Here is a 57,671-nt window from a genome sequence, read left to right as displayed (position 1 = left end):
TCCTGCACGCCACCCCGGACCTGCCGCACACCCTGCGCGCGGTCGCGACGCTGCTCAAACCCGGCGGGCAACTGGTGCTCAACGAGGCCACCAGCAACGTCGTCACCGCCACGCTCACCTTCGGCCTGCTCGACGGCTGGTGGCTGCACCGCGACACCGGCCTGCGCCTGCCCGGTTCGCCGCTGCTGTCCGGCCCCGGCTGGCGCACCGCGCTCGACCTGGCCGGATTCGCCCGCAGCCGGGCGTTCCCCGCCGACGAGGGGCTCACCCAGCACGTCGTCGTCGCGGAGACCGGCCAGGCCGGGCCGGCGCCCGTCGCCGCACCCACGGCGGAGCCGGCGCCGGCACCCGCGGCCGAACCGGCGTCCGGGCCGCATGCCGGCGGCGAGGACCGGCTCGTCGAGGCCGCCCGCGACTATGTCAAGGACGCGTTCGTCCAGGTGCTCCAGGTGCCCCGGGACCGGCTGTGGCTGGACGAGACCTACGAGAACTTCGGGGTCGACTCACTCACCGTGCCCCGCATCGCCGACCTGCTCGCCGAGCGCATGGGCGACCTGCCGGCCACTCTGCTGTTCGAACACCCGACCATCCGCGAGGTCGCCGACCACCTGGTCGAGCGGTATCCGGACAGGGTGCGGGCCCTGGTGCCCGACCAGCCCCGGTCCGCGCCGGCCCAGGTCACCGAGCGTGCCGGACGGCCGGTGGAGACGGCGACGGCCGCGGACACCCGGATCGCCGTCATCGGCGTCGCCGGCCGGTACCCGCTCGCCGACGACGTCGACGCGTTCTGGACCAATCTGCGAACCGGGCGGGACTGCATCCGCGAGGTGCCGGCCGAGCGCTGGGATCCGCGGGCGGCGCCCGAGGCGAACGGCACACCGGTCAGCCGGTGGGGTGGCTTCCTCGACCGCATCGACGAGTTCGACCCACGGTTCTTCCAGATGTCGATGCACGAGGCGGAGCTGACCGACCCGCAGGAGCGGCTGTTCCTGCAGACCGCCTGGCACACCCTCGAGGACGCCGGCTACCCCCGGACCCGGCTCCGGGGCAGCCGGGTCGGCGTCTACGTCGGCGTCATGTACGGCCACTACCAGCTCTTCGAGGACGAGCGCGGCCTGGCCGGCGGGATGGGCTACGCGTCGATCGCCAACCGGGTCTCGTACGCGCTCGACCTGCACGGCCCGAGCCTGGCGGTCGACACCATGTGCTCGTCGTCGCTGACCGCCATCCACCTGGCCTGCGAAGCGCTGGCCTCCGGAAGCGCGGACTACGCGCTCGCCGGTGGCGTCAACCTCACCCCGCACCCCCGCAAGTACCGGCAGCTCGCGGCCGGCGGGTTCACCGGCGAGACCGGCCGGTGCCGCAGCTTCGCGGCCGACGGCGACGGCATGGTCCCCGGCGAGGGCGTCGGCGCGGTCCTGCTCAAGCCGCTGGCCGCGGCCGAGCGCGACGGTGACCGCATCCTCGGCGTGATCCTCGGCAGCGCGGTCAACCACGGCGGCAAGACCGGCGGATACGCGGTTCCCAGCCCCGGCGCCCAGAGCGAGGTCATCACCAGCGCCCTGCGTGCCGCCGGCGTCGAACCGGCCGGCGTGTCCTACGTGGAGGCGCACGGCACCGGCACGGCGCTGGGTGACCCGGCCGAGATCGCCGGACTGGTCCGGGCGTTCGGCGACCGTCCGGCCGGCTCGATCGCCATCGGCTCGGTGAAGTCGTCCATCGGACACCTGGAGTCGGCGGCGGGCATCGCCGCCCTCACCAAGGTGCTGTTGCAGATGCGCGCCGGGGAGCTGACGCCGTCACTGCACGCCGAACACCTGAACCCGGCCGTCGACTGGGCGAACGTCCCGTTCCGCGTCCAGCGGGAGGCGGCGCCGTGGACCGGCCCGCAACCGTTGCGCGCCGGCGTCAGCGCCTTCGGCGCCGGCGGCTCCAACGCCCACCTGGTCGTCGAGCGGTACCGGGCCGAGCCGCGGCCCCGCGTCGTGCCGGTGCCGGCCGTGTTCCCCTTCTCCGGGCGCGACGCGCAGGCGCTGCGCCGGGTCGTCGAGCGGATGCTGAGCCGCCTGCGCGGCGAGCCGGGCGCAGCCGGCCTGGCGGAGATCGCCGCGGCCGCCGGGGTGCCGGTCGGCGCCGTCGACGAGCCGCTCGACGAACTCGGCCTGGACCCCGCCACGATCATGCGGCTGGCCGGGCGGGACACCGTCCTGCGCCCCGGCGCCGTGCACAGCGGATCGACCCTGCGACAGCTCGCCGCGGCCCTGCCGGACGCGGCGGACATCGACCTCGGCCGCCTGTCCCACACGCTGCAGACCGGGCGTGAGGCGATGGCACACCGGCTCGCCGTGGTCGCCCACCGGACGGACGAGCTGATCGACCAGCTCGACGCCTTCCTCGCCGGGCGGCCCGCGGGCTGGACCGGCGCGGTGACCACGGAGCCGGGCGCCCCGGTCGCGCCGAGCGCGGACCCGCGCGACAACGCCCGCCGCTGGGTGCACGGCGAGGTGATCGACTGGGCGGGCACGCCCGGCAGCGCGCCGGAACCGCTGTCACTGCCCGGCTACCCGTTCGAGCCGGTCCGCTGCTGGATCCGTTCCGCAGCCCGGCCGGCCGCCACGGCGGTGTCCACCCGGCCGGCCGGCTCCTCCGGCCCCGCGCTGACCACCGTGCTGCGGCTGGTCAGCGGGGTCAGTGGCTACCCGGTGACAGACCTGGACCCGGCCGCCTCGTTCCACGACCACGGTCTGGACTCGCTGGCGTTGCTGAGGCTGGCCGGTGACGTCTCCGCGACGTTCGAGGTACCGGTCGGCCCGGACCAGTTGCTGGCCACCCCGACGGCCGCGTCCCTGGCCGACTGGCTCACCCGCGAACACCCGCGGGACGTGCCCGCACGACCCGCCACGCCGGAACCGGACGACCCGGTGGTGATCGTCGGCATGGCCGGGACGCTGCCCGGCTCCGCCGACCTGGACGAGTTCTGGGCCGCCCTGGAACGCGGCGGCGACCTGTTCACCGAGGTACCGGCCGACCGGTGGGACGCACAGGAACATCACGGCGACCCGGCCGCGCACCCGGAACGCACCCGGGTGACCCGGGCCGGCTTCATCGGCGGCGTCGACCGGTTCGACCCGCTGTTCTTCGGCATCTCCCCGCGCGAAGCCCGCTGGATGGACCCGCGGCAGCGGCTGCTGATGCGTACGGTGTGGGCCGCGCTGGAGGACGCGGGCATGGACCCGGGTGACCTGGCAGGCAGCGACACCGGGCTCTTCGTCGGCGTCGGCTCCTGCGAGTACGCCGAACTCATCCAGCGCTCCGGCGCACCCACCGACGCCTACTCGTCGACCGGCCTGGCCCCGTCGATGCTGGCCAACCGCATCTCGTACCAGCTCGACCTGCACGGTCCCAGCGAACCCGTGGACACCGCCTGCTCCAGCTCGCTCGTCGCGCTGCACCGGGCGGCGGAGGCGCTGCGCCTCGGGCGGTGCGGCACCGTCATCGTCGGCGGCGTCAGCCTGATGCTCTCCCCGGTCACCTTCGCCTCACTGGAACGCGCGGGGATGCTCAGCCCGGACGGCGTGGGGCGGGCCTTCGACGCCGACGCGGCCGGCTACGTACGCGGCGAGGGGGTCGGGGCCGTCGTCCTCAAGAGGCTCAGCCGGGCACGCGCCGACGGCAACCCGGTCCTGGCCGTACTGCGCGGCACCGCGGTCAACCACGGAGGCCGCGCCAACTCGCTGACCGCGCCGAACCCGCGGGCACAGGCCGACGTGATCCGGCAGGCCCACCGGGAGGCGGCGGTCGACCCGGCGACGATCGGCTACCTGGAGACCCACGGCACCGGCACGGTCATCGGCGACCCCGCGGAGACCAACGGGCTGCGCGAGGCCTTCGCCGACCTCTACCAGGACTGGGGCCACGACGCGCCGGCCCGGCCGCACTGCGCGCTCGGCGCGCTGAAGAACACCATCGGCCATCTCGAACCGGCCGCCGGCATCGCCGCGGTGCTGCGCGTTCTGCTGTCGATGCGGCACGGCCGGATCAGCGGCGACCCGCACGGACCGCGGCCGAACCCGCATCTGGGGCTGGAGGGCACCCCGTTCGACATCGCGACCGGGCCGCGGGAGTGGGCGCCCCCCGCACCCGGGGTGCCACGCCGGGCCGGGGTGAGCGCCTTCGGGTACGGCGGAGCCAACGCGCACGTCGTACTCGAGGAGTACCCGGCCGAGGAGCCGGTTCCGGCGCCGGGACCGGTCGTGTTCGTCCTGTCCGCCCGGGACCCCGAGCGGCTGCGGGCGTACGCGCGGTCCTTCGCCGACCGGCCCGACCGCTGGGCGCACGACCTGGCGGGCACCGCGTACACGTTGCAGGTCGGGCGTGGGGGTTACCCCGAGCGGCTGGCGTTCGTCACCGGCTCCGCCGAGCACGCCGTCGCCACGCTGCGGCGTTTCCTCGCCGGTGACACCGCGGGCATGCACACCGGGCGCGTCGAGCGGGACACGGACCGCACTTGGTACGAAGGCCTCGGCGACGACGAGACCGCAGCCGCCTGGGCCCGGGGCGCGCAGGTGGACTGGCATCGCCGGTGGGCCGCCCCGCCGCGCCGGCGGTCGTTGCCGACCTATCCGTTCGCGCAGGAACGGCACTGGTTCACCGATGGGACGCCTGCCCGGCCGGTCAGCTGCTTCACGGCGACCTGGCAGGACGAGCCGGTCGCGGCGCCCGGCGAGCACCCGGGCCGTGTGCTGGTCCTGGGCGATCTGCCGGTGCCCGGCGCGGTGCACGTCCGCGCCGGCACGGAGTACCGCGACGAGGGCTCGGTGATCACCATCCGGCCCGGCGAGCAGGACGACTACGCGCGGCTGCTCGCCGAGACGCCGGCCCGGATCGTCCACCAGTGGCCGCTGCTCGCACCCGGCCGCGACGACCTGGGGATCGAGGCGATGTTCCGGATCGCGAAGGAGCTGTCGGCCGACGGCGCCCTTGCCCCGGTCCGGATCCAGGCGCTGGTGCCGGAGGACGCGCTCGCCGAGGCGTGGGGCGGGTTCGACGCGTCGTTGCGGGCCGCGCTGCCAGGGACGACGTTCGGCGTCGTCCGGGTCGACGGTGCGGTCGGCACCTCCGAGCTGCTCGCCGAGATCGCTGCGCACCGGCTGTCGGGCCCGGCCGTGCGGCTGTCGGCGTCGGGCCGGACGGTGCGGGTGCTCAGCGAGATCCCCGCCCGTCCGGTGCTGCCCTCCCCGCTGCGCGAGGGCGGCGTCCACCTGATCACCGGTGGCCTCGGCGGGCTGGGTGTGCTGCTGGCCCGAACGCTGCTGTCACGTGGCGCCCGGGTGGCGCTGACCGGCCGCTCGCCGGCTGCCGAGCGGGCCGGGCAGCTGGCGGAGCTGCGCGCACACGGGACCGTCGAGTACTACCAGGCGGCAGTGGAGGACCGCGACGCCATGACCCGCGTCGTGGCCGAGGTGATCGCCGGCCTGGGCCGCCTCGACGGGGTGTTCCACCTGGCCGGCACCGCGTCGCGCAACCCGCTTCCCGGCAAGGAGGTCGACGAGCTGCGGGCGCACCTGCGCGCCCGGATCACCGGCACCAGGGTTCTCGACGAGGTCACCCGCGACCTGCCGCTGGACCTGTTCGTGCTCTATTCCTCGCTGGCCGGGCAGCTCGGTGACTACGGCCTGGTGGACTACGCGGTCGGTGCTCGCTACCTCGACGGGTTCGCGGACTTCCGGGAGCGCGAGCGTCTCGCCGGCCGCCGGCACGGCCGTACCGTGTCGGTGGACTGGCCGATGTGGCGCGCCGGCGGCATGCACGTGGACTCCGAGGACGAGCGCCGCTACCTGGCCGGCACCGGCTTCCGCTACCTGGAGGCGGCCGAGGGCGAGCAGGTGCTCGACCTGGCGCTGCGCCTGGACCGCCCGCAGGTGGCCGTCCTGCCCGGTGACCCGGCCCGGATGCGCGATCTGGTCGCGGGGATGCGCCTGCGCGGTGACGGCGTGCCGCCCCTCCCGGCGCCGCCGCCGACTCCCGCGCCGGCCGTCGCCGTCTCCCCGGAACTGGCCACGCAGCTCCGGGAGCTGATCGGCGAGATCCTCGGGATCACCCCGTCCGCTCTCGACCCGGACGCCGGCTTCGGCGAGTACGGCCTGGACTCCTTCGGCCTGCAGAACCTGGCCGCGGCGCTGGCCACCCGCTACGACGTGACCGTGCCGACGACGACGCTGTTCGGTGCCAACACGATCACCAAGCTCGCCGCGCACCTGGCGGCCGAGCTGCCCCCGGCCCCGGTCGCCGCGCAGGCCGATCCCGGCCCCGTGTCGTCCGAGGCCGCGCCAGTACCGTCCGAGGCCGCGCCAGTACCGTCCGAGCCCGCGCCAGCACCGTCCGAGCCCGCGCCCACACCGGTGTCCGCGCCGCACGGCGTGCCCGTGCCCGCGAGCGGCTCGTCGTCCGCCGCTGCGGCCGGCCACGAGCCGATCGCGATCACCGGCCTGGCCGGGCGGCTGCCCGGCGCGGACGACCTCGCCTCGTTCTGGCAGCACCTCGCGGACGGCCGGGACCTGATCACCGAGACGCCCGCCGACCGATGGGACTGGCGGGAGGTCGCCCGCCGCTTCGGCGGGACCGCTCGCTGGGGTGGCTTCCTGACTGACGTGGACCGCTTCGATCCGCTGTTCTTCCGCATCTCACCGGCCGAGGCGCAGGCCATGGACCCGCAGCACCGCCTCTTCCTGGAGCACACCTGGGCCGCGCTGGAGGACGCCGGGTGCCGTCCGGACCGGCTCGCGGGCGGCCGGGTGTGCGTCTTCGCCGGGGTGCAGTTCACCGACTACGAGTCGATGGTGCTCCGCGGCGAGCACGTCAACGCTCACGCAGGCACCGGTCTGGCCCGCACCATGCTGGCCAACCGCATCTCGTACCTGCTCGATCTGCGTGGTCCGAGCGAGAGCATCGACACCGCCTGCTCCAGCTCGCTGGTCGCCCTGCACCGTGCCGTGCGATCGCTGCGCGCGGGGGAGAGCGACCTGGCCATCGCCGGCGGGGTGAGCCTCGTGCTGTCCCCGCAGACCGTGGTCGCCGGCAACCAGCTCGGCGTGCTCGCGCCCGACGGCCGGTGCAAGGCGCTCGACGAGCGGGCCGACGGATACGTCAAGGGCGAGGGCGTCGGCGTCGTCGTGCTCAAGACGCTGTCGCGGGCCCTCGCCGACGGCGACCGGGTGCACGCGGTCATTCGCGGCAGCGCGGTCAACCACGGTGGCCGCGCGTCGTCGCTCACCTCACCGAACCCGCTGGCCCAGGCGAACCTGCTGGTCGAGGCATACCGGGACGCGGACGTGCCGATCGAGACGGTGTCCTACGTCGAGCTGCACGGCACCGGCACCGCCCTGGGGGACCCGGTCGAGATCGACGGCCTGACCCGTGCCCATCGCACGCTGGCCGCCGGGCCCCCGGTCACCTGCGGCATCGGTACGGTCAAGAGCAACATCGGGCACCTGGAGCCCGCCGCGGGCATAGCCGGCGTGATCAAGGTGGTGCTGGCGATGCGGCACCGGCAGTTGCCGCCGACCCTGCACCTGTCCCGGCTCAACCCGCTGATCGAGCTGGACGGCACCCCGTTCGAGCCGGTCCGCGAGACCCGGCCGTGGGCGCCGAGCGACGCCGACGGTACGCCCGTGCCGCTGCGCGCCGGGGTCAGCTCGTTCGGCTTCGGCGGGGTCAACGCCCATGTCGTGCTGGAGGAGCCGCCCACGAGGTCCGAGCCGGTGGAGCCGGCCGGGCCGGAGATCTTCCTGCTGTCGGCGCGGGACGAGGCCGCCCTGCACCGGTATGCCCGGGCACACTGGGCATTCCTCGGCGACCAGCAGCCCGCGCTCTCCTCACTTGCCCACACCTCGCAGGTGGGCCGGGTTCCGATGCCGGTGCGCCTGGCGCTGGTCGTCACGTCCGTGGCCGAACTGCGGGGCCGGCTGGCCGCCTTCCTGGCCGGTGACGTCGAGGCGACCACCGTGACCGGCGACCACGACTGGCTCACCGAGCCGGAGGGCGTCAGCTACCTGAACCGGCTGGCCCGGGAGGGGCGGCTCGACCGGATCGCCCGGCTCTGGCAGGAGGGCGCGGCCGTCGACTGGGCCGCGCTGCGCACCGACCGGCCCGCCCTGACATCCATGCCGACATACCCGTTCGCACGGGAACGGCACTGGCTGGCGAGCCCATCCGCCGAGCCGCCGGAGGAGGACGCGCGACGCCTGCTGGCCAAGGTGTGGGAACCGGTGCCGGCCGCCTCCGGGCCGGTGCCGCACGCGCCGTTGGTCCTGGTCCGGGCCGAGACAGAGGCGCTGGCGACGGCGGCGTTCGGTGACGCCGCCCGGGTGGTCCGCCTGGATGACACGGACGAGGACACCGGTCTGCGGGCCGCCGCGTCGGTCGGCCGGGCGCCGGTCGTGATCGACCTCGTCGACCTGTCCGCGGTGCCGGTGTCCGACGTACGCGTCGACTGGGCACGCATCGTGCTGGCCCGCGAGCTGATCGCGGCGAACCGGACCGCAGGCTTCGCGTATCTGCACGTGACCCGGGGACTGGTGTCCTTCCGCGCGCACAGCCCGACGCTGCGAGGAGCGGCGTTCGCGGGGCTGGTCCGGATGCTCTCCGCCGAGTACCGCGGGGTGTTCGCCCGTACCGTCGATGTCGACGTCATGGACCCGGACGCGCTGCGGGACGTGGTCGCCGCGGAGCTGGCGGCGACCGACCCGGTCACCGAGGTGTGCGTGCGGGACGGCGCCCGGTACACGCCGGCCCTGCGCCCCGCCGGCAACGCCCCGGCGGCCGCCCGCTGGTCGGACGATCTGGCCGGTCAGCCGGTGGTGATCACTGGTGGGACCGGCGCGCTCGGCCGCCTGCTGGCCGCCGAGCTCGTCGAGCGGGGAGCGGACCGGCTGGTACTGCTCGGGCACACCCCGCTGCCCGCCCGCGCGAACTGGGCGGAGATGATGTCCGCGCCCGACACCGATCCGGCGTTGGCGGCCCGGCTGCGCGACCTCACCGCGCTCGAACGCCCCGGGGTGCGCCTGGTGATCGAGAGCATCCCGCTGGAGCGTGCCCGGGAGGTGCTGGACCGGATCCGGAAGGAGTGGGGACCGATCGCCGGGATCGTGCACTGCGCCGGCCTCGGCGTGATGACCGACCCGGCCTTCATCGGAAAACGCACCGCCGACATGCGGCGGGTGCTGGAACCGAAGACCACCGGCCTGCAGGCGCTCCTGGACGCGTGCGCGGACGACCCCCTGCGCTTCGTGGTGCTGTACTCGTCGGTCGCCGGTCAGGTGCCCGCGCTGGCGGCCGGGATGAGCGACTACGCGCTGGCCAACTCGGTGCTGGACCGGGTGGCCGAGTACCGGAGCGCCACCGGCGCCGCCACGCCGGTCTTCCGGTCGGTGCAGTGGCCGAGCTGGCAGGCGGCCGGCATGCCGGAGGCGGACACCCCGGCGTACCGGGACCTGGGGCTGCGGACGCTGCGCCCGCAGGACGGCGTGGCGCTGCTGGACGCGGCGCTGGCCGCGCCCGAACCGGTCGTGCTGCCGTGCCTGGTGGACCCCGCCCGGTTCGACGCCCGCGCCCTCCTGGCGGTCGCCGCGCCCGAGGCCCCCGCGCCCGCCGAGCCCGAGGCCCCCGCGCCGGTCGCCGCCGCAACCGCGCCCACGCCGTACGGGACCCGGACCGGTGACGCCGTACGCAGGCTCACCGAGGTCTTCGAGGCGACGTTGCGTCTGGACGCCGCGCAGATCCGGCCCGACGCCGACTTCGCCGACCTCGGTGTGGACTCCATCATGATCGCCCAACTGCTCGCCGCGCTGGAACGTGACCTCGGGGTGGTCGCCGAACCTTCGGCGCTGCTGGAGAACCCGACCATCGCCCAGCTCGCCGCCGCCCTCGACGACCGCCTGCGGGAGCAGCCGGTGCCCGAGAGGCCGGAGCCGGTGCGCACCCCGGAGCCGATGCGCCCGCCGGAGCCGCAACCCGCTCGGGTGACCGAGCCCGAGGGGGGGATCGCGGTGGTGGGCATCGCCGCCCACTTCCCCGGAGCACCCGACCACGCCGCGTTCTGGCGCAACCTGGCCGGCGGCGTGGACTCGGTGACCGAGGTGCCGCCGTCGCGCTGGGATGCCGATCGCTTCTGGCATCCCGCCCCGCAGCCCGGCAGGACCGTCAGCAAGTGGGGCGGCTTCCTGGACGGCATCGAGGACTTCGACCCGGACTTCTTCCGGCTCGACCCGGCCGGGGCCGCCCACGTCGACCCGCTGGTGCGGCAGTTCCTGGAGGCCGGAGCGGAGTGCCTGGCCGACGCGGGCCTGACGCCCGCCGATGTGGCCGGTCGCCGGGTCGGGGTCTTCGCCGGCGCCCGGGCGGCGAACTTCGGCGCGCACCATGCCGCCGCGACGACCCACTCGATCAGCGGGATGGCGCAGAACTTCATCGCCGCCCACCTCTCGCACTACCTCGACGTGCGCGGCCCCGCCGTGGTGGTCGACAGCGCCTGCTCCTCGGCACTGGTCGCCGTGCACCTGGCCGCGCAGAGCCTGCGCACCGGCGAGTCCGACCTGGTGATCGCCGGCGGTGTCGAGATCCTGCTCGACGAGGTGCCGTTCGTCGGCATGAGCGGCGCCGGGGCGCTGTCGCCCAGCGGCCGGTGCCACACCTTCGACGAGCGCGCCGACGGCATCGTCCTCGGCGAGGGCGTCGGCGCCCTGCTGCTCAAGCGGGTGGCGGACGCGATCCGCGACGGCGACCGGGTGTACGCGGTGATCGAGGGCAGCGCCGTCAACAACGACGGCCGCACCATGGGTATCACCACGCCGAACCCGAGGGCGCAGCGCGAGGTCGTCGAGTCCGCACTCGCCGCGGCCGGGGTGTCACCGGCGCAGCTCGGTTACGTCGAGGCGCACGGCACCGGCACCATGATCGGCGACCCGATGGAGCTGAAGGCGCTCACCGAGGTCCTGCGCGGCGCCACCGACGAGGTCGGGTTCTGCGGTGTGGGCAGCGTGAAGACCAACATCGGGCACACGCTCAGCGCGGCCGGGATCGCCGGCCTGATCAAGGTGGTGCTGTCGGTGCACCACGGGCAACTGCCGCCGACCCTGCACTGCGCGACGCTCAACCGGCGCTTCGAGTTCGACCGGTCGCCGCTGTTCCCGGTCCGCGAGCTGCGGGACTTCACCGGGCGGGACGGCGTGCGCCGGGCCGGGGTCAGCTCGTTCGGCTTCGGCGGCACGAACGCGCACATGGTGGTGCGTCAGGCCCCGGACGGCTACGTCCCGCGGCGTGAACCGCTGGACCCGCCACGGTACCGACGGCGCCGGTTCTGGTTCGACGTGCCGGCGCCGGCCTCCGCCGAAGGCAACGGGCGCCACGACGGCCCGACGCCGCCGGCGCCGTTCTTCCAGATCCAGTTCTGATGCGCGGGGAAGAGAACCTGATGGACTCCTTGGACGGGCTGACCTGTACCGTCGTGATCCGGGGCAGCGACCCCGTGCTGCGCGACCACCGTGTGCACGGCACCCGGATCCTGCCCGGTGTGTCGTTCCTCGACATCATCCTGCGGGTGGTGCGAGCCCGGGGCGCCGATCCCGGCGGTGTCGAGCTGCGCCGTGTGCTGTTCCGCAACCCGGTCGCCGCCGGGCCGGACTTCGACACCGAGCTGACGCTGCGCTTCACACGCGAAGACGGGCACTTCCGGGTGTCGGTCACCGGCACCCGCCGCCCCTCCGGTCAGAGCGAACCGGTCCTGGACTGCCGGCTGTACCTGGGCCTGCCGTTCCCGCGTCGCCGACGGGACCTGGAGGCCCTGCGCGCCGCACGGCGGACCGTCGACATGGCCGACCTGTACACGACGGTCCGCGCGACCGGCATCGAGCACGGCGAGTTCATGCGGGCCCTCGGCACCCTGCACGCCGGGCCGGACGAACTGCTCGCGGACCTCTCGCTGAGCGCCCAGGCCGCCGAGTACGCCGAGTACTTCCACCTGCATCCCGCCGCGCTGGACTCCGCGACGCTGCTGCCCACCCAGTTCGCCGGGGCCGTGCCGGACGACGAGGCACGCCCGTACATACCGATGCTGATCGAATCGGTCCGGGCCGCAGGACCGCTGGGCTCGCGGACCCTGGTGCACGCCACCCCGCCGCGCCCGGCCGGGCCCGACGGCGACCTGACCACGTGTGACCTGGAGTTCCACGCCCCGGACGGGACCGTCGTCGCCTGGCTGCACGGCCTGACCTCCAAGCGGATCCGGGACGCCGCGTCGATCACCCGCCTCGAGGCACGCCCCCCGGCGGCGCAGGACGCCGACCGGATCGTGCGCGAGCTGATCGAGGCGAGGACCGGCCACGCCGGCTTCGACGAGACGGCCGGATTCTACGAGCTCGGCCTGGACTCGACGGCGTTGCTGGGCATCGCCGCCGACCTGGAACGGGTCTTCGGCACCGACTTCTCCCCGACCCTGCTGTTCGAGCACAACACGTTCACCCTGCTGGCCGAACACCTGCGACAGTACGAGGCCGTGGCGGCCCCGCCCGCGCAACCGGCGACCGAGACGACCGCCGAGACCGAGGTGGCCGCCGAGGCGGTGTGGTTCGAGACGTCCTGGCACACGGCCGCGCTGCCGCCCGGAGCGCCCGCGGCGCACTGGGTCACGGCCGGCCCGCACACCCGGGCGGACTGGCCGTCCGCGCTCGCGGACACCGCCGCGACCGGTGTGCTGTGGCAGCCCGCCGATCCGGCCGACCTCATCGGTGAGGCGGCCGCGCTGAGCGAGTTCCTGGCGGCCGCGATCCGCGCGGGGCGGAGCACCCTGCGGCTGGTCTGCCACGTCCAGGACGACGACGCGCCGGTCACCGCTGTCGCCGGTCTGTTCCGCACCGCGGTGCGGGAGAACCCGGGCATACGGGCCGCGGTGGTCCGCTCGCCGCACCGGACCGACGCGCTGGCCGAACTGGCCGCCGGGGCACCCGACGTGGAGGTGCGCTACACGCACGGCACCCGCCGGATCCGGCTCGCCCGCCCCATGCCGGCACCGGCGGACCGCGCGTCGCTGCGAGAGCGCGGCGTCTACCTGATCACCGGAGGACTCGGCGGAGTCGGGCTGGCCCTGGCCCGGCATCTGGCCCGGTCGGTACGAGCCCGGCTCGTCCTGGGCGGCCGCACCCCGGCCGATCCGTCCGTGATCGCCGAGCTGACAGCCCTCGGCGCCGAGGCGGTCACCGTGGTGATGGACGTGACCCGCGCAGCCGACGTGGACCGGGCGGTGCGCACCGCGGTGGACCGCTTCGGGGTGCTGCACGGGGTGGTGCACGCCGCCGGCGTGCTGCGGGACGGGTTGCTGGCAGGGAAGAAGGCCGATGACGTACGGGCGGTGCTCGGCCCCAAGGTCGACGGTGCCCGTCACCTCGAGGCAGCCACCCGGCGCCTGAGCCTGGACTTCCTGGTGCTCTGCTCGTCCACCGCCGGCACCTGGGGCAATCCGGGGCAGGCCGACTACGCGTGCGCGAACGCGTTCCTGGACCTGTTCGCGGGCACCCGCCGCGACATCGTGTCGGTGGGCTGGCCGGCCTGGGCGGAAGGCGGCATGCCGGTCGATGACGCCGCGCTGCGCCGGGCGGGCCTGCGGGGGCTGGAGACCCCGGCCGCCGTCGACGTGCTGCTGGCCGCCGTGGGCAGCGGCCGCTCCCACGTCGTGGTCCTGAACGGGGACGCGGCCCGGATCGCGGCCGAGTTCACCCCGCCGGAGGCGGACCCCGAGCCGGTCGGCGCGGACGACGACGCGATCGCCGTAGTGGGCATCAGCGGCCGTTACCCGATGGCCCGCGACATCGACGAGTTCTGGGCCAACCTGCGCGACGGCCGTGACTGCGTCAGCACGGTGCCCGCCGACCGATGGGACCACGCGGCGATCTACTCCGAAGACCGTCGAACGCCAGGACGTTCCTACGGCAAATGGGGTGGATTCATTTCCGGGGTGGACGAGTTCGACGCGGGGTTCTTTCACATCTCGCCGAACGAGGCGGCCGTGCTGGACCCGCAGGAGCGGCTCTTCCTGCAGGAGGCGTGGCACGCGTTCGAGGAGGCCGGCCATGCGCCGTCGGCCTGGCGCGGCCGGTCCGTCGGCGTGTTCGCCGGGGTGATGTACAACCAGTACCAGCTGTACGGCGTCGGCGCGGAGCCAGGCCCGGTGCCCTCGTCGTTCAGCGCGTCGATCGCCAACCGGGTGTCGTACTTCCTGGACCTCCGCGGACCGAGCATCGCCCTGGACAGCATGTGCTCGTCCTCGCTGACCGCGCTGCACCTGGCCGTCGAGGCCATCCGCAGGGGGGAGTGCGAGGCGGCCCTCGCCGGTGGCGTCAACCTGGCCGTGCACCCGAACAAGTACCTGCTGCTGAGCCAGTCCTCCTTCTTGTCCACCGACGGGCGTTGCCGCGCCTTCGGCGAGGGCGGGGACGGCTACGTGCCCGGCGAGGGCGTCGGCGTGGTGCTGCTGCGCCCGCTGCGCGACGCGCTGCGCGACGGCGACCACGTGCACGCCGTCATCCGCGGCACCGCTGTCAACCACGGCGGCCGCACCGCCGGTTTCTCCGTGCCGAACCCGGCATCGCAGGCCGCCCTGATCGCCGGGTCGCTGCGGCGTGCCGCGGTCGACCCCGCCGACCTCGGCTACCTGGAGGCGCACGGCACCGGCACCAGTCTCGGCGACCCGATCGAGGTCGCCGCGCTGGAGGAGGCCTTCGACCGGGTCGGCGCCGGCCCCGGCCCCTGGCCGATCGGGTCGGTCAAGTCGAACATCGGGCATCTGGAGTCCGCGGCCGGCGTCGCGGCGCTCACCAAGGTCGTACTCCAGCTGCGCCACCGGGAACTCGTCCCGTCCTTGCACGCCGATCCGCTGACCAGCGGGGTGCGGTGGGAGACCGCACGGTTCCGGGTACAGCGCGAGCGGGCGCCGTGGCCGGGACGCGCGGACATGCCGCGCACCGCGGCGATCAGCTCTTTCGGTGCCGGCGGGGCCAACGCGCACGTCGTCCTCGCCGAGTGGCCGGCGCCGCCGGCCGTGCCGGAACCGGCCGAGCCGCGGCTGTTCGTGGTGTCCGCCCGGGACACCGCCCGCCTCGACGAGAGCGTGGCCCGGCTGGTGACCCACTTGGAGGGCAGCGCCGGGGACGTGGCCGCGGTCGTGACCGCGCTGCTGACCGAGGTCGGTGCGACCGCGGCACGGCCCGACGAGCCGTTCGCCGAGCTGGGCCTCGACTTCCCGCGACTGGCCGACCTCGCCCACCGCGTCCGGGCGGTGTTCGGAACCCGCCCGGCGATCGACGGAGAGACCACCGCGGAGAGCCTGGCCGCCGCCCTGGGCACGGCCGCCGTCGCGGTGGATCCGGCGGCGCTGGCGTACACGTTGTGGTCCGGGCGTGAGCACCTGGACGAGCGGCTCGCCGTTGTGGCCACGACCACCGCCGAACTCGTGACGGCGCTGCGCACCGGCGTCGGCTGCCACCGCGGCCGCAGGCGGAAACCGGCCGCCGCGGCGACCGGTGACGACCTCGACGCGCTCGCCGCCGCCTGGGTCACCGGGGCCGAGATCGCCCCGCCGATGCCGGAGCGAGCGCGCCGGCTGTCGCTGCCCGGCTACCCGTTCGCCCGGGACCGGCACTGGGTGGCCACCGGCACAGACCCCGGCCGGGTGCGGGCCGACCTGGTGGAGCTGCCCGACGGGCACGTGCTGGCGGCCACGATCTCGCGCGACGGCCACGGCTGGCTGGCCGACCACGCCGTCGACGGGACGACGCTGGTGCCCGGGACGTTCTTCGCCGACCTGGCCCTGCGGGCCGGTACCCGGCTCGGCCGGCCGGTCGTGGCCGAGCTGGTGATCGAGGCGCCGCTGCCGTTCGGCGACGCCGACCTGCGGCTCACCACTGCCCTGCCCGGCGACGACGGACGGTGCTCCTTCGAGGTACACGCCCGCGCCGCCGGAGCACGGTCCTGGATCCGGCACGCGACCGGCGCGCTCGCCCCCGCCGGTGGCGCCGCGACCGAGCCGCCACCGCTGCCCGGCGACGCCGAGGAACTCGACCTCACCGGCTTCTACGACCGGCTGACCGGTTATGGCCCCGCCTTCCAGGGGCTGCGCCGCGCCTGGCGGGCCGGCGACACCGTGTACGCCGACGTCACCGTGCCCGGCGGTGACGCCGGTCCGTACGCCGTGCACCCGGTTCTTCTCGACGCGGCGCTGCACGCGGTGGCTCTCGGCGGATTCGTCCCTGGCGGTCGGGCTCACCTTCCCTTCGCCTGGTCCGCGATCCGGGTCGCGGCGAGCGGCGCGGTCGCCGCGCGTGCCTGCGTCGCCCCGGTCCGGCCCGGTGTCGTCTCGGTGCGGCTCACCGATGCCGCCGGAGGGCTGGTCGCCTCGGTGGACGCGGTGACCCTGCGCCCCGCCGGAGCCTCGGCCGACCCGCTGTACCGCGTCGACTGGGTGCCCCTCGGCGACGTCGGTCCCGGCTCGCCCGGCCGGTACGCCGTCGTGGGTCCGGACCGGGACGGCGTCGGCGCCGCCCTCACCGACGCGGGCGTGACCGTGACCCGAGTGGACACTCCGGCGGCGCTGACCGAACCCGCCGAGGTGGTGATCGTGCCGGTCGCCGCGACGGGGACATCGGCGTCCGCCGCGTTCGAGCTGACCCGTGACGTCCTCGCCCAGGTGCGTCACTGGCTCGGCGAGACGCGTTTCGGCGGCACCCGCCTGGTCTTCGTCGCCACGGACCCGAGCCCGGCCACGACCGCCGCATGGGGGCTGCTGCGCTCGGCGCAGTCCGAGCACCCCGGCCGCTTCGGCCTCGTCGAGCTGTCCGGGGCGGCCGAAGCGGAGGCCCTGCCGCGTGCCCTGGCCACCGGCGAGCCGCAGCTGGCGGTCCGCGACGGCCGGGTACTGGCGGCCCGCCTGGTGCGCGCCCCGGCCACCGAGGCGCCACCGTCGCGCCGGCCGGGCACGCTGCTCGTCACCGGCGGCAGCGGAGGCCTCGCCGCCCCCGTGGTGCGTCACCTGACCGCCCGGCACACGTTCACCGACGTGCTCCTGGTCAGCCGTAGCGGGCGCGTCCCCAGCGGCCTCTCCGGGCTGAACGCGCGGATCGAGGCGGTCGCCTGCGACGTCGGTGACCGGGATGCGCTGGCCGCGGTGCTCGCCGGCCGGACGATCAGCACCGCGGTGCACGCCGCCGGGGTGCTCGACGACGGTGTGGTGACCGCGCTGGACACCGGCCGGCTGGAGACCGTGTGGCGGGCCAAGGCCGCCGGCGCCCACCACCTCCACGAGCTGTTGCCCGAGGCCGAGCTGGTGCTCTTCTCCTCGGCGGCCGGCGTGCTCGGCGGGCCCGGACAGGGCAACTACGCCGCGGCCAACGCGTATCTGGACGCGCTGGCCCGGCACCGGGTCGCGGCGGGTGGCCGAGCGGTCTCGGTGGCCTGGGGGCCGTGGGACCTCGACGACGGTATGACCGCCGACCGCGAACGGCTGGCCCGAGCCGGCCTCGCCGCGCTGCCGGTCGAGGCGGGACTGCGCCTGCTGGACACCGCCCTGGCCGGTACGGAGCCCGACGTGGTCGCGCTGCGGTTGGGCCCGGGCGCCCCGGCGGTCGTGCCCCCGGTACTGCGCGGCCTGCTGAGCGCCGCACCGGCAGCCGTCGCCGACCCGGGCCTGGCCGGGCTGGGGTCCGCGGAGCTGCGCGCCCGCCTCTCCGGCCTGGTCCGCGGCGAGGCGGCGGCCGTGCTCGGCTACGCCGGTGCCGCCGCGATCGACCCGGGGCGTTCCTTCCAGGAGCTGGGTTTCGACTCGCTCAGCTCGGTGGAGTTCCGCAACCGCCTCGGCGCGGCGCTCGGCCTGACGCTGGAGGCGACCCTCGTCTTCGACCATCCCACCCCCGGTGAACTGGTGGAGCACCTCGCCGGGCGGTTCGACGGCGACACCGGCGGGACCGGCGACCTGCCGGCGCTCTTCGCCGACCTCGACCGCCTCGCCACCGACCTGACCGAGGCGGCCACCGACGAGGTGTTCCGCGGCCGGGTGGTGCAACGGGTGCGCGAGCTGCTCACCGCCCTGAGCCCGGAGACCGCCGAGGCGTCGCCGGACCTGTTCGCCACCGCCACCGACGACGAGGTGTTCGCCCTGATCGACGCCGAGCTCGGCACTCCCATACCGGGTCAGGAGGACCGATGAGCAGCGAGGACAAACTCCGTGACTACCTGCGCCGTGTCACTGCGGAGCTGCAGGTCACCCGCCGACGGCTGAGGGAGGTGGAGAGCCGGTCCGCCGAGCCGATCGCCGTGGTCGGCATGGCCTGCCACTATCCGGGCGGCGTCGAGTCGCCCGAGGACCTGTGGTCACTGGTGGCCGAGGGCCGCGACGGCATCACCGGGTTCCCCCGCGACCGCGGCTGGGACGTGGACGGGCTGTACCACCCCGACCCCGACCACCCCGGCACGTCCACGGTCCGTGACGGCGGATTCCTGCACGACGCGGCGGCCTTCGACGCCGGCTTCTTCGGTATCTCGCCGAAGGAGGCGCTGTACACCGACCCGCAGCAGCGGCTGATTCTGCAGACCTCGTGGGAGGCGGTGGAGCGGGCCGGCCTCGACCCGGCGGCGCTGCGGGACACCCGTACCGGGGTGTTCACCGGGGTGATGCACCACGACTACCACGGTGCCCAGGGCGGCGGCAGCGTCGTGTCCGGGCGGGTCGCGTACCAGCTCGGGCTGCGCGGCCCGGCCGTCACCGTGGACACCGCGTGCTCGTCGTCGCTGGTCGCGCTGCACCAGGCGGTCCGCGCCCTGCAACGCGGCGAATGCGACATGGCGCTCGTCGGCGGGGTCACCGTGATGGCTACACCGAGCGCGTTCGTCGAGTTCAGCCGGCAGCGCGGGCTCGCTCCGGACGGGCGGTGCAAGCCGTTCGCGGCGGCCGCCGACGGCACCGCCTGGTCCGAGGGCGTCGGCGTGCTGGTGCTCGAACGGCGCTCCGCCGCGGTGGCGGCAGGCCGCTGGATCCAGGCGATCGTCCGCGGCGTCGCGGTCAACTCCGACGGGGCCAGCAACGGCCTGACCGCCCCGAACGGCCCCGCGCAGCGCCGCGTGATCCGGGATGCCCTGGTCGACGCCGGCCTCACCCCGGCCCAGGTCGAGGCGGTGGAGGCGCATGGCACCGGCACCCCGCTGGGTGACCCGGTCGAGGCCCAGGCGGTGCTCGCGGTGTACGGCGGCGACCGCCCGCGCCCGCTGCGGCTGGGCTCGGTCAAGTCCAACCTCGGGCACACCCAGGCCGCGGCGGGCATCGCCGGGATCATCAAGATGGTGATGGCCATGCGGCACGGGGTGCTGCCGCGCACGCTGCACCTGGACCGGCCCACACCGTACGTGGACTGGTCGGCCGGTTCGGTCGAGCTGCTGGCCGAGCCGGTGCCGTGGCCGGCAGGCGACGAACCGCGCCGCGCGGCCGTCTCGTCCTTCGGCGTCAGCGGCACCAACGCGCACGTCATCCTCGAGGAGCCCGCAGCGGCCACCCCGGCGCCAGGCACCGAGCCCGGGGAGTCGTGGCCGTGTGCCTGGGCCGTGTCCGGCCGGTCACCGGCCGGGCTGCGCGCCCAGGCCGCCGCGCTCGCCGCCGATCTCGGCGCCCGACCCGACCAGGACCCGCGGGACATCGCGTCGTCCCTGGTCAAGACGCGGGCCGGGCACGAGTACCGGGCCGTGGTCTGCGCCGACGACCGTGACGCACTGCTGGCCGGTCTCGCCGACATCGCCGCCGGACGGCCGTCTCCGACGGTGGTGGAAGGCGTCGCCGGAGCGCCCGGTCAGGTGGCCTTCCTCTTCCCCGGCCAGGGATCGCAGTGGCGGGAGATGGCGGTGCGGCTGCTGGAGAGCAGCACGGTCTTCCGGGAACGGATCGCCGAGTGCGAGGCCGCGCTCGCACCGTACGTCGACTTCGAACTGACCGCCGTACTGCGCGGCGAGCAGGACTACGACCGGGTCGACGTCGTGCAGCCGGTGCTGTTCGCGATGATGGCGGCGCTGGCCGAGGTGTGGCGTTCGGTGGGCGTGACCCCGGCCGCGGTCGCCGGCCACAGCCAGGGGGAGATCGCCGCCGCGTACGTCGCCGGTGCGCTGACCCTGCCGGACGCCGCCCGGGTGGTGGCGCTGCGCAGCCAGGCGCTGGTGGAGCTGTCCGGCCTCGGCGGCATGATGTCGGTGGCACTGCCTGCCGAGCAGGTCCGCGAACGCCTGCGCGCCTGGGCCGGGCGGCTGTCCCTGGCCGCGGTCAACGGCACGTCCTCGGTCGTGGTCTCCGGCGACGGTGACGCGCTGGACGAGCTGCTCGCCGAGCTGGAGGCCGAGGGCGTACGGGCCCGTCGGGTGGACGTGGACTACGCCTCGCACAGCGCGCACGTGGAACGCGTACAGGAGAGGGTCCGCGCCGCGCTGGCCCCGGTGATCCCGCGCCCGCCGGCCGTACCGTTCTTCTCCTCGGTCGAGGGCCGGTGGATCGACGGCGACGACGCGTTCGATGCCGACTACTGGTACCGCAACCTGCGCGAGCCGGTCCGTTTCGACGAGGCCGTCACCGCACTCGCCGGCCGCGGCTGCACCACGCTGCTGGAGGTCAGCCCGCACCCGGTGGTGTCCACCGGAGCCCAGGAGACCGTGGACGAGATCGGCGCCGAGGTCGCCGTCCTGCACACGCTGCGCCGCGACGAGGGCGGGCCGGAGCAGCTGGTCCGGGCGCTGGCGCAGCTGCACGTGCAGGGCGTCCGCCCGAACTGGTCCGCGGTGTGGCCTGGGACCCGGCCGGCCGAACTGCCCACCACCGCGTTCGTGACCGAGCGGTACTGGCTGCCGGCCGGCGGCGGGGACCCGTCCGCCCTGGGCCTGGACGCCGTCGAGCATCCGGTCCTGCGGGCCGCCGTGCCCGGGGCCGACCGGCTCGTGCTGACCGGACGCCTGTCGGCCGCCACCCATCCGTGGCTGGCCGACCACACCGTCGAGGGGCACGTCGTGCTCCCCGGCGCCGCCATGGTGGACCTGGTGTCCCGGGCCGGTGACGAGGCCGGCTGTCCGGTGGTCGAGCAGCTGACCCTGCTCGTCCCGGTCGTGGTGCCCAAGGACGCCGAGGTCCGGCTACGGATCGAGGCCGGCGAGCCCGGTACGGACGGATCACGGGACGTGACCGTGCAGGGCCGGGCCGGAGCCGGTGGCTGGACACTGCACGCCACCGCCGTCCTCACGCCGGGCGGTGACCCGCCGCCGTCCGCGGCGACCGCCTGGCCGCCGACAGGCGCCGAGCCGCTCGACGTGGACGAGCTGTACGCACGGCTGGACAGCGCCGGACTCCGGTACGGGCCGGGGTTCCGCGGCGTCCGCGCGCTGTGGCGGGACCGGGCCGGGGACCTGTACGCCGAGGTCGCCCTGCCCGGCGCCGAGCCGGGCGGGTTCGGCATACACCCCGCGCTGCTGGACGCCTGTCTGCACCCGCTGGCCCTCAGTGGCCTCAGCACCGGGGCGCAGGAGCGGCCCGCGCTGCCGTTCGAGTGGACCGGGGTACAGGTGCACGCCGTGGGCGCGGACACCGTCCGGGCCACGCTCACCGGCGTCCGGGACGGCGCCGCCCGCATCGAGCTGACCGACCCGGCGGGGACGCCGGTCGCGTCGGTGCGGTCCCTGGTGCTCAGCCCGCTCCCGGACGGCACACTCGGCCTGCCGGACCGCGGTGACCTGCTGCTCCCGCAGTGGACGCCCCGGACGTTGCAGGACGGTCCCGCCGACGGGTACACGGTCAGCGATCCCGCCCTCGCCCGGTTGCTGCGGGTGTCGCCGAGCGACGACATCGCGCCGTTCGTCCTGGCTCCGGCCCCGTCCGGCCCACCCGCCGAGGCCGCCGAGCGGGCGCTCACCATGGTGCAGGAGTGGCTGGCCGACGAACGCCGGGCCACGTCCACTCTCGTCGTGGTGACCCGGCGGGTGCTCGACGATCCCGGCGAGGCCGCGGCCGCGGCGCTGGTGCGCTGTGCCCAGGTGGAGCACCCGGACCGCTTCGTGGTGCTCGACCTCGCCGACGACGACGACGCCACCGTCGCGGCGGTCCCGGCCGCGCTGGCCGCGGGCGAGCCGCAGTTGGGCCTCGCCGCCGGCGCAGCCCGGGAGCTGCGGCTGGTCCGGTTCTCCCCGGCGGGCGAACCGGTCGGCGACCTCGGCACCGTCCTGGTGACCGGCGCCTCCGGCACGCTCGGCGGGATCGTCGCCCGGCACCTGGTGCACGACCTGGGCGTCCGCGACCTGGTGCTGGCGAGCCGGCGGGGGGCGCAGGCCCCGGAGGCGGCCGACGTGGCCGCGGAGCTGACCGCCGCCGGCGCGCATGTCGCCGTGGTGGCCTGCGATGTCGCGGACCGGGCGGAGCTGACCGCGCTGCTCGGCACGACGACCGTCAGCACTGTGGTGCACGCCGCCGGGCTGCTCGACGACGGGCTGGTCACCGACCTCACGCCGGAGCAGCTGGCCCGGGTGCTGCGCCCCAAGGTCGACGCGGCCTGGCTCCTGCACGAACTGCTCCCGCAGGCCCGGCTCATCCTGTTCTCCTCCGCGGTGGGCGTGCTCGGCGGTCTCGGCCAGGCGAACTACGCCGCGGCCAACGCCGCCCTGGACGCGCTGGCCCGGACACGCCGGGCCGCCGGGCTGCCTGGTGTCTCGCTGGCCTGGGGCCTGTGGGCCGACGAGAGCACGATGACCGGCGGCGCCGACATGGCTCGATTCCGCCGCTCGGGGTTCCCGCCGCTCCCGCGCGACGCCGCCCTGGCCGCGCTGGACGCCGCCCTGACCGTCGCCGAGCCGGTGCTCGTGCCGGTCCGGCTCGACCTGGCTGCGCTGCGTACCGCGGACGACGCCGTGCCTCCGGTCCTGCGGTCCCTCGCCGGGGCGCCGGCGCGGCGTACGGCCACCCGGGGCGGTGTCGCCGACTCCGAGCTGGTGGCCAGGCTCGCCGGCAAGAGCCCGGGCGACCGGCACCAGGTGCTGCTCGAGCTGGTGCTGGGGCACGCCGCCGCCGTGCTGGGACATGCCTCACCTGACACGATCGACCCGGACCGGGCGTTCAAGGACGCGGGGTTCGGCTCGCTCAGCGCGGTCCAGTTGCGCAACCGGCTCTCCGGTGCGACCGGCCTGCGGCTGCCGGTCACGCTCGTGTTCGACCACCCCAGCCCGGCCGCGCTGGCCCGGCACATCGGCGACCGCCTGGCCGGCGCGGACCAGCCGATCGCGGCCTCGGTGACCGCCGGGGGCACCGCGGACGACCCGGTGGTGGTGGTCGGCATCGGCTGCCGGCTGCCCGGCGGCGTCCGCGGCCCGGACGACCTGTGGGACCTGCTGGTCGCCGAACGGGACGCGATCGTGCCGTTCCCGGACGACCGCGGCTGGCCCCTCGCGGAGCTGCACGACCCGGACCCGGATGCGGCCGGCACCTCGTACGCCCGGTCCGGCGGGTTCGTCTCCGGCGTGGCCGAGTTCGACGCCGCCTTCTTCGGGGTGTCGCCGCGGGAGGCCGTGGCGATGGACCCGCAGCAGCGGCTGCTGCTGGAGACCGTCTGGGAGACGTGCGAGGACGCCGGCATCGACCCGGACACGCTGCGCGGGACCGGCACCGGCGTGTTCATGGGGGCCATGTACCAGGACTACGGCCGGCTGCTGGAGGGCGCCGCGGCCGAGGGGTTCCTCGCGCCGGGCGTCGGCGGCGGCGTGCTGTCCGGAAGAGTGGCGTACACCTTCGGGCTGCAGGGGCCGGCCGTCACCGTGGACACCGCCTGCTCGTCGTCGCTCGTCGCCCTGCACCTGGCCGCACAGGCGATCCGGGCCGGCGAGTGCGACCTCGCGTTCGCCGGCGGGGTGACCGTGCTCGCCACGCCCGCGGTGTTCGTGGAGTTCAGCCGCCAGCGCGGGCTCGCCGCGGACGGCCGGTGCAAACCGTTCGCCGCGGGCGCCGACGGCACCGGCATGGGAGAGGGCGTCGGCGTGGTCCTCGTCGAGCGGCTGTCGCGGGCCCGCGAGCACGGTCACCAGGTGCTGGCCGTGCTGCGCGGCAGCGCGGTCAACTCCGACGGGGCGAGCAACGGGCTCACCGCGCCCAACGGCCCGGCCCAGGAGCGGGTGATCCGGGCGGCGCTGACCGCCGCCGGGCTGGGCCCGGCCGACGTGGACGCGGTCGAGGCGCACGGTACGGGCACCGTCCTCGGCGATCCGATCGAGGCGCAGGCGGTGCTCGCGGTGTACGGCGGCGCCCGCACGCGACCGCTGTGGCTGGGCTCGGTCAAGTCCAACCTCGGGCACACCCAGGCCGCGGCCGGTGTGGCCGGGGTGATCAAGGCGGTGCTGGCGCTGCGGCACGGCGTGCTGCCGCGCAGCCTGCACATCGACGAGCCGTCTCCGCACGTGGACTGGACCGCCGGCGACGTGGCGCTGCTGGCCTCGGCGCAGCCCTGGCCGCGACACGAGGCGCCGCGGCGCATGGGGGTGTCCTCGTTCGGCATCAGCGGGACCAACGCGCACGTGGTGATCGAGGAGGCGCCGCCGGAGCCGGAGGCGGAGGAGGAACGGCCGGTCCTCGACGGGGTGCCGTGGCTGCTGTCGGCACGGTCCGAGGCGGCGTTGCGCGAGCAGGCCGCCCGGCTGGCGGCCACCGCCGCCACGGATCCGGCGGCGGTGGCGTACGCGCTGGCCACCACCCGCGCCGTCCACAAGCACCGGGCGATGGTCACCGGCGCGGACGAGACGGCGCTGCGGACCGGGCTGGCCGCCCTCGCCGAGGGGAACACCGTGCCGGCCGTGCGGCGCTCCACCGCCGCGCGGCACCGGCTGGTCCTGGTCCTCACCGGCCAGGGCAGCCAGCTGCCCGGGATGGGGCGCGGGCTGTACGAGACGTTCCCCGAGTACGCGCGGGCCTTCGACGAGGTGAGTGCGCACTTCACGCTGGACACCCCGCTGCGCGAGGTGGTGTGGGGCGACGGCCGCCTGCTCGACCGCACGGAGTACACGCAGCCCGCCCTTTTCGCGCTCCAGGTGGCCCAGTTCAGGCTGGTCACCGCCTGGGGGCTGCGGCCGGAGATGCTGATCGGCCACTCGATCGGCGAGCTGTCCGCGGCGTACCTGGCGGGCATGCTCGTGCTCGAGGACGCCGCCACGCTCGTCACCGCCCGGGGGCGGGTCATGGCGGGGCTGCCGGCCGGCGGCGCGATGGTGTCCGTCCGGGCCGCCGAGGCGGTGGTCCTGCCGCTCCTGGCCGGGTACGCCGGCCGGGTGTCGGTCGCCGCGGTGAACGGCCCGGACGCGGTGGTGCTCTCCGGGGACGAGGATGCGGTGCTGGAGGTAGCCGGCGTGCTGTCCGATCGTGGGCACCGCACCCGGCGTCTGCGGGTCGGGACGGCGTTCCACTCGGCCCGGGTGGAGCCGGCGCTCGCCGAGTTCCGGGCGGTCGCCGAGACGGTCACGTTCCAGCAGCCCCGGATCCCGATCGTCTCCACGGTGCGGACCGACGAGAAGATGATCTCGCCGGCGTACTGGGTGGACCAGCTGCGTGGCTCCGTTCGGTTCCTCGACGCGGTGCGGGAGGCGGACCGGGCGGGTGGCGCCGCGTTCCTGGAGCTGGGCCCGGACGCGGTGCTCGCTCCGGCCGTCCGCGCCTGCCTGCCGGAGGCGCCGGTTCCCCCGGTGTCGCTGGCCCGGCGGGACCGCCCGGACGTCCGGGCCGCCCTCGGCGCGCTCGGCGCCCTGCACACGTACGGTGTGCGCGTCGACTGGCCGGCGGTGTACGCGGGCCGTGCGCCGCGGCGCCGTCCCTTGCCGCGGTACGCGTTCCAGAGCCGCCGGTACTGGCCCGAGCCGGTACCACCGGCTCCGGTCCCGGCGCCCCGGCCCGCGGCCGACGCTCTCTGGTCGGCGCTGGGTTCCGGCGACCCGGCGGCCGCGCTGAGCATGCTCGGCCTGCGCGGCGACGAGACACCGCACCAGGTTCTCGCGGCCGTGGCACGGTTGCGGCCCGGCGCCGGCACCCGGCGACCGGTGCGGTGGCGGCTGGTCCCGGACGCCGAGCCCCCGGCCCTGGACGCGACCGTGGCACTGGTGGCGCCGCCCGGCGACGACCTGGAGCTGACCGACGCCCTCGCCGGCGCGCTGGCCAGACACGGGGCCCGGGTGACGGCCGACGCCACCGAGCGGCCCGATCTGGTGCTCGTCCTGCCCGGCGCCGACCCGGCCGGGATGCCCGGGGTGCCGTTGTGGATCCTCACCCGGGGCGGCTCGCCGCCGGTCGCGGATCACGTCGTCGACCTTCCGCCGGAGATGGATGCCCGGGCCCGGGCCCGGCTGTGCGCCGTGATCGGGCAGGGGCACACCGCGGCACGGATCCGGCCGGAGGGAGTGTTCGTCGCCGAGTACGCGGACGAGGAACCGGCTGTTCCGGCGCTCCTGGACGAGGCGGTGACCGAGCCGCCCGCGGGCGTCGAACCCTCGCCTGCGTCCGCCGGGTCGGGATTGTCCGGTGAGTTGCGGGCGGCGCTGACGAGGCTGCCGCGCGACCGGTGGGACGCCGAGGTGCTGACCGGGGTGCGGGCGCTGGCAGCGGCCGTGCTGGGGCACGACTCGGGCGCCGAGATCGGCGCCGAGGACGAGTTCTTCGATCTGGGACTGTCCTCGGTCACCGCGCTGGAACTGCGTGATCACCTGGGCGCGCTGACCGGTCTGGAATGGGCGGCGGACGTGCTTTACGAATGCCCTACTCCGCAGGCTCTCGCGGATCTCGTGGTCGCGCGAATGAGCGAGGAGGAATAGTCGGCTAGCTGACGAATCAATCATCCATTTTGGCGTGGCCCACCAGGGCCTTGCCTGCTGGGGCATGCCAAAAAATGCGCGAAAATCTCCCGGAAAATCGAGGTGGACAACGCCTCGATTGGTTAATAGCATCGGCGAAGAACGGCTCCGGCGGTGCGTGAAAAATTGCCAGGCATTGACCTTTCGATATTCAGGAGAATTGCCAGATGCCAAGCCCTTCCGTGTGGAATGTGGTGCTCGACGCAGCATCGGACGCCGACGTCGTGCTCGCCACCGACTTCCCGGTGACGGGCCGCAACGAAGGCGGTTTCGCCGACCTGACGCCCGGCCTGGGCCTGGACTGCGCGCTGTGGCAGACCGTCGCCCCGACCCGGGTCCCCGGGCCCGGCATCGACCAGGACGAGTACCTCGCGCCCTGGCTGGCCGAGGTCGCCGCGAGCGGGCGCACGGTCCGGGCCGTCCTCGGCTACTGCGCGGGATCGGTCTTCGCCGGTGCCCTGGCCGAGCGGATCGCCGACCAGCAGCCGACGGCGCCGCAGGTGGTCGTCTTCGACCCCGAGCTCGTCGACGTTCCCACCGTCCACCTGCAGTTCGGCCGGGTCGTCGGCAACATGACCGCCGTGCTGACCCAGGCCGAGGTCGAGGAACTGGCCGGCGCGGCGCAGCGCCTGGCCGCCCGGCCCGGAACCACACCGCCCGAGTTCGCCGCCGAACTCTACGCGATCTTCGAGCCGATCGGCTCGGCCGCACTGCGCCGCGCCGGCCTCGACGAGGGCTATGCCGGTGAACTGGTCGCACTGGTCGGCTCGTTCATGACCTATCTCGCCGTCGCCGCCGGACTGGACCCGCGTCCCGGCTGGTCCCGGGCCACCGTCATCACCTCGGCGAGCACGGCCAGCGGACTCAACCGGATGCGCGCCACCCCCGGCCTGGCACCGATCGGAGTCGCCGACGAGGTCCGGTTCGACGTGGAGCACCGCGACCTGCTGCGCACCCCGGAGGTCGCCACGACCGTGGCCGGCCTGCTCGTCGACGGCTCGCAGGCCCGCCGATGACGGCCGGCGCCGCGGACGCCCACGTGCGCGCCTCGCGCAAGGAGACCGCCCTGTGGCTGCTCGACGACCTCGTGCCCGACAGCGGCGCGAACAATCTGTCACTGGCCTTCCGCGTCGCCGGTCGCCTCGACCCGACCGCCCTCATCGCGGCACTCGACCTGCTGCCGCGCCGGTACGAGGTGCTGCGTACGGTCTTCCACCGCACCGACGACGCCCTGACCAGGACCGTCCTGCCAAGCCTCAGCATCGAGCTGGAACAGGCCGCCGGACCCGGTGACGAGCGCGGCACGCTGACCGCTTTCGTGGCCCGTCCGTTCCGGGCCGACGGCAGCCCGCTGCTGCGCGCCCTGCTGCTGCACGGCCCCGGCGAAGACGTCTTCTGTCTCGCGCTGCACCACGGCATCGCCGACGTGCAGTCCACCGCCGTCCTGCGCGCCCAGTTCGTCGACTTCTACGAGGCTGCGCTGGCCGGCCGGACCCCCGAACCGGACCCGGTGCCCGCCTGGCACGAGCCCGCGCCTTCCGAGCGGAGCGTGACGTTCTGGCGCGACACCATGGCAGGCTTCCGCTCGTCCGGCCTGGAGCTGTGGTGCGAGAAGCCGGCCCCGGCGACCACCACGCTGGAGGGTGACGAGGTCACCCACGTCCTTTCGCCCGAGGCGCACGAGGTCGTCCGGCGGCTGCAACGCGAGCTGCGCGCGCCCGAGTCGGTGGTCCTTCTCACGGCGTACGCGGTGCTGCTGGCCGGCCACGGCGCCGGCCCCGACCTGACCATCGGATCGCCGGTCAACTCGCGCGGCCGGGAGGCGGCCGGGGCGGTCGGCTACCACAGCAACCTGGTCACGCTGCGCCTGCTGACCGAGCGCACGGCCGGCTTCCGAGAGCTGGTCGGCCGGGCGCGCCGGGTGTTCATGGAGGCGATGGCCCACGCGGACATGCCCGCCGACGAACTGCTCGACGTGATCGAACGCGAGGGCTCCGGCTGGCGCAACGTGTTGTTCCGCCACGTGTTCAACTACGTGCCGTTCACGGCCGACCAGCGCACCTTCACGGTGGCCGGCGCCGCGGCGGAACTGGTCGTGGTCGAGAACGGGTTCAGCCAGTTCGACCTGGAGTTCTTCGTGACCTCCGACCGCGACAGCGCAACCGTTCGCGCGGCGTTCTACACCGGGGTCCTGGACCGTGCGGACGTCGAACTGATGGTCCATCGCTATGACGCGCTGCTGGTCGCCGTCGGCGCCGCCCTGGACACGCCGGTCGGCTCGCTGTCGATCTGGTCGCCGGAGGACCACGCGGTCATCGAAGCCGCCAACGCGACCGACCAGCCGATCGAGCTGACGTCGGTGCTCGCCGGATTCGCCGGGCGCGCCGCGGCCGATCCGGACGCCCTCGCGGTCCGGGACGGGGATCAGCCGGTGAGCTACGGCAGCCTGTGGGGCACCGCGGTGCACACCGCCGAGCGGCTGACGGCGGCCGGTGTCCGCCCCGGCGACGTCGTCGCGCTGCTCGTGCCGCGCGGCGCCGCGCTGGCCGCCGCGGTGTTCGGCACCTGGCTCGCCGGTGCGTCGTACCTGCCGCTCGACCCGCACCACCCGGCGGAGCGGATCGCCTACCAGCTCGACGACGCGGGCGCGCGAGTGGTGGTGACCGGCGAGGGACTCACCCCGCCCGGCGACCGGCGGACGATCTCGGCCCCTGACGTCGACACCGCCCCCACCGTCCCCGTCGACATCGGCATGGCCGGCGTGGCAGGGCCGGACGACCTCGCGTACGTGATCTACACGTCCGGATCGACGGGACGGCCGAAGGGCATCCCGATCACGCACCGGAGCCTGGTCAACCACATCACCGACTACGCGGTGCGCTTCGGCGTGGCCACGACGGCGCGGCCCACCGGTTGGCTCAGCACGTACAGCTTCGACACCTCGTCGCTGGAACTGATGATGCCGCTGCTGCACGGCGGCCACACGGTCGTGCTGCCCGACGAGGCCCGCACCGACGGGGCCCTGCTGGCCGAGGAGATACGGGCCCACGACATCGGATTCCTGCAGGCGACACCGACCACCTGGCGACTGGTCGCCGACCGGATCACCGGTCTGGTCTCCGGCCGCACCCTGCTCAGCGGCGGTGAGCCACTGCCCGGCGGGCTGGCCGCGACCCTGACCGGGGCGGGCGCCGAACTGTGGAACGTCTACGGCCCGACGGAGAGCACGATCTGGGCGACCGCGGGCCGGGTACCGGCAGATCCAGGCGACCGAGTGGACGTGGGGACGCCGATCGCCAACACCCGCGTCTTCATCGCCGGCCCGGACGGGGAGTCGCTGCCGATCGGCCTGCGCGGCGAGCTGTGCGTCGCCGGAGTCGGTGTCGCCTCCGGCTACCACGGACGGCCCGACCTCACCGCCGAGCGCTTCGGGGCGGACTCCCAGCGGGGACGCTTCTACCGCTCGGGAGATGTGGCGCGCTGGCGACGGGACGGCCGCATCGACCTGTTGGGCCGCATGGACCGGCAGGTGAAGCTGCGCGGCAACCGGATCGAGCTGGGCGAGATCGAGGTGATCCTGTCCGACCATCCGGACGTCGAGGCGGCCGCCGTGCTGGTGGTCGGCGATCCCGGCGCGGACGGCAGCCTGGCCGCCTTCGTACAGGTCCCGCACCGGCCCGAGGCGGTGGGCGAGCTCTGGGAGTACGCCCGGCAGCGGCTGCCGAGCTCGGTGGTGCCGCACCGGTTCCTCGCGGTGGACGCGTTCCCGCGTACCGGAAGCGACAAGGTCGACTACCTGGCACTGGCGGACCTCGCCGCGCGCCGGCCGGCCGTGGCCGGTGGCGACGCCTCGGGCCCGGTCGGCGGCGACGCGCTCACCGCCACCCTGACCAAGCTCTTCGCCGAGTTGCTCGCCCGGCCGGACCTGGACGCCGACGCGCACTTCTTCACCAGCGGCGGCCACTCGCTGCTCGCCGCTTCGCTCGCGCAGCGCATCAAGGACGAGACCGGTGTCCGGCTGGCTCTCACCGACGTGTTCGAGAACCCGACCCCCGCCGCGCTGGCCGGCCGCCTGCGCGGGCTCGCGTGAGCGACCGGACAGGACCACTCACCATGCTGACACCGGTCTTCCTCTTCGCGGGTCAGGGCTCCCAATACCACGGCATGGGCCGGTGGCTCTACGGTGCCGACCCGGTCTTCCGCGATGCCCTGGACTCTCTGGACGCGGTGGTGCGCGACGTCCACGGCGACTCGGTCATCGCCGCGATCCACGGCGACGGCCGCGGCGCGGAGCTGCCCATGACGCGCCTGTCGCTCACCCAGCCGGCCATCTTCATGGTCGAGTACGCGCTGGCCCGCATGCTGCGCTCCCACGGCTTCGAGCCGGAGCTGGTGCTCGGCGCCAGCCTGGGCGAGGTCGTCGCCGCCGCGGTGGCCGGCATGTTCGACCCCGAGGAGTGCCTGCGCTCGCTGCTGGACCAAGTGGCGCTCTTCGAGGCGGAGTGCCCGCGCGGAGGGATGCTCGCGGTCCTCGCCGACGCCGCCCTAGTCGACCGCGATCCCGCGCTGGCCGGGGCACATCTGGCCGCGATCAACGCGCCGGACAACTTCGTACTCGCGGGCACGGCCGACCGGCTCGACGACATCGAGCGCCACTTGAATGCCTCAGGTGTGCTCTGCCAACGGCTCCCGGTGCTGTTCCCCTTCCACTCGCCGCTGATCGACGGCGTGCGCGGCGCCTTCACGAAGCTCGTGGGAGATCTCACCCCGCGACCCGCCACCATCCCGCTGATCTCCGGAACGACCGGTGCCGAGGTGCACCACCCCGACTCGGACCACTTCTGGCAGGTCCTGCGCGAGCCGTTCGACCTGTCACGCGCCCTCGAACCGCTGCTGGCCCGAGACGATCTGCTCTTCCTGGACCTGGGCCCGTCCGGGTCGATGGCCAACCTGGTGCGGGCGCGGCTTCCCGAGGGCAGCCGGTCCCGGGTACTGCCGCTGCTCTCCCCGTACGCACGGGACGAGGTGCTGTACCAGGCGGTGCTCGACACCCGCTCGGTCATCACCGCGCCGACTCGACGAACCGAGGTGACCACCGTGACCGTTGAGACGCCCGTGACCGCCCCCGCCACCCCGGGCGACGGCTTCGACGTCTACGTCTTCCCCGGCCAGGGCGCTCAGGCCAAGGGAATGGGCCGAGACCTGTTCGACCGGTTCCCCGAACTGGTCGAACGGGCCGACGCCGTCCTGGGGTACTCGGTCCGTGAGCTGTGCCTGGAGGACCCCGGCCGCAACCTGCGCGACACCCGGTACACCCAGCCCGCCCTGTACGTGGTCGACGCGCTCACCTGGCTGGCCACCCTGCAGGAAGGCGGCCGCCTGCCCGACTACCTGCTCGGGCACAGCCTCGGTGAGTTCGCCGCCCTGTTCGCCGCGGGCGTGTACGACTTCGAGACCGGGTTGCGTCTGGTCGCCGAACGCGGCCGGCTGATGGGACAGGTCACCGGCGGAACCATGGCGGCGGTCTCGGCCGTCGACGCCGACCTGGTCCGGGAGGTGCTGCGCGACGGTGAGCTGTCCGGACTGGACATCGCCAACTACAACGCGCCGACCCAGACCGTCGTCGCGGGCCCGGCCGACGCCGTCAACCGTGCGCTCGCGCTGTTCAAGGACAAGGGCGCCCGCTGTGCCCCGCTCAACGTCAGCGCCCCCTTCCACAGCCGCTACATGGCGCAGGCCGCGGAGGAGTTCGGGCGCCTGCTGGATGCCACGACGTTCGCCGCCCCGAAGATCCCCGTGATCAGCAACGTCGACGCCCGGCCGTACGCGCCGGACGCCGTGGCCGCCACCCTGCGCCGCCAGATCGTCTCCCCGGTGCGGTGGACCGACAGCATCCGGTTGCTGATGAGCCGAGGTGACTTCCGGGTCCGCGAACTGGGCCCGGGGCAGGTGCTGACCAAGCTGATCGCCCGGATCCGGGAGGAGGCCACCCCGCTGCGACCCGAGCCGGAACGGATCGTGGCGCCGACCGAGCCGGTCAGCGCTGTGGCGCCGCGGTGCGCGGAGCTGGGTTCGGCGGCGTTCCGGCGCGATCACGGGGTCCGGCACGCCTACGTCGCCGGCGGCATGCACCACGGCGTCAGCTCCGTCGAGCTGGTCACCCGGCTGGCCCGCTCCGGCCTGCTCGGCTGCTTCGGCGCGGCCGGGCTCCCGCTCGCGGACGTCGCCGACGCGATCCGCGGCATCCGGGCGGCAGCCGGGGCTGCCGCGCCGTTCGGGGTCAACCTCACCCATGACCCGTTCAACCCGCGCGCCGAAGCCGACCTGGTCGACCTGCTGGTCCGTGAGAACGTTCGTCTCGTCGAGGCGGCCACGTACGTCGAGGTGACCCCCGCGCTGGTGAGGCATCGTCTGACCGGTGCCCGCATCCTGGCGGACGGCACCGTGCACGCCCCACGCAAGCTGCTGGCCAAGGTGACCCGCCTGGACACCGCCCGCCTGTTCTTCGCGCCGCCGCCGCGCTCCCTCGTGGCACGGCTGGTCGACGACGGACTGCTCACCGCCGAGGAGGCCGCGGCCGGCGAGCGGATCGCCCTGGCCGACGACATCTGCGCGGTCGGCGACGGGGCCGACTACACCGACCAGGGCGCACTGCCCGCGCTGCTGCCCTCGGTGCGCCGGCTGCGGGCGCAGCTCGGCGGCGTCGCCTCCGGCGTACGCGTCGGGGGTGGTGGAGGCATCGGCTCTCCGGAGTCGGCCGCCGCCGCCTTCGTACTGGGCGCCGACTTCATCCTCACCGGGTCGATCAACCTCTGCACCGCCGAGAGCGGGCTCAGCGAACCCGCCAAGGACCTGCTGCCCGGCCTCGACGTGCACGACACCGCGTACGCCCCGTACGGCGCGCTGTTCGAACTCGGCGGCCGGGCCCGGGTGCTGAGGAAGGGCGTGCTCTTCCACGTACGCGCCGGCAAGCTCTACGACCTGTGGCGCACCTACGACTCCTGGGACGCCGTGCCCGGCCGGATCCGGTCCCGGGTGGAGCGCGACTACTTCGGCGCGGGTTTCGAGGAACTCGCCTCCCGGGTCGTGCCGGCCGAAGAGCCGGCCGACCCCAAGCGCCGGATGGCCCTGGTCTTCCGCTGGTACTGCGCCCAAGCCCAGCGGTGGGCGATCGAGGGCACCCCGGAGCGTGTCGCGGACTACCAGGTTGCCTGCGGACCGGCGCTGGGCGCCTGCAACCACTGGCTGCGCGGCACCCCGTACGAGGCCTGGCGTGACCGGCACGCCGACGAACTGGCCGACCGACTCATCACCGAAGCCGCCGAGATCGTCGGGTCCACCGGCGTTTAGCAAAGGAGAGCGTTGTGTCCGAGACCGTTCGTCCCGTCGACGGCCTGCCCATGACCCGTGGCACCTGCCCGTTCGACCCCGCACCCGAGCTCGCCGAACTGCGCGCGGAACAACCGGTGGCCCGCATGGTCTTCCCGGACGGCCACCTGGGCTGGCTGATCACCGGCTACGACCAGGTCCGCAGGCTCCTCGCCGCCCGGACCGTGAGCTCGCGCGGCGACCTGCTGCGCACGCCGATTCCGCTGCCGATGGCCGGGGACCGGACCGAGTTGGCGCCGGGGATGTTCACGGCGATGGACCCGCCGGAGCACACCCACTACCGGCGTCGGCTGACCGCCTGGTTCTCGGCCCGTCGCACCCGGACCATGGAGCCGAGGCTGACCGAGCACGTCGAGCTGTACCTCGGCAGGATGATCGAGGAAGGCGGCCCCACCGATCTGGTCGCCGCGTTCGCCGAGCCGGTCGCCGGGCTGGTGATCTGTGAGTTGCTCGGTGTTCCCGCCGACCGGCGTGATGTGTTCGTCAAGGGCATCAAGGCGCTGTTGACCGTGCACTCCAGCGCGGAGGAGGCGATCGCCGGCTGGCAGAACGTCGGTGGGCAGCTGATGGATCTGATCCGCGCCAAACGCGAAGAGCCCACCGATGATCTGCTCGGCACGCTGGTCGCCGACGGCGATCTCAGCGACGAGGAGCTGGCCACCATCGGCAGCGTGCTGCTCGTGGGCGGCTACGACACCAGCAAGAACATGATCGCGCTGGGCACCTTCGCCCTGCTGGCACATCCCGACCAGTACGCGGCGCTGGCCGCGGACCCGGGCCTGGGCGCCAACGCGGTGGAGGAACTGCTGCGTTACGTGACGGTCATGCACGCGGGCTCGATCCGTGCGGCGGGCACCGACATGGACTTCGACGGGCACCACTTCACCGCCGGCGACGCGGTGTCCCTGTCGCTGGCCGCGGCGAACCGGGACCCGGCGCTCTGCGACGACCCGGACCGCCTCGACATCACCCGGCCGCCGGTGGCGCATCTCTCGTTCGGCTACGGCATCCACCAGTGCGTCGGGCAGCAACTGGCGCGACTGGAACTGCGGATCGCGTTCGAGGCGCTGGCCCGGCGGCTGCCCGAGCTGCGTCTGGCGACCCCCGTGGACCAGGTCCGCACCAACCCCGAATCGATCATCTACGGCGTCCACGAACTGCCGGTGACATGGTGAACGGAGACCACCCGGTGTACCGAGAGATGCTCAAGTCGAAGATTCATCGTGCCACGGTGACGCAGGCGGACCTGCACTACGTCGGCTCGCTCACGCTCGACTCCACGTTGATGGCCGCCGCTGACCTGCTGCCCGGAGAGAAGGTCGACGTCGTCGACATCGACAACGGCGCCCGCCTGAGCACCTACGTCATCGAGGGGCCGGCAGACAGCGGCGTGGTCGGCATCAACGGCGCGGCGGCCCGGCTGATCAGCCCCGGAGACCTGGTGATCATCATCTCTTACGCGGCGATGACCGGAGAACAGGCTCGGGCGTACCGGCCGAGCGTGGTCTTCGTCGACGGCGGCAACCGACCGCAGCACGTCGGTTCCGACCCGGCCGAGGCGCCCGACGGCGCCGACGACCTGATGCGCGGCGACACCGTCGACGCCTGACCGCACCGATCCGGCGAACTCGGAGACCACCATGAGCCAACCCGATGTGATGACCGCCTTCACCGCCGGTCTGGCGGACATCAACCTGGACGAGTCCAGAGCACCCCGCTCGGGGGTGAAGGCCGCCGGGATGAAGTCGGCCAGTTCCTCCATCTACGACATGGCGGCCACCCTGTCCGGTCGAGGTGAGCTGTGGAACTGGGGGATGTACGACCCTGATCTGGCCGCCGAGATCGAGGCCCGGCTGCCCGGGTTCACCGACTTCGGCACCGACGGTTTCAGCGAGCAGCTCTACTACCTGGCCCTGCGCGATCTTCCCGACGGCTTGGACGGGTGCGCCGGCCGGGCGGTCCTCGAGGTGGGCTGTGGGACGGGCGAGGGGCTCAACTTCCTGTCCCGGCTCGTCCCCGGCGCCCGGATGACCGGCCTCGACCTGTCACCGAAGGCGATCGCCCGGGCGGAGGCCACCCTGGCGCGGGGCGAGAGCCTGCGCTTCGTTCACGGCGATGCCGAGAAGCTGCCGTTCGAGGACTCCTCGGTGGATGTGTTGATCAACATCGAGAGCTCGCACACGTACCCCGATCTGGGCCGTTTCCTCCACGAGGCCGCGCGCGTACTGCGTCCGGGCGGGACGCTGTCGCACATCGACGTGTTCACCCGTCAGCGGCTGCGGACGATGCGCGGGATCACCGAGGAGATGTCCCAGCTGAAGTGGATCAGCGATCACGACGTTTCCGGCGAGGTCCGCGCCGCGGTGCGCCGCCGGATGGCCCCGGGCAGCCGCTTCCGCCGCACGCTGGACCGGCAGCGCATGAACCCGCTGGTGCGCACGATCGCCACACACAGTCAGATCCTCATGTTCGGTGGCATGTTCGCCGACTACCGGCCGCCCGCCTCGATCAAGGTACTCAGCCGGCTGGGCCTCGTGCCGTGGATGAGCGGCCTGCCGATGGAGAGCTACCGGCACCAGGTCGCCGTCCGAGTGTGAGGGGGAGAAGTGACCGTACAGCTCTTCGCCGTCGCCGCCGAGACCGACGACGGCCTGCTCGCCGTGATCCGCGGGCACGCCGACCGGATCCGGGCCGGCCGGAATCTGCCCCCGCTGGCCCGGTACTGCCACGACGCGGCGGCCGGGACGACCGGCCTGGCACACCGGGCCGCTCTCCCCGCCGAGTCGTACGACGACCTCGCCACGGGCCTGGACAAGCTGGTTCAGGGGTGGGCCGACCGGACGTCGGCACCGTCGCTGTCCCGTCGGCCGGGCCTGGTGTTCGTCTTCGCCGGCCAGGGCGCTCAGTGGGACGGCATGGGCCTGGAGCTGCTGGCCACCGAGCCGGTGTTCCGCGCGGCGCTGCGGCGCTGCGACGAACGGGTACGTGAGCTGGCCGGCTTCTCGGTGATCCAGCAACTGCGGGCCGGCCCGGCGGCGTCGCGGCTCGGTGAGATCGACGTGCTGCAACCGACGATGGTGTCGTTGCAGATCGCCCTGGTGGCCCTGTGGCGCAGCTGGCGGGTGGAGCCGGACGCGGTGACCGGGCACAGCATGGGCGAGATCTCCGCCGGTTACGCGGCCGGCGCGCTCACCCTCGACGACGCCCTGTTGGTCGCTTGCCGCCGCAGCGCCCTGTTGCGGCGGATCGCCGGCCGGGGCGCGCTGGCCACCACCGAGCTGTCGCCCGAGGCCGCGCACGCCCTGGCCGCCTCCAGCGAGGGCCGCATCTGCGTCGCCGGGGAGAACAGTCCCCGCTCGACCGTGCTGGCCGGGGACACCGACACGCTGACCGCTCTGGTCGAGGACCTCGATCGACGCGGCGTCTACTGCCGGATGGTGCGGGGCACCGTCGCCTCGCACAGCCACTACGTCGACGAACTGCGCGACGATCTGGCCACGGCGCTGCGCTCGCTGCGCCCGGCGCCGTCCCGGGTGCCGATCTACTCGACCGTGACCGCGGCGCCGGTACCCGGCACCGAGCTGGGGCCGGCGTACTGGATGCGCAACCTGCGGGAGCCGGTCCGGTTCGCCGCCACCACTGGCCGGCTGGCCCAGGACGGCCATGAGATCTTCGTCGAGGTCAGCACCCATCCGGTGTTGCTCAGCAGCCTGCGGCAGACGCTGGAGAGCGCCGGACGGCCGGGGGAGGTGCTGCCCTCCGGCCGCCGGCGGACCGAACGCCGGGCCATGCTGTCGTCGCTCGGCACGCTCTTCACGTACGGCCGCGACCCGCACTGGCCGGCGTCCGCCCCGCCGGCGCCGATGCTCACGCCCTACCAGGCCGCCGTCCTGGAGGCCGTCCGGTGGCCGCGGCCCTCGCCGGTCGCGGCGGGCTCAGGATGACCGCCCGGGCCCGACGGGGGAGACGAGCCGGTAGGCGCCCGACCGGCGGTGCAGGCAGCCGTCGTCGACCAGGAACCGCCGCAGCGAGACCGGGTCCACGGAGGTGCCCTCGCACCACGGCCGCAGCAGATCGGTCACGGTGCGCTCGTCGTACTCCCGGTCTGCCTCGAAGGTCGTCCTCGCCACGTGGTCCAGCACGGTCCGCCGGGTCTCGTCGTCGTCCTCCGGCAGCCGGACCAGCACAGTGCCACGGACGTAGCCGCGCAGCCCGGGATCGGGCTGTTCGGCCTCCGCCTGCTCCTGTTGGCGGCGTCCGGCAGCCTCGGCCGCGCTGCCCAGAGCGGTCTCGTCGACGGCCAGCCGGCCCGGGCCCTGGGGGATGACCAGACCTTCACGCAGCAGCCGGCCGATCGCCGGGGCGGCCTCCGGGGCCGTGAGCCCGGTCGTGGCGAGAATCTCCGCGGACGTCGACGCGCCCAGGGCTACGGCCGAGAAAACCCGCCGCAGAGCGGAGTCGGAAAGGAGAACGGTGAATGTCTCGGGCGTCATCGTCCCCGCCGCTTGATCTTGATGGTCTCCAGGTCGGTGCAGACGGACCGCAGATCGCGCACGTCGGCGCCGAGGTCCCGGACGGCGCCCGTGGCCATTTTCTCGGCGTCGGCGACGACGGCCTCGGTCTTGTCCTCCGCGTCGGCCTTCATGACACAGCGGAAGGTGAAGGTGAGCAGGGACCGCTCGTAGGTGACGGTGCCCTCCTCGGTGAACTTCGAATGGAACAGGTCGTGCTCGTCGGCCACGGCCAGCAGCCTGGCGCGCTGGTCGTCGTCGAGCGGCGCGAATTTGCCGTAGACGATGACTTGGTAGTTCTTGCGGGGCATGGTGGTGTCTTTCCTCCGGGGTCGGGGGGACGGTCAGGAGACTCCCAGCCGCCGCGGTTGCCGCGGCAGCAGGAACAGCAGGCAGATCACCACGGCCAGGCCTGCGGACGCCCAGTAGAGCGCTTCGCTGAAGGTGGCGATGAACGTCTCGGAGTTGATCTCGGCCAGGGCGTTTCCGACCGCGGTCTGCTGGGCGGGGTCGTCGGCGCCCAGGGCGCGGCAGGTTTCGGGCACGGTGGTGAGGTCGGCCTGGCCGTGGGCGTCGACGGCGCAGGCGCGGATTGCGGCCTGCTGCGAGGCGACGGCCGGGATGCTCGACAGCACCCGGTCGGCTTGCGTCCCCGCGTTGGTGGCGAGGGAGGAGAAGAAGATCCCACCGATGATCGCCACGCCGAGGGCGGCGCCGAGCTGACCGGCCGCGTTGATCAGGCCGGACGCCGCGCCGGCCTCCCGCGGCTCGACATCGTTCAGGGTCAGGCCGGTCAGCGGCGCCAGCAGCATGCCCATGCCGGAGCCGAGCAGCAGCATCGGGACGATGGCGTGCCAGGAGGTGATCGATTCGCCGGCCAGGTGGGCGATCCACGCGTAGAGCAGGAGTCCGGCCATCATCAGCAGCGCCCCGGCGAACAGGCAGTTGCGCCCATAGAGGGGGAACAGCTTACGGACGGCGTAGTTGCCGGCGATCGGGACGCCCAGCGAGAACGGGATCGCGGTGAGACCGGTGTGCAGTGCCGACCAGCCGAGACCGCCCTGCAGGTAGAGCGTCCAGCTGAGGAAGAAGCCGGCCGGGATGCAGCTGAACAGCAGCTGTGCGCCGACTCCGGCACCGAAGGTCCGGATCTTGAACAGGGAGAGGACGACCAGCGGCGATCCGTCCTTGGCGGTCTTGTACCGCTCGTAGTACACGAACGCCACGAGGACGGGGACGGAGGACATGAGCGAGGCGATGCTCCAGGTCGGCCAGCCGAGTTCGCGGCCGCGCAGCAGGGGCAGCAGCAACAGCAGCAGGCCGGTGGTCACCAGCACCATACCGACCAGGTCCAGCCGGGTGGCGCGGGGCGACTTCGACTCGCGCATCCACAGGGCGCCGGCGATCAGGGCGGCCACGCCGAACGGCAGGTTGACCACGAAGACGGTCCGCCATCCCAGGCCGCCCGGGTCCCAGGAGATCAGCACGCCGCCCAGCAACGGTCCGGCGACGATGGCCAAGCCGATCATGCTGGCGTACAGGCCGACGACCCGGCCGATCTCCGATGCGGGGAAGGTCACGTAGATGATCGCCAGGACCTGCGGCACCATGATCGCGGCGGTGATGCCCTGCAGGACCCGGGATGCCACCAGGACTTCGGCGCTGGGCGCGAAGGCGCACAGGGCCGAGGCCGCGACGAAGCCGGCGACGCCGACGAGGAAGGCTCGTTTGCGGCCGAAGATGTCGCCGAGACGGCCGCCGGTGATCAGGGTGACCGCGAAGGACAGGGTGTAACCGACGTTCAGCGCCTGGACAGCGGCCGAGGAGGCGCCGAGGTCTTCCTGGATGCTCGGGATCGCCACGGTGACGATGTTGACGTCGAGCAGGTCCATGAAGGTCGCGGCAAGCAGGACGATCAGCGCCAGCCAGCGCTTGGGGTCCGGACCGTCGGCGGCGACGGGCGGCCCGAGAGCCGCTTCCGCCGTCGTCGACTTCGCTTCCTCGCTCATGGGTTGTACTCCAGTTCTTCGGTATGGCGTGGCCGGGGGAAGGAACCGGCCATCGGCTCAGGGGGTGGTGCCGCTCTCCGGGGCGGGCGGTGTGGTGGGTTCGGTGGCACCGGCACGGGCCAGCGCGGTCCACGACCGCATCAGCAGGTCCACCACGTCCATGACGCCCCCGGCCGGGCTGTCGTCGGCCGACAGCACGCGCTGGATGGAGAGCCCGTCGTCCAAGGCGTGCACGATCAGGGCGAGCAACTCCACCGGTGCGGGTGGTGTGACCGACCGAGCGGCGAAACCCTGCGTGAGGGCCTGGGCCATCGCCTCGCGGGAACGGCGCTCGCGGTCGGCCAGCAGCGACAGCACTGCCGGATCGCGCATGCCGTAGAGCCACAGTTCGGTGCGCAGGGCCAGCCAGCTCGCGAAGTTCTTGTCCCGCTCGCGATGCCAGTTGCGCAGGTGCTCGATCGTCTCCTCGAACGAGCCGGCGTTGCTGCTGAGGGCCTGCACCTCGGCCAGTTCGCGCTCGGTGCGCTGCTCCAGGAGGGCCAGGACCAGCTGTTGCTTGCCGTCGAAGTTGCCGTAGAAAGCGCCTCGGGTGTACCCGGCGCGTTCCACGATCTGTTCGACCGAGGTGCCGTTGACGCCGCATTCCGCGAACAGTTCGGCCGCTGCCTGCAGCAGCTCCTGGCGAGTGATTGCCCGGCTCTCCTGCCGGGTGAGTCGTTTGCTGATGATCGGCCTCCTTCCGAGAACTCAGATACAGTACCGCATTCTGATACAGTCCTGTATCCGAGTGCTGCATGGTTCAGCCCGGGGTGTGTCGCATCGTTCGCCGGCGACCCCCGTCAACACCCGGATCAGCGTGGTGAAGTTAGCGAATGGGGATGTTGGTGACCGGAACATTCGACTGGACTGACGTCGAGTTCGACCTGTCCGACGTGAATTTCGTGACCGACCGTGAGGCGGGGGAGCGCTGGACAGGCGCGCCCCGACCGGTGTGCCCGGGCCGCTTCTCCGACGGCAATGACGTCTATGTCGTCACGCGCTACGAGGCGGTCCGCAGCCTCTTCGCCGATCGCCGGGTCAGCAACCACCCGCCGGAGGGCGTCCACCTGGACAGCATGCGCCGCCGTGGGGTGCCCGAAGAGCTGCTCAAGTACTTCGACTCGACGATCATGACGATGGTGCCGGAGGACCACCGACGGGTGCGGTCCCTGATCGACCGGGCGTTCTCGGTGCGCCGGGTCAAGGCCCTGCGACCCCGGATCGAGCTGCTGACGGACGAACTGCTCGACCGGATGGATCCCGAAGGCGAGACGGACCTCGTCGCCGAGTACGCCCACCCGATCTCCACCACGGTCATCTGCGAACTGCTCGGCGTCGACGACGAGTACCGGGACCAGTGGCTGAAGTGGTCCGAGGCCTTCACGACCTTCGTCCGCCCCGACCCGGAGATCCTTCCGCCCGCGCTGCGCGGCATGGTCGACACGGTCACCCGGCTGATCGGCGCGCGCCGCGCCCGGCCCGGCGACGACCTGATCTCCGACCTGGTCCAGGTCAGCGACGAGACCGAGAAGCTCGACGAGGTCGAACTCGTCGCCCTGGTCCTGGTCCTGGTGCAGGCCGGCCTCGACACGGTCCGGCACTCGATCTCGCTCAGTTTCTTCAATCTCCTGACCCATCCCGATCAGCTGGAGCTGGTCAAGGCGCATCCGGAGAACACGGTCCAGGCGGTGCGAGAGCTGATGCGTTACTCCGGGCCGATCAAGATGGCCCTGCCGCGCTTCGCCGCGGAGCCGATCGAGGTCGACGGGGTGACCATCCCCAAGGACGCCCAGATCCAGCTCGTGGTCGGCGCCGCCAACAACGACCCGGAGCGATTCACCAACCCGCGCGTCCTCGACGTCACCCGCGCCGACAACCCGCAGCTCAGCTTCGCCGCCGGCGACCACTTCTGCCCGGGGGCGTCGCTGGCCACGGCGGAGACCGAGATCGCGCTCAACAAGCTGTTCGCGCGCTTCCCCGACGTGCGCCTGACCGCCGACCCGGACGAGGTCGGCCCGCGGTTCCTCAAAGCCGTCACACGGCTGCCCGTCCGGCTCGTGTGACCACCGTTTACGTGCCCGACAACGACCAGCAGGATGAGTTGTGTTGCAAAGAGTATTAGGAACGCAGTACCTGACGCCCCTGCGTGAGGGCGGATCGCTGCCCGGCTTGGTGGAAGCGGACAACGACGGCGTGTATGTCGTGAAGTTCCGTGGCGCCGGCCAGGGCAGCGCGGCCCTGGTCGCTGAGATCGTCGTCGGCGAGCTGGGCCGGCGACTCGGCATCCGCGTCCCCGAGCTCGTCACCGTCGACATCGACCCGGAAATGGCGCGTCGCGACCCCGACCAGGAGATCCAGGAACTGCTGCGGGCCAGCGCCGGCGAGAACCTGGGTATGGACTTCCTGCCCGGGTCGGTCGGTTATGACGGTGTCGGCTGGGAGCCGCCACCCGAGGAGGCCGCCAGGATCTACTGGCTGGACGCGCTGACCGCCAACGTCGACCGCACCTGGTCCAACCCCAACCTGATCATCTGGCACCGCCGGCTCTGGGCCATCGACCACGGTGCCGCACTGCTGTTCCAGCACTCCTGGCCGGCCGTCGCCACCTGGGCCGAGCGCCGGTACGACCTGTCCCAGCACGTGCTCGCCGACCTGGTCGCCTCCCTCGACCCGGCTGTTCTCGCCAAACTGGACGCCGAACTCGCCGAGACGGTGACAGCCGACGTGCTGACCGAGATCACCGCCATGGTCCCGGACAGCTTCCTGCTGGGCATGAACTCCGTTCCGCAGGACGCGGACCCGGCCGATCTGCGGCAGCGCTACGTCGACTATCTGCTCACCCGGTGCGCCGGCTCCCGTGCGTGGTGGCCGCAGGAGGACGCATGACCACCGTCACGCCCTGCGCCCTCAGCTTCGACTACGCCCTGCTGCGCGCCGTCCCGCGGGTCGACCGCGGTGAGCAGATCAACGTCGGGGCGCTGCTCTACTGCCCCGGAGCGGACTTCCTCGGTGCCGCGGTCCACGTCGACGCCGACCGGCTTCGAGCGCTCGACCCCGACATCGACGTCGACATGGTCACCGCGGCCCTGGACACCATCCGCGCGGTGTGTGCGGGCGGCCCCGAGGCCGGTCCCGCCGGCTCCGGCACCCGCGGGGCACGCTTCGGCTGGCTCACCGCACCCCGCAGCACCGTGATCCAGACCAGTCCCGTGCACGGCGGGCTCACCACCGATCCGGCCGCCGAGCTCAAGCGCCTGATGGGACGGCTCGTGCACTGACCCGGGCGGCGGCCCGCCGGCCCCCTTGTTCCGCAGCCGCGTTCACGGAGGAGCACAGATGCAAGACATCGTCAGCGCCGTTCTCGACCCGGACACCCGGCCGGAGGACTTCGCCGCACTGTCCATCCCGGAGAGCTACCGCGCCGTGACGCTGCACGCGGACGAGACCGAGATGTTCGTCGGAGTCGAGGCCGAGGACCGCGATCCGCGCCGGTCGGTGCACCTCGACGACGTCGCCGTCCCCCAGGTCGGGCCCGGCGAGGCGCTGGTGGCGGTGATGGCCAGCTCGATCAACTACAACACCGTGTGGTCGTCGCTGTTCGAACCGTTGCCGACCTTCACGTTCCTGGCCCGGTACGGCCGCCGCTCACCCCTGGCCCGTCGACACGACCTGCCGTACCACGTCATCGGCTCCGACCTGTCCGGGGTCGTGCTGCGTACCGGGCCCGGCGTGTACGCGTGGAAACCCGGCGACGAGGTCGTCGCGCACTGCCTGTCTGCCGAGTTGGAGGCGCCCGACGGGCACAGCGACACGATGCTCGACCCGGACCAGCGCATCTGGGGTTACGAGACCAACTTCGGCGGCCTGGCCCAGCTGGCGCTGGTCAAGGCCAACCAGCTGATGCCCAAGCCGGCGCACCTGACGTGGGAGGAGGCCAGCACGCCCGGTCTGGTCGCCTCCACCGCGTACCGGCAGCTGGTTTCCCGCAACGGCGCCCAGATGAAGCAGGGCGACAACGTGCTCATCTGGGGCGCATCCGGCGGCGTGGGGGCGTTCGCGACGCAGTTCGCGCTGGCCGGCGGCGCGAAGCCGATCTGCGTGGTGTCCAGCCCGGCCAAGGCCGCCATCTGCCGGGCGATGGGCGCCGACGCGGTCATCGACCGGGCCGACGAGGGCTACACGTTCTGGAAGGACGAGTACACCCAGGACGTGGGGGAATGGAAAAGGTTCGGCCGCCGGATCCGGGAGCTCACCGGCGGTGAGGATCCCGACATCGTCTTCGAACACCCCGGCCGGGACACCTTCGGGGCCTCGGTGTACGTCACCCGCAAGGGCGGCACCATCGTGACCTGTGCGTCCACTTCCGGCTACCGCCACGAGTACGACAACCGCTACCTGTGGATGTCGCTCAAACGGATCGTCGGATCGCATTTCGCCAACTACCGGGAAGCGTGGGAGTCCAACCGCCTCATAGCCAAAGGCGCGATCCACCCCACCCTCTCCCGAGCGTACGCCCTGGAACACGCCGGTCAGGCAGTCGACGACGTGTACCGCAACCGGCACATCGGCAAGGTCGGCGTGCTGGCCCTGGCACCGCACGAGGGGCTGGGTGTCCGCGACACCGCGATGCGCGACAAGCATCTCGACGCGATCAACCGCTTCCGGCAGACGGAGCCGCCGGGAGACCGTGAACTCGTATGACCGCTCTCCACGTCGTGAGCGTCCTCTGTACCAAGGAGGTCTTCGACCTGCGCCCCGTCGCGCTCATCCAGAACCTCAAGGACATCGCGTCCTGAACCGCACACCTTCATGGAGGGGAAACACATGAACGACAAGAACCTCGTCACGGTCGGCTCCGACGCCGATCTCGACCGAGTCTGCGATCTCCTCGAACAGGATGGTGCAGTCGTCGTGGAGGAGTTCCTGGACCCCGGCACCCGACAGGCCCTCTGGGCCGACCTGGGTCCCGCGCTGGACAAGTTCGGCTACGGCGACAATGATTTCTCCGGCCACAAGACCAAACGGATGTCCTCGCTGTTCGCCCGTAGCCGGCACATGGCCGCCGTTGCGCTGCACCCGTTGTTCCTCGGTGCTGCCCGCCGGCTCATTCAGCAGCCCGTGCCGGTCTGGTTCAGCGGTCAGCAGGTGAACATCTCACCCAACATCCAGGTCAGCGCGACTCAGGTGATCCAGATCTGGCCCGACGAGGGTGCGCAGTGGCTGCACCGCGACGACACCTCTCACCTGCGGCCCTACCCCGCGCCCACGACCCGGGTCCAAGTCATGGTCGCGATGACCGATTTCACTGCGGAGAACGGCGCGACCATGACGATCCCGGGAAGTCACCGCTGGGACGACGAGCGGGCACCTCAGCGCGACGAGGCGGTGCCGGCCGAGATGCCGGCCGGATCCGCGTTGATCTGGCTCGGCGGTCTCTATCACGGTGGCGGGCGCAACGCGTCCACCGAGCCGCGTACCGGGCTGACCCTGTCGTACATAGCCGGCAACATGCGACAGGAGGAGAACCAGTATCTCGCGGTGCCGATGGACGTGGTCCGCGAGTATCCCGAAGAGTTGCAGCGTCTGCTGGGCTACGACGTCTGTCCTCCGTTCCTCGGCTGGTACGAATCCAGTAACCCGCACTCCCTGCTCGACGAACGCGCCGGTTGATTTCCCTTCCTGGAGGCGCTGCCCGGGTGTCTCCTCCCGGTGACGGGCAGCACTTCGTTGTAGCCGTCGGAGCGGACCAGCACGACGATCTGGTAGGCAGGGTGCCCCACCCCCGCTGGGCGTGGCGTTCGCCGAGTACGGGCGCATCGCCAAGTCCGAGCACCTGCTGCGGGTGGTCGACCCGGTGGACGACACCTACCGCCCTCAGATGAACTGGCAGCTCACCGCGCGGGAATCCCGCCACGAGCTAAGCCCGGGACGTGTGCCACGGCAAGCGCGGGACCGTCCACCAGGCGTGCCGCGCTGGGACGGAGGACCAGCTCGGCGCGCCTGGCCTGTCCTCAACGCCATCGTGCTCTGGACGACCCGCTGCATCGACGCCGCCGTCGTCCAGCTGAAAGCCGAGGGCCACGAGTTCCGGGACGAGGACATCACCTGGCTCTCCCCGCTCAAGCACCGCAATCTGAACCTGCTCGGCCGCTACGGCTTCCCTCCACCCCGGCCTCAGGCCGCCCTGCGCCCACCGCGCGGTCCAGACGCACTGGAACTGGACGAAGACGAAGACGAGGACGAGTCGGCTGCCGACTGAAGCGGTCGTCAGCCGGCAGGCACCAACGCGGCGTCGTCCTGTACGACGGCTCAGAAGCCGCGCTCTGACGACCTGTCAACCTCGTTGAAGGGCGGGCCTGGCCAGCCTTGTCAGTGGCCACCTGTTTACTTGGCATATGACCGACAAGATGAGTCACAGCGATGTCCTCCGCACCACGGCCCTCACTCCCGACATCAAGATGGTCGAGCCATACGGAGGCGGGACGGGATTTCGGTTCAAGATCCGCAACGTGAAGATCGATGGCCAGGCCGACGTGGTACACGTCCGCGGTGGAGGTTCACACGAGGTCAGTTTCGACGTGCTGCATGATTGCTCGGAGTGCGGCAACGCCATCAACCAGGTGATCGTTGGGCTGGCGGGCCAGGATCGTGCCCAGGCGTCGGTATGGAACGGTAAGCGGCGCAGCGGGGGCGGCCTGAAGGTGGTCAATGCCGGCACGCACGTCGAGGCGCTGGCGGAAGACAACCCTGGTCCGGCGGAGTGGGTCAATGTGTCGTGCGACCTCATTGTCCCTGACGAACCCGGCGTCTACTCGGTTCGAGCACGATACGCCCAGGCGTATCAGGGACGCCTGATGACTGCCGAGGGACGTGCGATCCCACAGCCGGAGTACCAGGACGTGCTGGGCTGGTGGAAAGTCGACCGTCCGGAAGGACCTGGCCCGGAATCGGCCATAGGGACCATCATCGTCGAGGACGATGCCGCTGGTCAGGCTGGGGGTGCTGATCGGCCGGTTCAGCGGACCCGGTCGTAGACCAGGGCGATCTCGCCCAGCTCGCCCGTCTCCTGGTGGGTCAGCTTCCACTTCGAAGCCGGCAGGCCGTCATCGAACAGCCGCTGCCCGTCTCCCGCGATCTCGGGGAAGATCATGAGGTACAGCCGGTCGAGCAGATCGGCCGCAAGGAGCGGCTTGATGACGCTCGGGCAACTGTTGACGAGGATGTCGCCCTCGCCGGTGGCCTTGAGTTCAGCAACGATGTCGGCGGCTGGGGCGTTCACCACGCGGGTGCGTTCCCACGGCACTTCGGTCAGGGTGGTCGAGAAGACCACCTTGTCCGTGTCCACCAGCCATTTCGCGTATCCGCGATCACGCGGATCGGCGTTCTCGGCTGTGGCAACTGACGGCCAGTACCCCAGGAATCCCTCGGCGTTGACCCGGCCGAGCAGCGCTGTCGTCGCGCCCTCCCAGATGCGGGTGAGCTGGTTCCGCGCGACCTCGGAGGTCACGTACGGCGCGAACATGCTGAAATCGCTGGGTCCGCCGGGGCCGTGGTAACGCCCGTCGAGGGAGAGGGACAGGTTCGCGGTCACCCTGCGGCCGGTCGAGTCAGTCACTTCGTGCTCCTCGCGTCGGTGGTGTCGGTGTCGTGCGGGTCCGCGGCGAGGATCGCCGCGAGCTTGTCGAGGCTCTGTCCGAAGCCGATCTCGATGCCTGCGATGAAGTCGGCGGAGTCGACCGTGCTGTCGGTGATCCGCCAGTGGACGTCGAGGTCCGTGCCGGTTTCGGTGGGGCGCAGCCCCAGGTCGACGTGGGCGGTGAAGGCGAGGCTGCCGTCGGGGAGTACCGGCGAGGTCCGGTAGATGAGGCGCTCGGCGGGCCGTACGCCCTCGACGACGCCCTCCGCACGCCCGGCGACCACGTCAGAGCCGTAGGTGTCCTCGGCATCGCGGTACTCGTGGACGATCCGGCCACCCGGTCGCGCCTCGAAGACGAGCTCGGACACGCGGAGGTCGTCGGGCGTCCACCACTGGGCGAGCAGGGAGGGGTCGGTCAGGTGCCGCCAGACCAGCTCGGGGCGGCCTGCGAGCGGCCGGCGAAACGTGAACGAGCGACCGTCGGCCCACCCGGGCGCCTCCGCGGCGGCTCGCTCCGCGTGGAGGCTCGCCCCGTAGCGGTCGTACGTCGCGCGTGGGCCGCCGGCCTGGGTTGCGGTGTCGGCGAGCCCGCTGAGCGTGGCCGCGAGGTCCCGCAGGGGAGCGGGCCGGAGCGCGTAGATGCGGCGCTGGCCGGTGCGCTGGGAGGTGACGACGCCGGCGCGTTCGAGCGTCTGCAGGTGTTTGGTCGTCTGCGGCTGGCGTGCCCCGGCGAGCTGGGCGAGGACGCCGACCGGACGGGGCCGTTCGGCCAGCAGGCTCACGAGCCGCCAGCGGGCCGGGTCGGCCAAGGCGGTGAGAAGTGCGTCCATGAGCGTGAGTATTCCTGACGACGAATATTCGCGTCAAGGAATAGTTCATGGATCGGTCGCGGCCGGGCCGAGAACGGTGGACCGGCCGCCCCGCGAGGCCCCTCAGTCACTGCCGAACGACGCTCCAGCCGTGAGGATCGGCGGACCTGCAGACCTCCGCAGCGCCCCCTTCCCCTGGGCTGACCAGCGGCGATGAAGCAAGGCGTTTCACAGGCGGCCGCTCGTGAAACACCCCGCCGAGCGGCGGTCCACCTGCGGCGATCATGTGTCATGAGTTGTTGCGAACGACCTGGACGCCTGAAACACCCTCACGAAAAGGTCCGGGGCCCGTGAGCGACGACTTCAAGCGCGTGGGATCGCACAACTGCCCGACGTCCACCTGCACCGCCCCCACGGGCTCCCCCTGCCGGACCGGCAAGGGCAAAGCGGCCACCACACCGCCCGCTTCTGCCTCGTGCCCCAACTCGCCAAGGCACTCAGCGTGCCGACCCCTCCCGTACGTAAGCCGGGGCCGGTCCGGACTGAACTGCCCCGGCCCCCGAGCGCCGGCGAACACCACGACTCGGTCGCGGCCTCGAACTCGCCATGCTCGCCGAGGACTGAAGGCGAGCGACGTCGGCCTGGAATTCCTCACCGGGAACTGAAGGGCTCGCACGACACCTGCACGAACACCGGGTCACCCCCCGTCCAGGGTGCCGGTGTTGCGTCCCCCCGGCCCCGGCGGACAGGACAAGTACGTCCGGTGTCCCGGACACCGGACGTGTCCGGGACACGTCCCGGACGATACTCACCCTTCTCCAGCTGAGTAGCAGGCCACAGGATGCTCGATGTTCATCGCTCGTCCATCGCTTCTCAGTGCTACGGAGGGTTTCATGAACCTGCGCAGAGTCATGTTCGGAGCAGCTGCCGGCGCCGCACTGGTGCTGGGCACGCTGGCTGCGCCGGCAGCCCAGGCCACCTCGGCGGGGACGGCCGCGGTCACCTGCGGCAACGCCTACTGGCCGCACAGTCCCGTCGACGGGACTGTCGGCAGCGTGACCAAGAGCACCTCGGCGGCGGCGCACACCGGCCCTTACGGTGCGTGCACCACTGTGGGGCACATCGCCCCCGGCACCCCGGTCGAGTACGACTGCTACGTGTGGAACGACTACGGCAACTCCTGGACGTGGGTCCGTGAGCCCAACGGCGCCAGCCTCGGCTGGGTCTACGACGCGTACCTCGAGTACGGCGGTTCCAACGAGCCGTGCTGAGAGCGGCCGCTTCGCCGCTCACCTGACCGGGGCGGACACGGAAACGTGGTGGTCCTCCTCGGACGCTCTCCTCACTGGTGGCCCCGCATCGAAGAGTTTGGTGCGGGGCCACCGGCCCGTCCGGGCCGCATCGACAGGGGTGGTCGGCGTTCCCCGCCGCATTCGGAGGGGCCCGTCCGGACCGTACGTGCCCCTACCCGCAGGCTTCTCCCGCTGCCGGCGAGGTCCCCGTCCGGCCGGCTTCCGTCTGCCGACGACAGTGCCCGGCAGGAAGCCGTCGCCGCGCCGCAGGCTGCCACACAGCCGGCTTCGGAGGGCGACCGCGGCCAGGAGCCGGGCAAGCCCCGCCGTGCCCTGGTCCGCCGCCGCGTCTGACCGCACACGGCGACGCCCTCGGACGCCCGCCGGGGCTGCTCACCTTCGACGTGATCCGCCAGGCCGCCGAGGAAGGCCGCCGCGCCGGGCGCGGACTACCGGCCGCCGTGGGGAACCGTGCTCGGTGCCTTGACCGTGTCCACCACAAGCCAGTGCTCCGAGCGGTAGTGGAGCGCGTCACCCGCGTAGCCGAGCACGTAATGGACGTCCCCGACCCGGTCCGGCAGAACGTCCTCCAGGACGAACGTTCCGTCCTCGGCGACCGGGACCGGCGGCAGGTCGGCGACCTCGAGGCCATTCAGTCGCTGCACCGTGATCCGCGGCGCCTCGGTGGGTGCCAGTCCGTCCAGGTCCAGTCGTCCGGTGACCCTGAACGGCCCCCCGGCGACGGCCGGGCCGTGCGTCACGTCCACGAAACGCGACGGGGCCAGGGCCTCCCGGGTCTGGATCGTGTGCAGCCAGAACCTGGTGCCCTCCTGGTCGGAGGTCACGACGAAGAGCTGTTGTCCGTCCCCGGAGAACTCCATGCCCCGCGGGACGACGCGATGGCCCGCGGCCTCGTCCTCGAAGCTGATGCGCAGCGGCTGCCGCTCGACCGACGGGTCGGCGAACGCAAGGGTCAGGTCGGCGGCATCGCCCGACGCCGCGCCGCCCTGGGCGAACCACTTGCCGTCGGGACTGAAGGCGACGGCCGTGGGCGCCACGCCCTCCGGCAGCGGCGCGTACTGGTTCTCGAGGAAGCGGGCGTCCTGGCCGCCGAGCAGCACGGTCCCCCGGACCCCGTCGGCCACCGCGAGGACGGAGCCGTCCGCTGAGAAGTCGGCGTCCCGGAAGTCCATGCCCCGGTCCGTGCCGTCCTCGGTGAACCGGCGCTCGCCCAGGAACTCCAGCAGGTTCCCGTCCGCCCCGTCCGTCACCCGGTAGATCCCCAGGTCGGGGTCGGCGGTCGGGGACCATCGCTCCGGAGCGGTCACCAGCAGTCCTCCGGGCCCTCCCTCGAGATGGACCGGGGTGCTCGAGTACATGACCTCCCCGGCCTTGCCGCCCTCGGCCGTCGCGGCGACGCCGACACTGCCCAGCCCGTCGGCGCAGCCTGCGGGCGACGCGGCCGGCCGGCTGGTGAAGAACAGCCGCCCGCCTGTGTGCACCAGCTCCCGCCCACAGCCGTCGGCCGGCGCCGGAATCGGGTCGAGGGGGTACAAGGACCCGCTGTAGTGGGAGTAGTTCGCGATGTGGTCCGACTGCCCGGCATAGACTTTCGAGCCGTCCGGCTCCACCGCGACGCCGGACAGAGGGGCGGCCATGTGGGCGCTCGCGACCGCACGCCCGGCACCCTCGTAGAGCACGCCGATCAGCTCACCGTCCCGCGACCCGTCCGGATAGACCCGGTCCCCGGCGATCCACACGCGCCGGCCGACGTCGTCCACCGTCATCTGGGTGAACGACGCGGCCGACAGTTCCATACCCGGGCCCGACGGCACCACGGCCGCCGCGGCGGTGTCCGGAGCGGCGGCGTCCGGGGCCGCGGACGCGGTACCGGGGGCCGCCGACAGGGCCGACCCGGCCAGTGCGCCCGCCAGCAGCACCGTCGTCAGCCTGCCGGCTCTTCCTCGCGCGTTGCTCAACGCTGATCCCACCCCTGATGTCGGCGCGCCACCACGGATCGGGCGGCGCTCGTGCAGACACACAAGCGCCAACAACAGGCTGAGGCAAGCCATGTGGTGTCACCGCCGCGTCACAGTGGCGTCCGAGGAGCACATCGCGCGTTCGCTGCCTTGGCAAGAGCTTCGCCTGCTCCAGGACCTCGGGCGAGCCCCTGCCCGCCAACGATTGGCCGGTGCGCTGTGGTGGCGTGGTGGGGAGGGGCTTCACCCGTCACCGTCGTGGACGCCAGGGCGGTGCTCACGCGTGCCGGGGACAGCAGACGCGGGGCGTCAGCGGTAGCGGGCGAGGTCGTCGTAGTGCTGCTGGAGGGCTGGGGAGAGGGCGACGCGGTCGTTTTCGAGCAGGTTACGGGCCATCTCCGGGGCGGCAGGTTCGCCTCGCTCGAACGCCTGGGCGATGTGCTGGGCGTGGGAAGGCTGGAGGCTTTCGCCGAAGGGCGCCTCGTAGGGGTCGGTGACGGCTTCGATCAGGCAGGGGCCCTCGGTCGCCATGGCTTCGGCCAACACCTCGGCGGCCCGCGCGGGGTCGTCGATGCGGAAGGCACGCAAGCCGCACGCGCGGGCGACGGCGGTGAAGTCGATGGGGTGCAGTTCGCAGCCCATCTGGGGGTTGCCCAGCAGGGCGGTCTGTTCCCAGACCTCCAGGGCCAGGGAGTTGTTGCGCAGCACGACGACCTTGATGGGCAGAGCGTACTGGGCGAGCGTGGCCAGCTCGCCCATGCCCATGCTCATCGAGCCGTCACCGGTGAACGCGATGACCGGCCGGTCGGGATGGGCGCACTGGGCACCGATGGCGTAGGGCAGGGCGGAGCCCATGCTGCACAGGGTGCCGGAGAAGGAGTACTGCATTCCCCGGCGCAGCCGCAGGCGGCCACCCCAAGCGGTGACCGTGCCGGCGTCCCCGGTGACGACCGCCCGGTCCGGGAGCGCTTTGGACAGCTCCCAGGTCACTACCTGCGGCCGCATCGGAATGCCGGAGCCCTCGGCCTGCTCGCCGATCAGCTCCCACCACCGCCGGTAGCTCTCCTGCGCGGTTTCAAGGAACGACCGGTCGGTTTTGTGTTCCAGCAGCGGCAGGAGACGTTCCAGCACGACCTGGGCGTGGCCGACGAGGCCGGCCTCGACGGGAAAGCGCATACCGATACGGTCCGCATTGAGGTCGATCTGCACCCCGCGGGCCTGCCCCGGCTTGGGCCAGAACTCGTAGTAGGGGGTGGAGGAGCCGACGATGAGGAAGCCGTCGCAGGTCTCGAACGCCTCGTGGGAGGCACGGGTGCCGATCAGCCCCATACCGCCGGTCGTGTAGGGGCTGTCGTCCGGCACGCAGTCCTTGCCCAGCCCGGCCTTGACGATCGGCGCCCCGAGTACCTCGGCCACCTGCTCCAGCACCTCGCCGGCCCCGCGGGCCCCCGCACCCGCGCAGATCGCGACCCGCTCACAGCTGTTGAGGATCTCCGCCGCAGCACGCAGCTGCTCCTCGTCGGGGACGACCGTGAAGGACTGCGGGGCGAGGGAGACGTGGCCGGGCACGTTCTTCTGTGACGCCGTGTCCTGCTCAAGGGTGAAGGACTGGACGTCGATCGGGATGGCCAGGTGCGAGGGCGTGCGGTTCATCAAGGCACTGCGCACCGCCAGGTCGGTGGCCGGCACCGCGTGGGTGGGCCCCATGACGCGCTCAGAGAACAGGCAGGCGTGCTCGAACAGCCGGTCGGAGGGAAGGTCCTGCAGGAAGTGCGCGCCGATGGTGTCGTGGTAGGACAGGCCGGTGATCGCGATGACCGGGGCGCCGTCGATCCGCGCGTCGTACAGGCCGTTGAGCAGATGGACCGCCCCGGGGCCGGCGGTGGCCACGCACACGGCGGGCCTACCGGTGAACTTGGCGTAGCCGACACATGCCAGAGCCGCGTTCTCCTCGTGCCGCACGTGGACGAACCGCATCCGTGGGTGGGTGCGCAGTGCCTCGAAGAACCCGTTGACCTGGTCACCGCAGATCCCGAAGCAGGTGTCGATGCCCCAGTCGAGCAACCGCTCGACGACCAGGTCCGACGTCGTCTTGGAAGCCGGTCCGGCAGCGGGCTTCTCGCCCATGAAGAGCCTCCCTTTCACTCCCCGCGTCGGCGAGGGTACGCATCGGCCGTCCCGCGGCCCCTGATCAGGGCCTACCCCCCGTACTTCGGGCACAGCGGATCACCTGCCGCGTTTCATCAGGTCAGCCCACGTGACGTCGTCAGCGAGGAGCCGCCGTGCTGCCCTCCTCTCCGGGAATCCACCGCTCCACCCCCCGAAGATGACCATCGACGACCCGGCCTGGTCTTCTGAGCCGGGAATCCTGTGACATGCCGCGCTCCGGCGGACCCCGGACGGTCACCGGCGAGCAGGTCGCCGCCGTGGTGCCCCGGACGCCGGAGTCGACGCCGGAGAACGTCACACACGGGTCGACGAGGGCGATGGCCAAGGAGACGGGCCTGTCGCAGTCGACCGTGTCGTGGATCTGGCGCCCCCTCGGCCTCCAGCCGCACCACCGGCACCGGGCCGAGGTGTTCAAGAAGTTCCTGGCCAGGCTCGACCAGGCGATCCCGCGGGGCCTGGACGTGCACCTGGTGCTGGACGACTACGCCACCCACAAAACCCCGCCATCAAGACCTGGCTGGTGGCCCACCCCCGCTTCCACCTGCACTTCACGCCCACCGGATCGTGCTGGCCGAACCTGGTCGAGCGGTGGTTCGCCGAGCTGACGAACAAGCGCATACGGCGAGGGGTCCCCAGAAGCGTCCAGGCGCTGGAGAAGGAAATCCGTACATGGATCGCCGCATGGAACACCGATCCCAAGCCCTGCGCATGGACCAGGACAGCAGAAGAGATCCTGGAACGCCTCGCCGGCCATCTGAACAGAATCCTGACTCAGCAGAGCCGGAGGGGACACCGGGTCTGCCCCCGTATCCCTTGAGCCGTCGCCGCAAAGCCATCAGCATTGAAAGATGTACGAACAGCAGCACAGCGCCGACGAGCGCGACAAGCCGGGATTACCCGCTCGGTCCGTCTCCCCGCCCCAGGCCACGGTGCTGTCCGTGCCGACGGCGGGCGGACCGGATCGGCTGGGCCCCGCCGAGCTGAGGGACATCCAGCGCGCGGCGGGCAACCGGGCGGCGACGGCGGCCGTTCGGAGTACGCAAGAGACCGCGGCACCCAAGGACGCGTCTTCGGAGGAGAGCGCCCAGCCGGTCGATACCCTGGTCGCCCGGCTGGCCGAGTCGATCGAGAAGAACACGCTGCAGAAGAAGCGGAAGTTCAACTTCTGGGAGCCGCACAAGAAGTGGCCGGAAAAGTGGCTGATGGAGAATGCCCGGCTGCGGCGGGTCCTGGAGCGCCGACTGGTCCTCGGGAAGCCCTTCCAGCCAGACGAAGTGAATGACATCAAGGCCCTGTCGACGGCGAGGCCTGACTGGCTGAAGGACATCGGCATCGGCACCTATGCCGAGGGAGAACAGAACGCGGCCGGCCTGGGCGCGAAGTCCGGCACCGGCAAGGGTGTCAAGAAGGACGTCACGGTCAAGGCCACGCAGGCCGAGAACACCGAGGAGCAGGCCGACTACTCGAAATGGCTGAAGCTGTCTCCGGGACGGCGCGTCCTGGCCGCCACCATCGCCTTCAAGGAGCAGGCCCCGCGAGGCGGCGCCCGCATCCCCGACAACCCGGCCTACACCCTGGGCCGCTTCATAAACAGCCAGTCGATGGGAACCGACGATCCGGAACGCCGGAAACTGGAAGCCGAACGCGACGAGCAGATCAGGGAGACAGCCGTCGACACCCTGTTCCCGGAGGGGGTGAGCGCGGACCGCAAGCACCCCGACGGAGCGAACCCGGAGGCCGAGATGAAGGAGCGGGACGCCTTCGCCCGCACCATCCTCACCAACGTCCTGCTCGTCCTCCAAAACGGACTCCAGGTCGGCGGCGCCGACGGCCAGCACCTCGACTACAAGGACGGCGACGTCATCCGGGCGCTCGCGCACGGAGGGCGCGTCAACATCCGCATCCCCGCCCTCCGCTCGGGTGAGCAACCCCATCAGCTACTCGACACCCTCGGCATCACGAAGGAGGGCGTCCGCGACAAGCACGTGGTGGTGCGTGACTTTGCCACACACCGTTCCACCATCGGCCCCAACAAGGAGGGCCGGCCCGGCGCCTTCAAGGAGCAGGGCGGCGTCGGCTCGGCGCTGAAGAACAAGCTCTCGGATTTCACCCCGGGCATGACCAACCCGGATCTCCTGGGCGTCAACATCTCCGGCGGCGGCCTCGGAACCAAGGATTGGAACGGCGACGTGGTGCTGCCGGACGGCTCCTACGGGCACATGCTCCTGGTGTTCACCGCGCCCACCGCGGCACGGGACGGCTCCCTGCTGGTCGGTATCGAGACGGTGGCGCCTCACGCCCGCAGCCCGGTCGGATACCACCACGGCATCAGGTCCACGGAGGCCACCGCCAACCCCGAGTCGGTGCTGCACGGCCACAAACAGGACAAGGTCGGCTCCGGGAAGATGAAGAACAACCAGCGCCTGGTCGAGCTGAAGAGGCTGGAGAAGCCGGGCGGACAGCGCTGGCACGAATTCCTGGAGACGATCAAGAAGGAATGGGCGGAGAAACTGGCGGGGGCCGAAACCATCGAGCAGAAACGCCGTCTCTACCAGGGACTGGTCGGCCGACGCTCCTAGAGGTCGTCCTGTAACCGCTGGTCAGAGCTGAGATGATCTTGCCGTGACTGGTGTGATCACGGCGTCGGAGCCCTCCTGGACAGGTCCGTTCACCGGGCTGAGCCCGCGGCAGTTCGGCAGGCCGATCACCGCTACATGTTCCAGGCGACGCGCTAGGCCGTGTTTTAGGTAGCGCGGGCGGCCAGCCACTTGATGAGGTCGCCTGCGATCTGATTGATGCTGGTCTGGGTGGCGACGTCGTGCTCACGCCGACTGGTGTCACTCCGGACGATCTCGTAGCTGCCCTCGTCCAGCACCGCGACGGAGGCGAACCAAGCGGGATCGTCCTCGT

General features: G+C 72.6%; 27 protein-coding genes and 2 pseudogenes (1 of these 29 running past the window's edge). 21 read left to right on the top strand and 8 right to left on the bottom strand.

What is annotated here, in order from left to right; genetic code table 11:
- The 10 genes from KUM32_RS18540 to KUM32_RS18480 all read left to right on the top strand — a co-directional run.
- Positions 1-11,450 carry the 3' portion of an L-histidine N(alpha)-methyltransferase gene (locus KUM32_RS18540; RefSeq protein ID WP_217143030.1) on the top strand. The gene continues 7,588 nt to the left of window position 1, outside the view, so only the last 11,450 of its 19,038 coding nucleotides appear in the window; its start codon lies off the left edge, out of view; its stop codon occupies positions 11,448-11,450.
- Complete coding sequence (locus KUM32_RS18535; RefSeq protein WP_254405775.1) at positions 11,450-18,247, top strand: SDR family NAD(P)-dependent oxidoreductase; 6,798 nt, start codon at positions 11,450-11,452, stop codon at positions 18,245-18,247. Before KUM32_RS18540 ends, KUM32_RS18535 begins: the two co-directional genes overlap by 1 nt.
- Entirely contained in the window at positions 18,244-26,889 is an 8,646-nt protein-coding gene (locus KUM32_RS43560) for a type I polyketide synthase (RefSeq protein ID WP_254405774.1), read from the top strand. Before KUM32_RS18535 ends, KUM32_RS43560 begins: the two co-directional genes overlap by 4 nt.
- Before the next feature lie 206 nt (positions 26,890-27,095).
- A complete protein-coding gene (locus KUM32_RS18510) occupies positions 27,096-27,944 on the top strand; it encodes a hypothetical protein (protein WP_217143029.1) in 849 nt (282 codons plus the stop codon).
- Positions 27,941-31,018 carry a non-ribosomal peptide synthetase gene (locus tag KUM32_RS18505; RefSeq protein WP_217143028.1) on the top strand — a complete coding sequence of 1,026 codons (3,078 nt, stop codon included), beginning with the start codon at positions 27,941-27,943 and terminating at the stop codon, positions 31,016-31,018. Before KUM32_RS18510 ends, KUM32_RS18505 begins: the two co-directional genes overlap by 4 nt.
- A 23-nt stretch (positions 31,019-31,041) precedes the next feature.
- A complete protein-coding gene (gene fabD / locus KUM32_RS18500; RefSeq protein ID WP_217143027.1) occupies positions 31,042-34,278 on the top strand; it encodes an ACP S-malonyltransferase in 3,237 nt (1,078 codons plus the stop codon).
- A gap of 14 nt (positions 34,279-34,292) precedes the next feature.
- Positions 34,293-35,492, top strand: a complete 1,200-nt coding sequence (locus tag KUM32_RS18495; protein WP_308408675.1) for a cytochrome P450 — start codon at positions 34,293-34,295, stop codon at positions 35,490-35,492.
- 14 nt (positions 35,493-35,506) lie between these two features.
- The gene (gene panD, locus KUM32_RS18490; RefSeq protein ID WP_217143026.1) at positions 35,507-35,926 is read left to right on the top strand and encodes an aspartate 1-decarboxylase; all 420 of its coding nucleotides are present in this window, start codon (positions 35,507-35,509) and stop codon (positions 35,924-35,926) included.
- A 31-nt stretch (positions 35,927-35,957) separates the two neighbouring features.
- The gene (locus tag KUM32_RS18485; RefSeq protein ID WP_217143025.1) at positions 35,958-36,914 is read left to right on the top strand and encodes a class I SAM-dependent methyltransferase; all 957 of its coding nucleotides are present in this window, start codon (positions 35,958-35,960) and stop codon (positions 36,912-36,914) included.
- A gap of 9 nt (positions 36,915-36,923) precedes the next feature.
- Positions 36,924-38,261, top strand: a complete 1,338-nt coding sequence (locus KUM32_RS18480) for an acyltransferase domain-containing protein (protein ID WP_217143024.1) — start codon at positions 36,924-36,926, stop codon at positions 38,259-38,261.
- On the opposite strand, the gene KUM32_RS18475 is transcribed toward KUM32_RS18480, so the two are convergent.
- The 4 genes from KUM32_RS18475 to KUM32_RS18460 are packed head-to-tail and all read right to left on the bottom strand — an operon-like array spanning position 38,253 to position 41,509.
- On the bottom strand, positions 38,253-38,810 hold the full coding sequence (locus tag KUM32_RS18475; protein ID WP_217143023.1) for a DUF2087 domain-containing protein: 558 nt from the start codon (positions 38,808-38,810) through the stop codon (positions 38,253-38,255). The genes KUM32_RS18480 and KUM32_RS18475 overlap by 9 nt on opposite strands.
- Positions 38,807-39,139 (bottom strand): DUF6204 family protein, encoded by a 333-nt coding sequence (locus KUM32_RS18470; RefSeq protein WP_217143022.1) that lies wholly within the window; start codon positions 39,137-39,139, stop codon positions 38,807-38,809. Before KUM32_RS18470 ends, KUM32_RS18475 begins: the two co-directional genes overlap by 4 nt.
- A 33-nt stretch (positions 39,140-39,172) precedes the next feature.
- Positions 39,173-40,837 (bottom strand): MFS transporter, encoded by a 1,665-nt coding sequence (locus tag KUM32_RS18465; RefSeq protein ID WP_217143021.1) that lies wholly within the window; start codon positions 40,835-40,837, stop codon positions 39,173-39,175.
- 57 nt (positions 40,838-40,894) lie between these two features.
- Positions 40,895-41,509, bottom strand: coding sequence for a TetR/AcrR family transcriptional regulator (locus KUM32_RS18460; RefSeq protein ID WP_254405781.1), 615 nt, complete (start codon positions 41,507-41,509; stop codon positions 40,895-40,897).
- Positions 41,510-41,721: 212 nt separating this feature from the next.
- Between KUM32_RS18460 and KUM32_RS44990 the strand changes: the two genes are divergently transcribed.
- The 7 genes and pseudogenes from KUM32_RS44990 to KUM32_RS18425 all read left to right on the top strand — a co-directional run bounded on the left by KUM32_RS44990 (position 41,722) and on the right by KUM32_RS18425 (position 47,910).
- Positions 41,722-42,939: a cytochrome P450 gene (locus KUM32_RS44990; RefSeq protein WP_217143020.1), complete on the top strand. Its 1,218-nt coding sequence runs from the start codon at positions 41,722-41,724 to the stop codon at positions 42,937-42,939.
- A 40-nt stretch (positions 42,940-42,979) separates the two neighbouring features.
- Positions 42,980-43,762, top strand: a complete 783-nt coding sequence (locus KUM32_RS18450) for a HipA family kinase (RefSeq protein WP_217143019.1) — start codon at positions 42,980-42,982, stop codon at positions 43,760-43,762.
- The gene (locus KUM32_RS18445; protein ID WP_217143018.1) at positions 43,759-44,154 is read left to right on the top strand and encodes a DUF3037 domain-containing protein; all 396 of its coding nucleotides are present in this window, start codon (positions 43,759-43,761) and stop codon (positions 44,152-44,154) included. The genes KUM32_RS18450 and KUM32_RS18445 overlap by 4 nt, the downstream gene beginning before the upstream one ends.
- A gap of 58 nt (positions 44,155-44,212) precedes the next feature.
- The gene (ccrA, locus tag KUM32_RS18440; protein ID WP_217143017.1) at positions 44,213-45,577 is read left to right on the top strand and encodes a crotonyl-CoA carboxylase/reductase; all 1,365 of its coding nucleotides are present in this window, start codon (positions 44,213-44,215) and stop codon (positions 45,575-45,577) included.
- A gap of 123 nt (positions 45,578-45,700) precedes the next feature.
- Positions 45,701-46,546, top strand: a complete 846-nt coding sequence (locus KUM32_RS18435; RefSeq protein WP_217143016.1) for a phytanoyl-CoA dioxygenase family protein — start codon at positions 45,701-45,703, stop codon at positions 46,544-46,546.
- An 82-nt stretch (positions 46,547-46,628) separates the two neighbouring features.
- Positions 46,629-47,135 (top strand): annotated as a pseudogene (locus KUM32_RS18430) (Tn3 family transposase); the annotation flags it as partial.
- 136 nt (positions 47,136-47,271) lie between these two features.
- Positions 47,272-47,910 carry a hypothetical protein gene (locus KUM32_RS18425; protein ID WP_217143014.1) on the top strand — a complete coding sequence of 213 codons (639 nt, stop codon included), beginning with the start codon at positions 47,272-47,274 and terminating at the stop codon, positions 47,908-47,910.
- Here KUM32_RS18425 and KUM32_RS18420 read toward each other — a convergent pair.
- Positions 47,892-48,491, bottom strand: a complete 600-nt coding sequence (locus KUM32_RS18420) for a dihydrofolate reductase family protein (protein ID WP_217143013.1) — start codon at positions 48,489-48,491, stop codon at positions 47,892-47,894. The genes KUM32_RS18425 and KUM32_RS18420 overlap by 19 nt on opposite strands.
- Positions 48,488-49,342 carry a metalloregulator ArsR/SmtB family transcription factor gene (locus tag KUM32_RS18415; RefSeq protein ID WP_217143012.1) on the bottom strand — a complete coding sequence of 285 codons (855 nt, stop codon included), beginning with the start codon at positions 49,340-49,342 and terminating at the stop codon, positions 48,488-48,490. Before KUM32_RS18415 ends, KUM32_RS18420 begins: the two co-directional genes overlap by 4 nt.
- 872 nt (positions 49,343-50,214) lie before the next feature.
- Here KUM32_RS18415 and KUM32_RS18410 point away from each other — a divergent pair.
- Complete coding sequence (locus KUM32_RS18410) at positions 50,215-50,592, top strand: hypothetical protein (RefSeq protein ID WP_217143011.1); 378 nt, start codon at positions 50,215-50,217, stop codon at positions 50,590-50,592.
- Positions 50,593-51,062: 470 nt separating this feature from the next.
- Here the strand turns inward: KUM32_RS18410 and KUM32_RS18405 are convergent, their stop codons facing one another.
- The gene (locus KUM32_RS18405; RefSeq protein WP_254405771.1) at positions 51,063-52,592 is read right to left on the bottom strand and encodes a hypothetical protein; all 1,530 of its coding nucleotides are present in this window, start codon (positions 52,590-52,592) and stop codon (positions 51,063-51,065) included.
- 309 nt (positions 52,593-52,901) lie between these two features.
- Positions 52,902-54,719 carry a thiamine pyrophosphate-dependent enzyme gene (locus KUM32_RS18400; protein ID WP_217143010.1) on the bottom strand — a complete coding sequence of 606 codons (1,818 nt, stop codon included), beginning with the start codon at positions 54,717-54,719 and terminating at the stop codon, positions 52,902-52,904.
- Positions 54,720-54,967: 248 nt separating this feature from the next.
- Here KUM32_RS18400 and KUM32_RS43550 point away from each other — a divergent pair, with 248 nt between their 5' ends.
- The 3 genes and pseudogenes from KUM32_RS43550 to KUM32_RS18385 form a co-directional block, all read left to right on the top strand.
- On the top strand, positions 54,968-55,366 hold the full coding sequence (locus KUM32_RS43550) for a hypothetical protein (protein WP_254405770.1): 399 nt from the start codon (positions 54,968-54,970) through the stop codon (positions 55,364-55,366).
- A gap of 243 nt (positions 55,367-55,609) precedes the next feature.
- Positions 55,610-57,340 carry a PE-PGRS family protein gene (locus KUM32_RS43545; protein WP_254405769.1) on the top strand — a complete coding sequence of 577 codons (1,731 nt, stop codon included), beginning with the start codon at positions 55,610-55,612 and terminating at the stop codon, positions 57,338-57,340.
- Positions 57,341-57,383: 43 nt separating this feature from the next.
- Positions 57,384-57,470, top strand: a pseudogene (locus KUM32_RS18385) (IS5/IS1182 family transposase); the annotation flags it as partial.
- Positions 57,471-57,671 lie beyond the last annotated feature (201 nt).

The sequence above is a fragment of the Streptomyces sp. AC627_RSS907 genome (assembly GCF_019049165.1).
Note: the sequence above shows the minus strand (reverse complement) of the source record. Positions and strands in the feature narration are given on the sequence as shown.

Excerpts from the sequence above, each read along its gene's own strand:
- KUM32_RS18475 (WP_217143023.1), bottom strand. The coding sequence starts at position 38,810 with ATGACGCCCGAGACATTCACCGTTCTCCTTTCCGACTCCGCTCTGCGG.
- KUM32_RS18510 (WP_217143029.1), top strand. The coding sequence starts at position 27,096 with ATGCCAAGCCCTTCCGTGTGGAATGTGGTGCTCGACGCAGCATCGGAC.
- KUM32_RS18400 (WP_217143010.1), bottom strand. The coding sequence starts at position 54,719 with ATGGGCGAGAAGCCCGCTGCCGGACCGGCTTCCAAGACGACGTCGGAC.
- KUM32_RS18435 (WP_217143016.1), top strand. The coding sequence starts at position 45,701 with ATGAACGACAAGAACCTCGTCACGGTCGGCTCCGACGCCGATCTCGAC.
- KUM32_RS18410 (WP_217143011.1), top strand. The coding sequence starts at position 50,215 with ATGAACCTGCGCAGAGTCATGTTCGGAGCAGCTGCCGGCGCCGCACTG.
- KUM32_RS18505 (WP_217143028.1), top strand. The coding sequence starts at position 27,941 with ATGACGGCCGGCGCCGCGGACGCCCACGTGCGCGCCTCGCGCAAGGAG.
- KUM32_RS43560 (WP_254405774.1), top strand. The coding sequence starts at position 18,244 with ATGAGCAGCGAGGACAAACTCCGTGACTACCTGCGCCGTGTCACTGCG.
- KUM32_RS18485 (WP_217143025.1), top strand. The coding sequence starts at position 35,958 with ATGAGCCAACCCGATGTGATGACCGCCTTCACCGCCGGTCTGGCGGAC.
- ccrA (WP_217143017.1), top strand. The coding sequence starts at position 44,213 with ATGCAAGACATCGTCAGCGCCGTTCTCGACCCGGACACCCGGCCGGAG.
- KUM32_RS18535 (WP_254405775.1), top strand. The coding sequence starts at position 11,450 with ATGCGCGGGGAAGAGAACCTGATGGACTCCTTGGACGGGCTGACCTGT.
- KUM32_RS43545 (WP_254405769.1), top strand. The coding sequence starts at position 55,610 with ATGTACGAACAGCAGCACAGCGCCGACGAGCGCGACAAGCCGGGATTA.
- KUM32_RS43550 (WP_254405770.1), top strand. The coding sequence starts at position 54,968 with ATGCCGCGCTCCGGCGGACCCCGGACGGTCACCGGCGAGCAGGTCGCC.
- KUM32_RS18465 (WP_217143021.1), bottom strand. The coding sequence starts at position 40,837 with ATGAGCGAGGAAGCGAAGTCGACGACGGCGGAAGCGGCTCTCGGGCCG.
- fabD (WP_217143027.1), top strand. The coding sequence starts at position 31,042 with ATGCTGACACCGGTCTTCCTCTTCGCGGGTCAGGGCTCCCAATACCAC.
- KUM32_RS18445 (WP_217143018.1), top strand. The coding sequence starts at position 43,759 with ATGACCACCGTCACGCCCTGCGCCCTCAGCTTCGACTACGCCCTGCTG.
- KUM32_RS18425 (WP_217143014.1), top strand. The coding sequence starts at position 47,272 with ATGACCGACAAGATGAGTCACAGCGATGTCCTCCGCACCACGGCCCTC.
- KUM32_RS18470 (WP_217143022.1), bottom strand. The coding sequence starts at position 39,139 with ATGCCCCGCAAGAACTACCAAGTCATCGTCTACGGCAAATTCGCGCCG.
- KUM32_RS18415 (WP_217143012.1), bottom strand. The coding sequence starts at position 49,342 with ATGGACGCACTTCTCACCGCCTTGGCCGACCCGGCCCGCTGGCGGCTC.